Raw genomic sequence first — 56030 nt, 5'->3', positions numbered from 1 at the left:
GTACGTCGTCTCGGCGATCGACCAGGGCAAGTCGCTGACGCTGGTCCCGAACACCAAGTACCAGGGCGACCACAAGGCCAAGCTGGACTCGATCGTCATTCGCACGATCGCCGACCCGCAGGCGCAGATCCAGGCGCTCCAGAACGGTGAGGTCGACGTCATCGCCCCGCAGGCGAACGCCGACACGCTGGCCGCGCTCGACCAGGTCCCCGGCGTCCAGATCCACAAGGGCAACCAGCTCTCGTACGACCACGTGGACCTGAACTTCAGCGGCGTGTTCAAGGACAAGAACGTCCGTGAGGCCTTCCTCAAGACGATCCCGCGCCAGGCGATCCTCGACGCGATCATCACGCCGCTCGACTCGAACGCCAAGGTGCTCGACTCGCAGCTCTTCGTCCCCGCGAACGAGGGCTACGCGGACTCGGTCGCGAACAACGGCTCGAGCAACTACGCCGACGTCGACGTCGAGGGTGCCAAGAAGCTCCTCAACGGGGCGACCCCGACGGTCCGGGTCCTCTACAACTCGGACAACCCGAACCGTGTCGACGCGTTCACGCTGATCTCGCAGTCCGCCTCGAAGGCCGGCTTCAAGATCAAGAACGAGGGCGACGTCAACTGGGGCTCGCGCCTCGGCGACGGCTCGTACGACGCCTCGATCTTCGGCTGGATCTCGCCCGGTGTGGGCGTCTCCGGCGTGCCGCAGATCTTCGGCACCGGCCAGAGCTCGAACTTCAACGGCTACTCCAACAAGTCGGCCGACGCCGCGATGAGCAAGCTCATCCAGACGACCGACAAGGCGGAGCAGACCTCCCTGCAGCAGGAGATCGACAAGGACATCTTCGGCGACGCCTACGGCCTGCCGCTGTTCCAGTCGATCGGTGTCGACGCCGAGTCCGCCCGTGTGGCCGGCATCGACTCGTTCAACCCCAACCAGAACGGTGTCTGGTGGAACGTCTGGGACTGGTCCGTCAAGAGCTGATGCTCGACGACTGACCCGGACTCGAAGGCGCCGGGACCTCGCACGGGGTCCCGGCGCCTTCGGCGGTCCAGCGGCCAGAAAGCGGCCTGACGACGAACCCGGACACGGCGGAACGAGGCGGACATAGTGGTCCGTCGCCGCCCAGGCCCCGATTCGGAGCACCCCGCTCGCTGACCTAGACTTCAAAGGCTGCCCATCGCCGCGGCGACCCCGTGGCGGCCGGCCCTGTTCAGACGGGAATCCCTCTCCGATGCTCTCGTACATCGTCCGGAGGCTCGTAGCCTCCCTCTTCATCCTGCTGGGTGCGTCGTTCATCGTGTACCTGCTGATCGCGTACTCGGGCGACCCGCTCGCAGCGATCCGGTCGAGCAACTCGCCCAGCAAGGACGCGCAGATCGCGACCCGCACCGCGATGCTCAACCTCGACGTCCCCCCCGTGCTCCGCTACTTCCTCTGGCTCGGCGGCGCGGTCAAGTGCGTCGTGCCGTTCGCCGGCCAGTGCGATCTCGGCGTCACCCTGCAGAACCAGCCCGTGACCGCGGCGCTCGGCCAGGCCATCCCTGCGACGCTGCAGCTGCTGACGGCCGCCACCGTGCTCGCGATCGTGTTCGGTGTGGCGATCGGCGTCGTGACGGCCCTGCGCCAGTACTCGACGCTCGACTACTCGGTCACGTTCATCAGCTTCCTGTTCTTCTCGCTCCCGGTGTTCTGGGTCGCCGTCCTCCTCAAGGAGTTCGGCGCGATCAAGTTCAACAACTTCCTCGCGACGGCGACCATCGCGCCCGGGGTGATCGTCGTGATCGCCCTCATCTCCGGGCTGGTCTGGGCGGTGATCGTCGCCGGGACCTGGCGGCGGCGCGGCATCACGTTCGTGGTGGCGGCAGCCGTGACAGCCCTCGTCCTCGTGTTCCTCTCGGCCACGAAGTGGTTCCAGACCCCGTCGCTCGGGCCGGTCGTGATCGCCATCACCGGCGTCGCGATCGCGTACGGCGCCACGGTCCTCTTCGCGGGGCTCCGCAACCGCAGGGCGCTGTACTCCGCGCTGATCTGCGTCGGCGTGGGCGTCATCGCCTACTTCGCGCTGCAGCCGGTGCTCGAGAACACGGGCTTCTGGGGCCTCGTCGGCATGCTGGTCGTGGCGCTCGCGATCGCGTGGGCGATCGGCCACTTCATGGGCGGGTACGACCGTTCGCAGTCGGTCCGCGCGGCGATGCTCACGACCTTCGGGATGGGTCTCCTCATCGTGATCGACCAGTTCATGCAGAACTGGCAGGCCTACTCGGACAACCCGCTCGTCCGCGGACGTCCCATCCCGACCATCGGGTCGAAGATCCCCGGTCTCGAGGGCGACTTCTGGATCACGGGCCTCGACACGATGACCCACCTGATCCTCCCGACGATCTCGATCATCCTCATCTCCCTCGCGTCGTACACCCGCTACTCGCGCGCGTCGATGCTCGAGGTGATGGGGCAGGACTACGTGCGGACCGCGCGTGCCAAGGGCCTGTCCGAGCGCGTCGTCGTCACACGGCACGCCTTCCGCAACGCGCTGATCCCGCTCGCGACGATCGTCGCGTTCGACATCGGCGGCCTGATCGGTGGTGCGGTGATCACGGAGAACGTGTTCTCGTTCCAGGGCATGGGGCAGCTGTTCCTGACCGGGATCAAGAACATCGACCCCAACCCGGTCATGGGGGTCGCGATCGTCACGGGCATCACGGCGGTCGTGTTCAATCTGTTGGCTGATCTGGCGTACTCCGCGCTGGACCCGCGAGTGAGGGTGAAGGCATGACATCGCCGCTGAGCAACATGGACGAGGTCTCCCCGGCTCCGGCGACCCCGGAGCCCGAGGAGCAGGTCCGCGGCCTGTCGCAGGGCCGCATCGTCTTCAAGCGCTTCATGGACCACCGTGGCGCCGTGATCGGGATCATCGTGTTCATCCTGGTGCTGATCCTTGCCGTGAGCTCGATCGGGCTCGGCCCGATCCCGGGCTGGTGGAAGTACAGCTACAAGGAAACGCCGGACATCATGAACGGCGGGCACCCGACCCTGCAGTGGTTCCCGTTCCACCTGGGTGACCACCCGTTCGGCCAGGACCGCGTCGGTCGCGACATGTTCGCGATGACCATGCGCGGAGCGCAGATCTCGATCTCGATCATGATCATCGTCGGCGTCGTCGCGGCAGCCGTGGGCATCCTCATCGGTGCGAGCGCGGGCTTCTTCCGCGGCAAGACCGAGGCGATCCTCATGCGCTTCACGGACATGATCATCATCATCCCGTCGCTCATCGCGGCGGCCGTGATCGCGACGACGTCGCGCCAGCTCGGCGGGGTGTGGTTCCTCGCGGCCTTCCTGGGGCTCGTCTCCTGGACCGGCATGGCGCGGCTCGTGCGCGGCGACTTCCTCACCCTGCGTGAGCGTGAGTTCGTCGACGCCGCGCGCCTCGCCGGAGCGTCGAACCGCCGGATCATCTTCAAGCACATCCTGCCGAACGCGATCGGCGTCATCACCGTCAACACGACGCTGCTGATGTCGTCCGCGATCCTCACGGAGACCGCGCTGTCCTACGTCGGCCTCGGCGTGCAGCCGCCGGACATCTCGCTCGGCCTGCTCATCAGCCAGAACCAGGCGGCGTTCTCGACGCGGCCCTGGCTGTTCTGGTGGCCCGGCCTGTTCATCGTGATCATCTGCCTCTGCGTGAACTTCGTCGGCGACGGCCTGCGCGACGCGTTCGACCCCCGCCAGAAGAAGTTCCGGCTCAAGAAGGACAAGGGCGACCAGCGTGTCGCGCCCGCGGCCCTCGAGTCGCCGGTCGACGACGCCCTGCACGGGTCGTCCGGCGCGACGGAGCCGGGGCTGCCGTGATCGCCGCGGAGCGCGTGCGTGGCGGCTCAGACCAGCTGAGCCGCCACGCCGAGCACGACGCACGCCGCCAGGACGGCGAGCGCCGTCCGGTCCCAGCTCGACTCGACCGGTGTGGTGTCGGCGACGCCGAGCTCCAGCGCCTCGGTCTCGACGAGGTGCTGCCAGTGGCCTCGGATGAGCTCGCCGGCCGTGCCGGAGGCCGAGCCGCGCAGGTCTCCGATCCGGACGCTCCGCTGGGAGTCGAAGGACGTGCTCGGCAGACCGCGGAGCTCGTCGGGACCGGCCGTGAAGGCCTTGTGCCGACCCGGCCCGGGTGCCGCCCAGGCGCGGACGCGAACGTGGGGCGTGACCAGCGTGAGCGCGTACTGCGTGCTCACGTCGACGAGCGCCGCCCACGGCACCCGCACCGTCCGGAACGGGTTCACGACCACGACGGCGTCCTCCGCGACCCGCACGCGGGGACGCCAGAACACCAGCCACGCGAGGTAACCGGCGCCGAGCGCCCACGGCGCGGCGCGCAGCAGGCCACCGAGGCCGTGCTGCTGCCACTGCGACGCGGTGACGCCCGCGAGGAGCACCCAGGACGCGCCCGTCAGCCACGGGCTGCTGCGGGGCCAGAACGACGTCACGCCCGCGCCGCGGGCACCGCCGTCGGCATTCCCGTCCTGACTGCTGGCACCTCGACCCGAACTCATATGCGCATGATCCCAGGAGCGACACGATGACCCAAACGATCGGGACCGACCGTCAGGCGACGGCGACCGAGGCCGTGCTCGAGGTGCGCGACCTGTCCGTCGACTTCGGCGTGGACAAGAAGTGGGTGCCCGCCGCGATCAACCTCAACTACACCGTCCACGCGGGCGAGGTGCTCGCCATCGTGGGCGAGTCCGGCTCGGGCAAGTCGGTGAGCTCGATGGCGATCCTCGACCTGCTGCCCAAGAACGCCCGGATCTCCGGGTCGATCAAGCTGCAGGGCCAGGAGCTGCGCGGGCTCGGCGCGTCGAAGATGCGCGACATCCGCGGCAACGACATCGCGATGATCTTCCAGGAGCCCATGACGGCCCTGAACCCCGTCTACACGGTCGGGTTCCAGATCATCGAGGCGCTGCGCCTGCACAACGAGATCTCGCCCGACGAGGCCAAGGAGCGGGCGCTCGAGCTGCTCCGGCTCGTCGAGCTGCCGGACCCGCAGAAGGCGTTCAACTCCTACCCGCACCAGCTGTCGGGCGGTCAGCGTCAGCGCGCCATGATCGCGCAGTCGCTGTCGTGCGACCCGCTGCTCCTCATCGCGGACGAGCCCACGACGGCCCTCGACGTGACGGTCCAGGCCGAGATCCTCGACCTCATGCGTAACCTGCGCGACAAGCTCAACTCCGCGGTCATCCTCATCACGCACGACATGGGCGTGGTCGCGGACCTCGCGGACCGCATCGTCGTCATGCGCAAGGGCCTGATCGTGGAGGAGGGGACGGCGCAGCAGATCTTCGCGTCGCCGCAGCACTCGTACACGCAGGAGCTTCTCGCGTCCGTGCCGCACCTCGGTGTCGCGGAGGAGGGCGAGGAGATCGACGTCACGGCCGCGCTCGCCGCCGCGACGCACCACGAGGACCTCGTGGCGGACGTGTCCGCCGCCGAGCTCGCGCGTCGCGAGGAGGAGAACCGCAAGGCTCTCGCCCAGGCGGAGAAGGAGGCACGGGCCGCGACCAACGGCGGCACGGCGCCCATCCTCGAGCTGCGGGACGTCGCCATCGAGTACCCCAAGCAGGGGCGCGTGGCCGCGTTCCGCGCGGTGGAGGGCGCGAACCTCGTGATCCACCCGGGCGAGGTCGTCGGCCTCGTCGGTGAGTCGGGCTCGGGCAAGACCACCATCGGCCGCGCCGCGGTGGGCCTGCTCCCGATCGTCGAGGGCCAGCTCACCGTCGCCGGCACGGACCTCACCGAGCCGACCAGCAAGAAGCTCAAGTCGCTGCGGCGCCGGGTCGGCATGGTCTTCCAGGACCCGTCGTCCTCGCTCAACCCGCGCCTGCCCATCGGCGAGTCCATCGGCGAGCCGATGTTCCTCGCGGGGCTCGCCAAGGGGGCCGCGCTGCAGAAGAAGATCGAGGAGCTGCTCGACCAGGTCGAGCTGCCGCGTGCCTACCGCAACCGGTACCCGCACGAGCTCTCCGGCGGTCAGAAGCAGCGCGTCGGCATCGCGCGTGCGATCTCCCTGTCGCCCGAGCTGCTCGTGGCCGACGAGCCGACGTCCGCGCTCGACGTGTCCGTCCAGGCGCACGTGCTCGAGCTGCTGCAGGACCTCCAGCAGCGCCTCCAGTTCGCGTGCCTGTTCGTGACCCACGACCTTGCGGTCGTCGACGTGCTCGCGCACCGGATCGTCGTCATGCAGCACGGCCGGATCGTCGAGCAGGGCACGCGCGACCAGATCCTGCGCAACCCGCAGGAGGCGTACACGCAGCGCCTCATCGCGGCCGTCCCGCTGCCCGACCCGGAGAAGCAGCGCGAGCGCCGCGAGCTGCGGGCCGCGCTCCTCGAGCGGGTCTGACGGCACCGTCGGACGAGGGGCTCGCCGAGCCTCGCCGTGTGGGCATCCGTTCTGCCGTTCCGCCCTGTGCGGACGGCAGAACGGATGCCCACACGCATGTGCGGGCGCGGCCGGTAGAATGAGGTGAACGACGCGCCCCAGGCTTGTGGGCGCCGTCACGCCAGAGCCCGTTTCGGCCCGTGACGTCTCCCTCTTCGAAGATTGGTTCCTCCATGCCTGAGGCCACCGTGACCACCGCCGTGCGTCCCGACCTGCGCAACGTCGCGATCGTCGCGCACGTCGACCACGGCAAGACGACCCTCGTCGACGCCATGCTGTGGCAGTCCGGGGCGTTCGGCGAGCACGCACACGTCGACGAGCGCGCCATGGACTCCGGCGACCTCGAGCGCGAGAAGGGCATCACCATCCTCGCCAAGAACACCGCGGTCCGGTACGCCGGCCCCGCGGCGGCGGCGGTGGGCCAGCCCGGCGGCATCACGATCAACGTGATCGACACGCCCGGTCACGCCGACTTCGGCGGCGAGGTCGAGCGCGGCCTGTCCATGGTCGACGGCGTCGTGCTCCTCGTCGACGCGTCCGAGGGCCCCCTCCCGCAGACGCGGTTCGTCCTGCGCAAGGCCCTCGCCGCGAAGCTCCCGGTGATCCTCGTCGTCAACAAGGTCGACCGGCCCGACGCGCGCATCGACGAGGTCGTCGCCGAGTCCACCGACCTCCTGCTCGGGCTCGCGTCCGACCTCGCGGACGAGGTCCCCGACCTCGACCTCGACGCCGTCCTCGACGTGCCCGTCGTCTACGCCGCCGCCAAGGCCGGCCGTGCCAGCCACGACCAGCCCGAGGACGGCGGTCTGCCCGACAGCCCGGACCTCGAGCCGCTCTTCCGGACCATCCTCGAGAAGATCCCGGCACCCACGTACGACCCCGAGGCGCCCCTCCAGGCCCACGTCACCAACCTCGACGCGTCGCCGTTCCTCGGCCGCCTCGCGCTCCTGCGCATCTTCAACGGCACCCTCCGCAAGGGGCAGACCGTCGCCTGGGCCCGCCACGACGGCTCGCTCCAGAACGTGCGCATCACCGAGCTCCTCGAGACCAAGGCGCTCGAGCGCGTCCCCACCGACTCGGCCGCCCCCGGCGACATCGTCGCCGTCGCCGGCATCGAGGACATCACCATCGGCGAGACCCTCACCGACCCCGACGACCCGCGGCCCCTCCCGCTCATCACCGTCGACGACCCCGCCATCTCCATGACCATCGGGATCAACACCTCGCCGCTCGCCGGCAAGGGCGGCAAGGGCCACAAGGTCACCGCGCGCCAGGTCAAGGACCGCCTCGACAAGGAGCTCATCGGCAACGTGTCGCTGCGCGTCCTGCCGACCGACCGCCCCGACGCGTGGGAGGTCCAGGGCCGCGGCGAGCTCGCCCTCGCGATCCTCGTCGAGCAGATGCGCCGCGAAGGCTTCGAGCTCACCGTCGGCAAGCCCCAGGTCGTCACCAAGACGATCGACGGCAAGGTCAACGAGCCCATGGAGCGCATGACCATCGACGTCCCCGAGGAGTACCTCGGCTCCGTCACCCAGCTCATGGCGCAGCGCAAGGGCCGCATGGAGACCATGTCGAACCACGGCACCGGCTGGGTCCGCATGGAGTTCGTCGTCCCCGCGCGCGGCCTCATCGGCTTCCGCACCCGCTTCCTCACCGACACCCGCGGCACCGGCATCGCGTCGTCCATCGCCGAGGGCTACGAGCCCTGGGCCGGCCCCATCGAGACCCGCAACAACGGCTCCCTCGTGGCCGACCGTGCCGGCGCCGTCACGCCGTTCGCCATGATCAACCTCCAGGAGCGCGGCTCCTTCTTCGTCGACCCCACCCAGGAGGTCTACGAAGGCATGATCGTCGGCGAGAACTCCCGCAACGAGGACATGGACGTCAACATCACCAAGGAGAAGAAGCTGACGAACATGCGTTCGTCGACCGCCGACAACTTCGAGAACCTCGTCCCGCCGAAGCACCTCACGCTCGAGGAGTCCCTCGAGTTCGCGCGGGAGGACGAGTGCGTGGAGATCACGCCCGAGGTCGTCCGCATCCGCAAGGTGATCCTCGACCAGCAGGAGCGTGCGCGCGCCACTGCTCGGGCGAAGCGCTCCTGAGTCGTCGCGTGGGGGTCGTGGCCGGGTTCACGGCGGGACGGGGGATGCCGCGCCGCGTCTTCCATCCGGCCGCTCGTTCCTCGCGGCCTCCCGCCAGACCCGCCACGACGCTGCGCGGCATCCCCCGACCCGCCGCTCGTCCGTTCGTCGCCTTCGTGCACGACGGCGGTAGCGCGTTCGTGCGTCCGGTGGGCGGGGGCCGTCCTGCCGGCGCCCGCGCGGCCTCGGGGCGCGCGTGAGCCGCTCGGAGGGCGTCGGGCGCGCTGGGGGAGCGCGGGTCGTGGAGCCCCGCGGGGGGCTCGTCGTGGTGCATGCTCATCCCGACGACGAGACGCTCGCGACCGGGGCGCTGCTCGCCACGTGGGCGGCGGCCGGGGAGTCCGTGACCGTCGTGACGTGCACGCGCGGGGAGCGCGGCGAGGTCATCGACACGGTCGCGCACCCCACGGGGGTCGGATCGCTCGAGGGGGACGGCCCCGCGCTCGCGGCCTACCGCGAGCGGGAGCTCGCGGGTGCGCTCGCCTCGCTCGGGGTCACCGACCACGTGTTCCTCGACACCGTCCCCCTGCCCGACGACGTCGCTCCCGTCCGCTACGAGGACTCCGGCATGGCGTGGGTCGCCCCGGGGATCGCGTCGCACGCCGCGGAGGGCGCACCTGGCGGCGCGTTCGTCGGGGTGAGCCTCGACGAGGCGGCCCGGCGGCTCGTCGCCGTCCTGCGCGAGCGCCGCCCCGCCGTCGTCGCGACCTACGACCCGCAGGGCGGGTACGGGCACCCCGACCACGTCCGGACCCACGAGGTCACCGTCCGCGCGCTCCAGCTGCTCGGCGACGAGCAGGGGAAGGGCGCCGGAGATGAGCCAGGCCCGAGCGGCGCGGCCCAGGGCACGCCGGTTCCCGCGCTGTGGTGCGTCGTCCAGCCCGCCGCCGACGTCCGGGCAGCGAGGCGCGCGCTCGCCGCGTCGGCCGAGGTCGCGGACCTCCTGCGGGCGCGGCCGGCCGGCACCGGGCTGAGCCTGCCCGACCCCGACGAGCCCGTCCTGCCGCCCGTCTCCACGTGGTGGCCGGCCGACGCGCCCACGCTCGCCGAACGCCTGCCCGGGCTCGAGGCCGGGCCGGGGCTCGTCGTCGTGCCGGTCGGGCCCGTGCTCGACCGTGTCGCGGGCGCGCTCCGGGCGCACGCCACGCAGGTCCAGGCCGTCGCCGTCACGCCCGCCGCCGAGGGGGAGGCGCTCGTCGGCCGGTACGCGCTCAGCAACGACGTGCTCGCACCGCTGCTCACCGCCGAGCGCTACGCGACGTTCTCCCCGCGCCCGGTGCCGGGTGGCGTCGTCGGACGCCCAGGCACTCCCGGTACGGTGGCACCGTGAGCGCGACAGTTCCCCCGGACGGCGAGCCGGGACCGATGCCGCCCGCCGGCACCGGCGGCACCGTCGACGGGCCGCGGCCCACCCCGGCTCCGGCCGTGCGGACGAGCTGGCTGCGGGTCGTGCTGTCCGGGCTGCTGGGGGTCCTCGTGGGCGCCGTCGGGACGTTCATGTTCGCCGCGCTGCTGCCGTCGAGCGTCACCGACCACGTCGGCGCGGCCGCCTCGTGGCCCGTGGGACTCGTCCTGACCCTCGCGCTCAGCGTCGTCGCCGCCGTCCTCGCGCGGGCCTGGGGAGGGTACGGCGCCTACACGGCCTACGCGGTCGGGTGGCTCGTCGTCGTCATCGTGCTGACGGGGATGCACGGGCCCGGCGGGGACGTGCTCGCGGGTGCCCACCAGCGCTGGGCGAACGTGTGGATGTACGGCGGGTTCCTGCTCGTCGCGGCGAGCGCCTTCGCGCCCCGCGGCTGGTTCTCCGACACGCCCCGCGACGCCCGTAAGGACGGCGCCGCCGGCTGAGACCGTGCGTCCGGCACCAGGCTGACCTCGTAGAATCGCCAGACGCCGACCCCCGGCGAACGCCCGCCGCGACGACCGCGCGGCCAGCGCAGGAGCACCCATGGACGAGCACGCCACCACCAGCCCCGGCGAACGCCCCGACGGGGCGCCGGTGCCCACGCCGCCCGCGCCCGCGGGTCCCCCGGTCGAGCCTGCTCCCGACGAACGCGCCCCCGTAGAGGCCTCGGTTCCCGCCGCCGCGCCGACCAGCCCGGCGGGGGCCGCGCCCGGCTCGGTGCCCGAGCAGCCGGACGGCAACCCCTGGCGGGGCTACGTGCAGCTGCCGACCGTGGGGTCGTCCGCCCCCGAGCGGGTGTCGGCCCTGAGGCCCGGTGCGCCGGACGCCGAGGCCACCGCCGTGCTCCCGGCCCTCGCGCCGCGGGCGGCGAGCACCCCCGGTGCCCCCGCACCCGCCGGGACCTTCCCCGGCGCCGGCAGCCCGCCGCCGGCCCCGACCGCAGTGCCGCCCACCCAGACCGCCGTCCTGCCGGCGCTCGCCGCACCGGACGCGGGCCCGACGGGAGCGCCCCCGAACGACGACATCCTCCGCGGCCTCGGCGACGAGCCCGCGCCCAGCCGCACGCGGCGGACGCTGATCGGCGTCGGGATCGCCGTGGTGGCGCTCGTCGGCGCGTACGTCGGAGCCCAGTGGCTCGTGTCGGACAAGATCGCGCACGGCACCACGGTCGCCGGGGTCGAGGTCGGCGGGATGACCGTCGACGACGCGACCCGTGCCCTCGACGACGCGCTGGGCGACCGCACCACCGAGCCCGTGGCCGTCGTCGCGGGCGCGAAGAAGGCCCGGATCGACCCGCGCAAGGCCGGTCTGACGTTCGACGCCCGCGCCACCGTCGAGCCGCTCGTGTCGTTCAGCCTCGCGCCGTCGCGGCTCTGGCACGCGATGTTCGGGGGGTCGGACGTCGCGCCGGTCACGACGGTCGACGACGCCAAGCTCGAGGCAGCGGTCGCGAAGGTCGCGAAGTCCGTCGAGGTGAAGCCGCGCGACGGCGGCGTCGCCTTCTCCGACGGGGCGGCGACGAGCGTCGCGCCCCGCGACGGCACCACCCTCGACGGAGGCAAGGCCACCACGATCCTCACCGACGGCTGGTTGACGGCGCACGGTGCGCTCGAGCTGCCGACGACGACGGTCCGCCCCGAGGTGGGTGCGGACGCCGTCGAGGCCGCCATGGTGACGGCCGGGACGGTCACGTCGTCGCCGGTCGACCTCACCGTCGGCTCGCAGAAGGTCCGCCTCCCGGGTGACGTGCTGGCCGAGGCGGCCACGTTCGTCCCGGACGGCTCCGCGCTCCGGCTCCAGCTCGACGCCAAGACGCTGCGCGCGGACGTCCTCGCGCGCAGCACCAAGCTCCTCACCGCCGCGAAGGACGCCCGGTTCACCTTCGTGAAGGGCAGGCCGACGATCGTCGGCGGCGCCAACGGCACCGGCCTCGACGCCCGGGCGCTCGCGTCGGCCGTGACGGCGGCCGCGGCCAAGGAGTCGGGTCGCGCGGCGAACGTGCCCCTCACGACCGTCGAGCCGACCACCACGCGGGACGACCTGGCGAAGCTCGGCGTGAAGGAGAAGGTGTCCGAGTTCGCGACCGTCCTCACGAACGAGCCCGTCCGGACCAAGAACCTCGAGGTCGGCGCGAGCAAGATCTCCGGCGACCTCTTGAAGCCCGGCAAGACGTTCTCCATGGTCGACGCGCTCAGCCCGATCACGTCCGAGGCGGGCTACTACAAGGCCCACATGATCGAGAACGGCCAGTTCGTCGACGCCGTCGGGGGCGGGCTGTCGCAGGTCGCGACGACGACGTACAACGCGGCGTTCTTCGCGGGCCTCGACATCGTCACGCACCAGCCGCACTCGTACTGGTTCGCGCGGTACCCGGAGGGCCGGGAGGCGACCATCGCCGTCGGCGTGATCGACATGAAGTTCACGAACGACACGCCGTACGGCGTCGTCGTCCAGTCGTGGGTCGGGGGCGGCAAGCTCCACGTCGCGTTCTGGAGCACGAAGTACTACACGGTGAAGTCGACGACGAGCCCGCGCTCGAACGTCGTGAAGCCGTCCACGGTCCACGACTCGTCGAAGACGTGCATCGCGGATCCCGGCGGGGAGCCCGGGTTCCACGTGAGCGTCCGGAGGCTCGTCTCGCGCGAGGGCTCCGTCGTCAAGGACGAGACGAACCAGTGGACCTACAAGCCGCAGGACCGCAGGGTCTGCACGTCTGGTGGAGGTGACGGGTGACGCTCGTGCTCGGGCGCAGCGAGAGGGAGTCGGGGCCGCACGCACGCGCCGCGGCGCGCGCGGTCGGCTGGGGCGACGGGGGTGACCTCCTCGACCTCGGCAGCACGACGACGACCCTGTCCACGGTGTCGCAGCTCGCGGACCTGGCCGCCGTCATGTACCTCGACCACCCGCAGCAGCCGGGGCCGGAGCTCGAGCGCGCGCTCCTCGCGGCGCCCGCGAACGTCCTCGTCACCGCCAGCGTGGGCGTCGCCCGCGAATGGGCGTGGGTCGGGCGCGCGGGCGCACGGGCGACGACGCCGCCCGGCGCGGTCGTCGTCGACGAGGCGGGGATGCGCGACTGCCGGCACCGCCTGCGCGCGCTCGGCGCGAGCCCGCGCCTCGTGCCGACCCGCACGCCCGCCGCGGAGCGGATCGCCCTGGCCGGTCCCGCGGGGACGCTGCTGGTCGAGCGCTCCGCGATCCCCGACGGGTTCGCCGAGCTGCCCGAGTCGGAGCGGCTCGCCGACCCGACGCCCCTCTGGTACGGGCTCGTGACGGCGGACCGCCGTCCGGATCCGTTCGACCGGCCCGCCCAGGTCTGGCTGGCGTTCGGGCCGCGGGACGACCACCGCGGCTCGCTGCAGCACACGCTGGGCGTGATCGCGGACGCGGGGATCGACCTGCAGCATCTGCGCTCGCACCGCTCCGAGGCCGGGCCGCACGTGTTCTTCAGCTCGTTCTCGTGCCCGTCGAGCGACGTCCTCGACGCGCTGACGGCGGAGCTCGAGGAGGGCTCGGTCGCGCACCGGGTGCTCGCCGTCCTGCCGGGGGCCGGCTTCGAGCCAGGCCCGGTCGCCGTGACGCCCCGATGGGCCCAGGCGGCGGTGCGCGCATGACGACGGTCGCCTACCTGGGCCCCGAGGGCACGTTCACGCACGCGGCCGCGCTGGCCTGGCCGGGCACGACGCCGGTCGCGCTGCCCACCGTCCAGGACGTCTACCGCGCCGTCCAGGACGGGAGCGTCGACCGTGGCGTCGTCGCGATCGAGAACACCGTCGAGGGCTACGTGGTGCCGTCGCTCGACGCGCTGCTCGCGTCCGACGACGTGGTCGGCATCGACGAGGCCGTCCTGCAGATCGCGTTCGACGCGTTCGTGCGGCCCGGGGCCGGCGAGCTGACCGAGGTCTCGGCGCACCCGCACGGGCTCGCGCAGTGCCAGCAGTTCGTGGCCCGGACCGGGCTCACCCCGGTGCCCGCGGCGTCGAACGCCGCCGCGTGCCGTGACGCGACGCCTCACCAGGTCGCGCTCGGCCCCCGCCTGTGCGGCGAGCTCTACGGGCTCGAGACGTACGAGCGCGACGTCCAGGACTTCGCGGGCGCACGGACCCAGTTCCTCCTCCTGGCGCGCCGCGACGACGCCCGGGAGGCGCTCGACGCCGCCCGCGACGCCCACGGTGCACGCTGGCGGACCATGCTCGCCGTGACGCCCGTCGTCGCGGGGCCGGGCGTGCTCGCGCGGATCCTCGCGGCTTTCGGCGCGGGCGGGCTCAACCTGTCGAGCCTCATCACCCGCCCGCTCAAGGTCGCCGGCCGCTACGTGTTCGTCCTCACCGTCGACGCGGCGCCCGTCGACCCCGCCCTCCGTGCCGTCCTGCAGGGCCTGCTCGACGAGGGCCACCTCCTCAAGACGCTCGCCGCCTTCCCGGAGCGCGCCGACCGCGCCGTCGTCCTCGACCTGGACCACGTCCCGTCGGGGTCGGTCGACGGCACCGCGGCTCCGGTCGACCTCGGCCGGGAGCTGCTGTGGTGACGGGGCGGGAGGCGCCGCTGTCCGTCGTGCGCGTCGGGCTCGTCGGGCTCGGGCTGATCGGTGGCTCCGTGGCCCGCACGCTCGTCGCGGCCGGGGTGGACGTCGTCGCGACCGACCCCGACGGCGCGACGCGCGCCGTGGCCTGGGACGCGGGCGTCCGGACTGTCGGGACTGCCGCGGAGGTGCTCGTCGAGCGCCCTGACGTCCTGGTCCTCGCCCCGCCGCTCGCGGCGCTGCCCGCGGTGCTCGCGGAGCTCGCGTCGGAGCTCCCGCGCCTCGTGGCCGACGGCGGTCCGCTGCCCGTCCTCACCGACGTCGGCAGCGTCAAGGCACCCGTGCGCGCGGTGGTCGACGCCGCGGGCCTGGGGGAGCGGTACGTCGGCGCGCACCCGATGGCGGGCACCGAGGAGTCCGGGTTCGCCGCGTCCAGCGACGACCTGCTCCCGGGCTGCCCGTGGGCCGTCACGGTCGCCCCGACGACGGACGCCACCCACCTGGTGCGGGTCCTCGCGCTGGTCACAGGACCGTTGCGCGGGGTGGCGCGCGTGATGGACGACGCCAGCCACGACGCGGCGGTCGCGCTCGTCTCGCACGTGCCGCACGCGCTCGCGACCGAGCTCCTCAACCTCACGACGACGGCCGGCGAGCGCCGGCTCGCGCTCGGGCTCGCCGCGGGCTCGTTCCGCGACGGCACGCGCGTCGCCCGCACGGACCCCCGCCGCACGCAGGCCATGGTCGCGGGGAACGCCGGCGCCGTCGTGCCCGCGCTCCGGGCCGCGGCAGACCACCTCGCGGCCCTGGCCGACGCGCTGGAGTCCGGAGACGCCGCCGCGGTGACGGCGTTCTTCGACGCGGCCGACCCGGTCCGCGCGGAGCTCGCGTCGTCGGCGGGCGTGCCCGGGGGCCCGACGCAGACCGTGACCGTCGCGCTCGACGGAGACGGCTGGCGGGAGCGCCTCACGGCTCTCGGTGAGGCCGGTGCCGTGGTCGCGCGCGTCGGGACCGACCGCCTCGTCCTCACGGCGCCGGCGCTGCCCGAGGCCTAGCCCGGGCCGTCGTCGCCCGTGATGGCGCCCTCGGGAGCGCCGCCGCCGTCGTCCGCGATGCGGCCCGCCGGACCTGGCGCGGGCGAGGTGTGGAGGATCTCGCGCGCCTGCTCCGCAGCCCGCGCGATGCTCTCGCCCACGAAGTCGACGAAGCGCGCGATGCCCTCGAGCCGGACGGCCGCGGGGGTGCCGGCGCCGAGCACGTGCACGCCCTCCCGCGCCGTCGCCGCGAGCTGGAGGTTGGACCGGGCGCCCGCGACGGTCGACTGGTACCAGACGTCGTCGTCGACGACGTAGCGCTCGCGCCGTCCCTCGTCACGCTCACGCCGGACCAGGCCCTGACGCTCGAGGAACGCGATCGCCTTCGAGACGGACGCCGGGCTGACCTGGAGGCGGCGGACGAGCTCGGCCGCGGTCAGGCTGCCGGCGTCCGTCGTGTAGAGGCAGGTCAGGACGCGGGCCGTCATCGCCGGCAGGCCCGACTGCTCGAGCAACCCGGTGAACGTCTCCTCGTACGCGCGCACCGCCTGCGGGTCCCGCCCCTGGACGGGGCGCGGCGCCGGGCGCGGCCGCGGCGCGGCCTGGCGGGGGCGGTGGGCGCGGCGCTCGGTCGCGCGGTGGGCGACGTCGGCGCGGTACGCCGTCGGTCCGCCGTTGCGCATCACCTCGCGCGTGACGGTCGAGGTGGGGCGGTCGAGGCGCCGCGCGATCTCCGCGTACGCGAGTCCGTCGGCGAGGCCGACGGCGATCTGCTGACGGTCGCGCTGGGTGAGCCTGCCTCCGGGCATCGTGTGCTCCTTCGTCGTCGATGGCCGCGAGCATAGCGTTCGATCTCAGTCATTGCAACGACGCTTCGGTCGTCCTGTTGCGTTAGAAGTCAGCCGGTTGCAACGAAATACCGGCTCTGAGCTGCGCCGATGCCTTGGTTCTCATGAATCGAGCATTGCCCCATGAGCGAACGCAACGTAGCGTTCGAGGCATCGGAAACCACCTTGAAGGAGTGAGCACGATGCAGAAGTTCGACACCACCGCCCCCGTCTCCGCCGTCCTCGACATCCCGGCCGGCGCGCTCCGGCTCATCGCCGCCGACCGGGCGGACACCACGGTCGACGTCCGGCCGGCGAACCCGTCGAAGGGCCGCGACGTCAAGGCGGCGGAGCGGGTGATCGTCTCGTTCGAGGGTGGCGTGCTGCGCGTGGCCCTGCCGGTCGAGCACGAGCTCCTGGGCCCGTCCGGTGCTGTCGAGGTGACGGTCCAGCTCCCTGCCGGCTCGTCGGTGGAGGCGAAGGGCGCGGCGCTCGACGTCCGCGGCGTCGGCCGGCTCGGCGACGTGACGGTCAAGGCCGCCCAGGGGCCCGTCAAGCTCGACGAGGCCGCCGACGCCCGGCTCGCGATCCAGGCGGGTGACGTGACGGTCGGCCGCCTGACGGGCTCGGGCGAGCTCAGCACGGCCAAGGGCGACCTGCGCGTCGACGAGGCGACGCGCGGCTCGCTCGCGCTCACCACGCAGGCCGGGAGCATCACGATCGGCGTCGCAACCGGCGTGTCCGCCTCGCTCGACGCCGGCACCGCGCTCGGCCGGATCAGCAACGCGCTCCGCAGCACGGGCGAGGCCGAGCTCACGATCCGCGCGACGACGGCGCTCGGTGACATCACGGCCAGCAGCCTCTGAAGGTCGCTCGCGCGACGACGGCGCGGCGTCCCCGGTTCTCCTCCGGGTGCGCCGCGCCGTCGTCCCCCTTCCGGCCGGTCGTGTGCGGTGCGCCGGTCAGGAGCCCAGGACGTGCGTGAGGTACGGGTTCGCGAACAGGCGGTCGGGGTCGAGCTCGTCGCGCACCCGCACGAAGTCGTCGAAGCGCGGGTACAGCTCCGCGAACGCGTCGGCGCCGAGGAAGTGCAGCTTGCCCCAGTGGGGACGGCCGCCGTGCGCGCGGAAGATGTCCTGCGCCGCGGTGAAGTAGCGGTGGAAGTCCTCGCGGAAGTAGCGGTGGATCGCGACGTAGCCGGTGTCCCGGCCGTGCGCCGTCGAGAGCCACAGGTCGTCGGCCGCCGCGGCGCGGACCTCGACGGGGAACGAGACGCGCAGGTCCTTCGCGCGGATCATCGCGTCGAGCTCGCGTACGACCGTCGGCACCGCCTCGCACGGCACCGCGAACTCCATCTCGCGGAACCGGACGGTCCGCGAGGTCGCGAACACCCGGTACGACAGGTCGGTGTACTCGCGGCGGGCCATGAGCCGCGACGCGACCTTGTTCGCGACCGGCACGACGCTGCGCGCCCGGGTCCCGAGGGCGCAGATCGCTCGGTACAGACCGTTGGCGAGGAGCTCGTCGTCGACCCAGCCGCTGAGGCGCGGCACGGGGGAGAGCGGGGCGTCACCGGGCAGGCGCGTGTTCGTCTTGGTGGAGGCGACGTCCGTGCCGGGGAACCAGTAGAACTCGAAGTGGTCGGCCGACGCGCAGCGCGCGTCCCACTCCTCGAGGACCTGCGTGAATGGCGCGGGCGCCTCGACGGCGTGCAGCGCGAACTGCGGCACGCACTGGAGCGTGATCTCGGTGAGGATGCCGAGCGCGCCCAGCCCGACCTGGACGGCGCCCCAGTACTGCGGGTTCTCGTCGGCGCTCACGGTGAGCAGGCGGCCGTCGGCGGTGAGCAGGCGCACCCGCACGATCTGCGTGGCGAGCCCGCCGAACCCGGCGCCGGTGCCGTGGGTCCCGGTCGAGACAGCGCCCGAGATGGTCTGGCGGTCGATGTCGCCGAGGTTGGGCATCGCGAGCCCGTAGGGCGCGAGGAGGCCGGGGATCTCGTACAGGCGCGTCCCTGCGCCGAGCGTGACCTGCGCGGTCGCCGTGTCGACGGCGCGCAGCCCGGCCAGCCCGGTGAGGTCGAGCTGGACGCCCGGTGCGACGGCGATGCCGGTGAACGAGTGGCCCGAGCCGACCGGCTTGACCGTCAGGCCCGCGTGCTGGGCCGCCTCGAGGACGCTGCGGAGGTCGTCCTCGGAGCCGGGGCGAGCGACGCCGCGGGGCACGACCGACTGGTTGTGGCCCCAGTTCTGCCAGGCGGGGGCCGGGCGCCACGGGGGCGTGCTCGGCGCGGGCGCGGGGCCGGTCCCGCGGGGTGCGGCGGCGTCCGAGGCGTGCTCGCCTGCCGTCGTCTCGTTCGTCACAGGAACACCTTTCGTTCGCCCCGGTAGGTCGGGACGGAGCCGAGGACCGTCGCGGGGCCCTCGGGGTCGTACGGGTGGTCGCCGGGGGAGCCGACGACCACGAGCTCGTCCACGTGCTCGGCGATCTCGCCGGCCTTCGTGTGGCGCAGCCAGGCACGGTCGCCTGGCCTCAGGTCCGCGGCGCCGGGGCCGCGGAGCGGGGTCTGGACCTCGCCCGCGGCCTCGTTGCCGACGTACCGGGTGCCCTCGGGCCACACGACGCGCGGCAGGCGGTCCGCGGCGGGCGGCCCGGACGCGACCCAGCCGCCGCCGAGGAGCGTCGCGACGCCGGGCGCGGGGTTGCGCACGACCGACAGGGCGAACGCGACCGCCGGTGCGGGCGTGAACTGCGCGTAGTTGTCGAACAGGTGCGGGCCGAACAGCCCGCTGCCGGCGGCGACCTCCGTGACCGCGGGGTCGGCGGATGTCGTCTCGAGCGAGCCGGTGCCGCCGCCGTTGACGAACTCGAGGTCGGCGACCTGGCGCACGGCGGCGACGGCCGCCCCGCGCCGTGCGAGCAGCTCCGAACCGGACAGCGCCTGCAGCCGCCGCACGACGGCGGAGCGGGCCGCGCGACCGGGCGTCGCGTTCGCGAGCCCGGCGATCTGCGCCTCGTACGCCATGACGCCGACGAGCCGGAACCCGGGCCGCTCGGCGACGAGGCGGGCGAGGGCCTGGGCCCGCTCGGGCGAGTGCACGGGGGAGCGGAACACCCCGACGTGCGCCGCGGCGCCCGCGAGCGCGCTCAGCCCCGGCAGGTCGTAGGACGCGTCGAGCTCGAGGCACACCCGCACCTCCTCGCGCTCGCCCGGCCGGGCGACGGCGTCGACGAGGTCGAGCTGGGCGACGTCGTCGACCATGATCGTGACGCGGGAGGCGAGCTCACGGTCGCTCACCAGGCGGCGCAGCGCCCCGCGGTCGGCCGTCGGGTAGCCGACGACGACGTCCGTCACGCCGCTCCCGCCGCCCGCCGGATCGGCCGGGTCCGGCTCGGAGGCCAGCCAGAGCGCTTCGGGGAGCGTGTACGCGAGGATCCCGGCGTACCCGTCGAGCGCGAGCACGGCGTCGAGCACGGCGCGCGTCCGGACCGACTTCGACGCGACCCGGATCGGCATCCCGTCCGCGCGGCGCAGCATGTCGTGCGCGTTGTGCGCGAGCGCGCGCAGGTCGAGGGTCGCGTACGGAGGGTCGAGCGCGGAGGTCGCGGCGGTCAGAGCCGGCCAGTACGACGCCGGGGTCGCCCAGGGTGCGGAGGCGGGCCGGCCCACGGTCGTGGGGGCGCCGGTCGGCAGCGGGGGCAGGGGGCTCATCGCACGCTCCTCACGGGGGCGACCGCGAACGCGCCGCCGATGGCCAGGATCCCGGCCGCGAGGAACAGCGGGGTGAAGCTGTGGGTCTGGGCCACGAGCCAGCCGCCCACGAGGGGCGCGAGGGCCTGCGGGACGGCGTAGGCGACGTTCATGATGCCGAGGTCCTTGCCGCGGTCGGCGGCGCTCGGGAGCACCTGGGTGGCGAGCGCCTGGTCGACGGACAGGAACGCCCCGAAGCCGAAGCCGAGCAGCGCGGCCCCGACGAGCGCGACCGCGAACACGGGCACGAACGCGAGCAGCAGCGCCGCCAGGCCCTGCAGGGCGGCGCACACGACGACCATCACCTTGCGGCGCCCGAGCCGGTCGGACAGGCGCCCGAGCACGAGCGCGGCGACGATCACGAACACCATGTAGACGAGCGTCAGGAGCAGCAGCCCGTTCTCGGCGTCGTCCTTGCTCTGGTGCATCGGGCCGTACTCGAGGAAGTACAGCAGCAGGACCGTGCCGAAGCCGTTGCCCGTCATGACGAGGATGCGGCTCGTGAGCGTCCACGCGAAGTCGGGGTGGTCGCGCGGGCTGATCCAGAACCCGGTGACGATCGTGCGCAGCGAGAGGGGAGGGACCGAGCCCGGTGCGAGCGGCGGGTCCTCGAGGCGCAGCAGGAACGGGACCACGCACACGAGGAGGACCACGGCGACGAGCGCGTACCCGGCGACCTGGCTCAGGGCGAGGAGGGCGACGAGCGCGACGCCGACGAGGATCCCGAGGGCCTGCGGCGCGGACATCCACCCGGACACCGTGCCCCGCTGGTCGACGGGCACGCGGTCGCTGATGGTCGCGGTGAGCGCGGCCGTGAGGACGCAGAAGCCGACGAGCGTCAGCGACCACCACACCGCGACGCCGACGATCGTGTGCTGGACGGACAGGAGGACGAGCGCGGCGGCGAACAGCACCGCGCCGCCCGCGATCCAGGGGCGCCGCCGGCCGAAGCGGGACGTCGTCCGGTCCGAGAGCGCCCCCGCGAGCGGGTAGGCGACGAGCGCGCAGACGCCGGCGATCGCCGACACGATGCCGAACCCGCGCACCGACGCGACCCAGTCGATGGGGTCGATGATGTCGTCGACCTGCTGGGGCAGCAGGAGCTGGATGGGCGTGAGCTGGGCCATCCACACGCCGAACCACGCGGTCGCGAACGCGGCGATCCACGCTCCCGGCACGAACGTGCGGGGCTCCGCGAACCCGGCGGTGGTGCTCACGGGCGCCGGCGCGGTCATGCGTCCGGTCCGGGCGCGCCCTCGCGGGGCGCCGCGTCGGGGTCGGGCTCGGAGAACTGGAGGATCCCCGCGACGGCGTACTCCCGGGCCGCGGCGATCCGCTCGGGGTCCCGGAACGACAGCCACGACGTCGTCAGCCCGTCGGTCATGGTCACGACGTAGCGCGCCAGCTCGCCCACGGGGCGGGTCCACCGCGTGCCGGTCGCGGCCGCGGCGGCCTCGAGCACGCCTCCGGCCGCCTCGTCGTACGCGGCGTACTCGGCCTTGACGAGGTCCGCGAGCTCGGGCTCGCGCAGCGCGTACTGGTGGAGCTCGAGGATGGCCTGCTCGCGGGCCGGGTCGGCCTCGACGGCCGCCACGAACGCGTCGAGCGCGGCGCCCAGCAGCTCGGGCAGCGTCACGGGTCCCTCGGTGAGCTCGGCCGCGCCGGACAGCACCTCGGTGACCGAGTGCACCTCGTCGACCAGGACGCGCTCGATCACGTGCCGCATGAGCTCGGTGTGCGACTCGAACGCGTAGTGGAAGCTGGCGAGCGACATCCCCGCCTCGCGGACGATCGCGCGCGTGCTCGCGGCGCGGACGCCGTCGCGCGCGATCACGGTCGTCGCGGCGTCCAGGAGGGCCTGGCGGCGCTCGGCGACGGGCATGCGGGTGCTGCGGGGTGCGGGGCTCGCGGTGCGGGGACGACGACGTCGCGGGGCCGCGGCCGGCGGCGCTGCCGGCTCGTCTGGGTCGCTCGACTGGGACATGTGACCCACTGTAATGCCCGTCACACCCCGGTCCGACCCGGCTGTCGCGGACCCGCCAGGCGCACCCGGCCCGGGGGACACGTGCGTCTCGTCTGGACCCTGCACCTCGCGCGACGTCATCATGGCGCGATGGTCCCACCTCGACTGCATGTCGCGCTCATGCTGGCGCTCACCTTCACCACCGGCATCATCGACGCCGTCGGCTACCTCGGCCTCGACCGCGTGTTCACGGCGAACATGACGGGCAACGTCGTGATCCTCGGGATGGCGCTCGCGGGCGGCGCCGGGCTGCCCGTGCTGGGTCCCGTGCTCGCGCTCGCGGGCTTCTTCCTCGGCGCCGTCGTGGGCGGCCGCCTGCTGCGCACCGCGCCGCAGGGCTGGTCGGGCCGGACGTCGGCGGCGTTCGTCACGACGGGCGTCGTCGCGGTCGGCCTGGGCGCCGGCGCGCTCGTCGGGCCGCCGTCCGCGGGGACCGCCTGGGCCTACACCGTGACCGGGCTGCTCGCGCTCGCGATGGGCCTGCAGGCGGCGTCGGCGCGTCGCCTCGCGGTCAAGGACGTGACGACCGTCGTCGTCACCTCGACGCTCACCGGGCTCGCCGCGGACTCCCGGCTCGCAGGCGGCGACGGGGACTCGTGGCGGCGCCGGCTGCTCGCGATCGTGCTCATCCTCGCGGGCGCTGCCGTCGGCGCCGCGCTGCTGCGGGTCTCGGGCGAGCGCGGGGTGGGCGTCGGGATGCTCGTCGCCGGGGTCGCGAGCATCGCGGTCTCGCTCAGCGGTCACTTCCTCCATGCGCGCGGGGGCGACGGCGCGGCGGCGGCGGGGGCACCGGCTTAGCGAGCACCACCTGGCCGGCGGGGACCCGGACGGTGCCCGCGCGCGTGTCGAGCGTCACGCCGTCGTCGTCGAGCGCGACCACCGTGCCCAGGACGTCGGTCAGCGTGTGCGGCTCGGCACCCGAGCGCTCGTCGTCGGCCAGGCGTCGCCGTACGACGACCCGCGTCCCGACGGGCCACGCGGGCAGCCCGTCCCGCCATCCTTCGGACACCTGTCGGCCCTCCCTCTCGACTGCGCGATACTAGACCTCGACCGCGCCCTCGGCGGCCATCCCCGAAAGGACTCGTGCAGTGACCTACGTGATCGCTCAGCCGTGCGTCGACGTCAAGGACAAGGCGTGCATCGAGGAGTGTCCCGTGGACTGCATCTACGAGGGCAAGCGCTCGCTCTACATCCACCCCGACGAGTGCGTGGACTGCGGCGCGTGCGAGCCCGTCTGCCCCGTCGAGGCCATCTACTACGAGGACGACGTCCCGACGGAGTGGAGCGACTACTACCGCGCGAACGTCGAGTTCTTCGACGACCTCGGGTCGCCCGGCGGCGCCGCGAAGCTCGGCATGATCGACAAGGACGACGCCATGATCGCCGCCCTGCCGCCGCAGGCCTGACGGCGCGCGCCACGGTCCATGGGCTTCCACCCGCTCGACGACCCCTACCCCTGGGACACGCTCGCGCCCGTCGTGCAGGCCGCGCGCTCGCACCCCGGCGGCCTCGTCGACCTCTCGATCGGCACCCCCGTCGACCCCACGCCCGACGTCGTCCGTGACGCGCTCGCGGCCGCGTCCGACGCACACGGCTACCCGACGACGCACGGCACGCCCGCGCTCCGCGAGGCCGTCGCGGCGTGGTTCGCCCGGACGCGCGGCGTGCCGGGTCTCGACCCGGACGCCGTCCTGCCGACCGTCGGCTCCAAGGAGCTCGTCGGGCTGCTGCCGTCGCTGCTCGGGCTCGGCCCGGGCGACGTCGTCGTGCACCCCGCGACCGCCTACCCCACCTACGACGTGGGCGCCCGGCTGGCGGGCGCGTCGCCCCTCGCGACCGACGACGTGGCGTCGTGGGCCGGGCGCAGCGACGTGCGACTGGTGTGGGTCAACTCCCCGAGCAACCCGACGGGGCGCGTGGCGTCGGTCGAGGAGCTGCGGAGCGTCGTCGAGGCGGCCCGGGAGATCGGCGCGGTCGTCGCGAGCGACGAGTGCTACGCGCTGCTGCCCTGGTCCGAGCCGTGGGCCTCGCACGGCGTGCCGAGCATCCTCGACCCGCGCGTGAGCGGCGGCAGCCATGAGGGCCTGCTCGCCGCGTACTCGCTCTCCAAGCAGTCGAACCTGGCGGGCTACCGCGCGGCGTTCGTGGCGGGCGACCCGGCACTCGTCGGCTCGCTGCTCGCGACCCGCAAGCACCTCGGCATGATCGTGCCGGCGCCCGTGCAGGCCGCGATGGTCGCGGCCCTCGACGACGACGAGCACGTCGCCGGGCAGCGCGAGACCTACCGGCGGCGGCGGCGGCTCCTCGAGGGTGGACTCCTCGCGGCCGGCTACCGGATCGACGACTCGGAGGCTGGCCTCTACCTGTGGGCGCGACCCGAGGTCGCGCCGGGCGCTCCCGCCCAGGACTGCTGGCAGACCGTGAACGACCTCGCGGGCCTCGGCATCCTCGTCGGCCCGGGGGCGTTCTACGGGGCCGCCGGCCTCTCCCACGTCCGGGTCGCGTTGACCGCGACCGACGAGCGCGTCGCGGAGGCCGCCGCCCGGCTCGCGGGGGAGTGACGCGCCACCGGTGAGCACTTGGTGCGCCGGTGGGGGCCGGCGCCGTCTGACGTGTGACGCAGGACACAGTGCCATGCGCCGGTCAGGTGCGGGCAGCGGCTTGGTCACGGCGGAGTCCGGCGCGTAGTCTCGGACGACAGGCTCGTGCTGCTGCGAGGCCGCCGCGGACCGGGCGTCGACGCTCGCGCGAGCGGCCACCGCGCCACGCGCCGTCCTCGCGTCCAGGAAGGAAGTCATGACCCAGACCCCTAGTGCCCTCGCGCCCGACGCCGTGCAGCTCGAAGTGAGCGGCACGAGCCGCGAGCTGCCGGTCGTGCACGCCACCGAGGGCAACGACGGCATCGTGGTCTCCTCGCTCCTCAAGGAGACCGGGCTCGTCACCGTCGACCCCGGGTTCATGAACACCGCGTCCTGCACGTCGGCGGTCACCTACATCGACGGCGACCAGGGCATCCTGCGCTACCGCGGCTACGCCATCGACGAGCTCGCCGAGCAGTCCACCTTCCTCGAGGTCGCGTACCTGCTCATCCACGGCGAGCTGCCCGACCAGGCCACGCTCGACGCGTTCACCGAGCGCGTCAACCGCCACACCCTGGTCCACGAGGACTTCCGCACGTTCATGGGCACCTTCCCGCGCAACGCGCACCCCATGGCCGTCATGGCGTCGGCCGTCAACGCGCTCGCGACGTTCTACCCCGAGTCGCTCGACCCGTCCGACCCCGAGACCGTCGAGCTCGCGACCGTCCTGCTGCTCGCGAAGACGCGGACCATCACCTCGTACCTGCACCGGCGCCGCGTCGGTGAGCCCCTGCTGTACCCCGACTACTCGCGCGGCTACGTCGAGGACTTCCTCCGCATGACGTTCGCGCGGCCCTACGAGTCCTACGACGCCGACCCGGCCGTGATCGAGGCGCTCGACAAGCTCCTCATCCTCCACGCCGACCACGAGCAGAACTGCTCCACGTCGACCGTCCGCATCGTCGGCTCCGCGCACGCCAACCTGTTCGCGTCCGTCTCCGCCGGCATCAACGCTCTCTCCGGCCCCCTCCACGGCGGCGCCAACGAGGCCGTGCTCCTCATGCTCGACAAGATCCAGAACGCCGAGTACGACGTCGACACCTTCATGAAGAAGGTCAAGAACAAGGAGGACGGCGTCCGGCTCATGGGCTTCGGGCACCGGGTCTACAAGAACTACGACCCGCGCGCCGCCATCGTGAAGAAGTCCGCCGACGCCGTCCTCGCGACCCTCGGCAAGAACGACGAGCTGCTCGACATCGCCAAGCGCCTCGAGGAGATCGCCCTCAACGACGACTACTTCATCCAGCGCAAGCTCTACCCCAACGTCGACTTCTACACCGGGCTCATCTACAAGGCCCTCGGCTTCGAGCCGGCGATGTTCACGCCGCTCTTCGCGCTCGGCCGGATGCCCGGGTGGATCGCGCAGTGGCGCGAGATGATGAACGACCCGCAGACCAAGATCGGTCGGCCGCGCCAGGTGTACGTCGGGGAGACCGAGCGGGCGTACGTGCCTGTGGCGTCGCGCTGAGCTCGTCCGTGGTCGGGGCGGTGGGGTCGCGGCGGCGGAGTCGGCTCGCCTCCTGACGTCGACCGGCAGCCGCGCGACGTCACGAGGTACCCCTCGCGCGGCCTGCTTCGCGAGGTATGCGGGCGGCCGGGGTACTTCGTGAGGGATGCGGGCGGCCGGGGTACTTCGTGAGGGATGCGGGCGGCCGGGGTACTTCGTGAGGGATGCGGGCGGCCGGTCTACTTCGGCGGGGTGGCCAGGGTGATCGCGACGCGGCCCGACGGCAGGGCCGGGAGGGCCGTCGCCTTCGCGCCCTTCGCGGCTGCGACCTTCGACCAGGCTGCCGAGTCGCGGGTCCAGACCTGCCCGCCCACCCGGACCTGCTCGGCGTCGTAGGCGTCGGCCGTCGCGACCGCCCACTGCGCCACCGACCAGCCGTTCGTGCCGTCGGCGCCCGGGAGGCGACGGGCGTCGAGCGTGACCGTGGCGCCCGAGCGCGACGCCGCGACCGCCGTTCCGAAGTCGCGCGCGACCCGGGCCTCGAGGTCGCGCGCGTCGGACGCGGTGTCGACGTCGTCCGGAACAGGACGGAGCGTGCACGTCACGGCGCCCGGCGAGTGGCCGGTGAGCGCCGACGCCCAGGCACGCGACTGCGTCTCGTGCTGGCCGTAGGCGTCGGGGAACGCCGACCGCTGTACCCGCTGCGCGGCCTTCGTGACGGCCAGGCCCTGCCAGCCGTCGACCTTGACGAGGACGTCGAGGAACGCGTTCGTCGCGTACACGGGGTGCTGGAGCTGGTCCGCGGAGCCCCAGCCCTGGGACGGACGCTGCTGGAACAGCCCCACCGAGTCCCGGTCGCCGTACGACAGGTTCCGCAGCTTCGACTCCTGCAGCGCCGTCGCGAGCGCGATCGTCGCTGCGTGCGCCGGCAACCCCCGCCGCACGACGACGGCCGCCACGGTCGCCGCGTTGTCCGCCTGCTCGGGGGTGAGCTGCCAGCGGGTTCCGTCGAGCTCCGCGGTGCAGCGCTCGACGATCGGGCGGGCGTCGTCGACGTGCCGCAGCAGCGCGACGACGCCGGCCACGGCACCACCGAGCACCAGGGCGACCACGACGAGGCCCACGACGGTGCGCCGGGCGCGGCGGCGCCGTCGTCGGGACCGGGACGAGGTCCACGGGCGCGCGGACGACGCGGTCGCCGCAGAATGGACCTCACGCACCACGGCTCGGCCTCCCGAGAGGAGCAGCGAGATGACCGACGAGGCCGCAGACGACGCGCCGCCGGTCCTGTACGTCCTGCGGCACCGCCCCGGCCCCGCGGTGCCGTCCGGGACGAGCGTCTCGGACCACCCGGGGATCGGCGAGCACTACGCGTTCCTGCGCCGGCGCGCGCAGGACGGCACGCTCGTCGCCGCCGGACCCCTCGAACCGGCGAGCGGCGAGGGCATGACCGTGCTGGCGGTACCCACGCGGGACGAGGCGGAACGGCTCGCCGCGGTCGACGACCGCAGCGTGTCGACCGGGGTGCTCGCGGTCGAGGTACGGGAGTGGCACGTGGTGCTCGACCCCGGGCTCAGTTCGCGTGCAGCGCGGCGTTGAGCTCGATGCCCACGCCCTTGCGGCCCACGACCTCGACCCGGCCGGTGAGCGAGTTGCGGCGGAACAGCAGCCCGTCGCGGCCCGCGAGCTCGCTCGCCTTGACCACGGTCGCGGACTCGTCGGCGGTGCCGGCGTGCTCGAGCACCGTCACCTTGGTGCCCGCGGTCACGTAGAGGCCCGCCTCGACGACGCAGTCGTCCCCGAGCGGGATCCCGAGGCCCGCGTTCGCGCCCAGCAGGCAGCGCTCGCCGAGAGACACGACGGTCTTGCCGCCACCCGACAGGGTGCCCATGATCGACGCGCCGCCGCCGACGTCCGAGCCGTCACCCACGACGACGCCCGACGAGATCCGGCCCTCGACCATCGACGTGCCGAGCGTGCCCGCGTTGTAGTTGACGAAGCCCTCGTGCATCACGGTGGTGCCGGGCGCGAGATGGGCGCCGAGGCGGACGCGGTCGGCGTCGGCGATCCGGACGCCCGACGGAAGGACGTAGTCGACCATGCGGGGGAACTTGTCGACGCCGTGCACGGTCACGTGCTGCCCGGCCGCGCGCAGGCGCGCGCGGACCGTCTCGAAGCCCTCGACGGCGCACGGCCCGGCGCTCGTCCACACGACGTTCGCGAGCAGGCCGAACAGGCCGTCGAGGTTGACCTCGTGCGGCTGTACCAGGCGGTGGGAGAGCAGGTGGAGCCGCAGGTACACGTCGGCGGTCGAGGCGGGCGCGGCGTCGAGCTCGGCCTCGGTCAGCACGACCTGCGTGCGCACGCCCCGGAGCGCGTCGGTGCGCTCGGCCTCCACGAGGACGTCCGGCGGCGCGGCGTCGGACGGGCGCGCGCCGAGCGCGGGAGACGGGTACCAGCTGTCGAGGACCGTCCCGGACTCGGTGACGGTCGTGAGGCCGTAGCCCCATGCGGTGCGTGCGGTCATGGCCACCAGCCTAGGAGATCCCGCCCGCCGTCCGGGCCCCGCGCCGGTAGGGTCGGGGCGTGACCGGTACTCCCAGCCCCGTCCAGCCGTACCCGACGTTCCCGCTCGCGCTGCACGACCCGGTCGTGCTGACGCGGCAGATCTGCGACGTCGAGTCCGTCAGCGGGAACGAGAAGGACCTCGCCGACGTCGTCGAGGGCGCGCTCTCGCCGCTGCCCCACCTCGAGGTCCTGCGGGACGGCGACGCGGTCGTCGCGCGCACGAGCCTCGGCCGCGACCGGCGCGTCGTGGTCGCGGGGCACCTCGACACGGTCCCCGTCGCCGCGAACCTGCCGGTGCGGGTCGTGGGGGAGGGTGCGCACGCCGAGCTGTGGGGCCGCGGCACCGTCGACATGAAGGGCGGCGTCGCGATCATGCTCGCGCTCGCCGCGGAGCTCGTGGCGCCGTCGTACGACGTGACGTGGGTCTTCTACGACCACGAGGAGGTCGCGAGCGACCTCAACGGGCTCGGGCGGCTCGCACGCCACCGCCCCGACCTCCTCGCGGGCGACTTCGCGATCGTCGGGGAGCCGAGCAACGCGGGCATCGAGGGCGGCTGCAACGGGACGCTGCGCGCCGACGTCGTCCTCACGGGCGTCGCGGCCCACTCGGCGCGCGCCTGGATGGGCGTCAACGCGGTCCACGCCGCCGGCGACGTGCTGTCCCGGCTCGCGGCCTACGAGCCGCAGACCGTCGAGGTCGACGGGCTCGCGTACCGCGAGTCGCTCAACGCCGTCGGGGTCGCGGGCGGCGTCGCGGGCAACGTCATCCCGGACCGCGCCGTCGTGACGGTCAACTACCGGTTCGCGCCGAGCCGGAGCGTCGAGGACGCCGCCGCGCACGTGCGCGAGGTCCTGGCCGGCTACGACGTGACCGTGACCGACGCCGCGCCCGGGGCGCGGCCGGGGCTCGACGCGCCCGCCGCCGCGGACTTCGCGAAGACCGTCCTCGAGCTCACCGGCGGCGAGCCCGCGCCCAAGTACGGCTGGACGGACGTCGCGCGGTTCAGCGCGCTCGGCGTGCCCGCCGTGAACTTCGGCCCGGGTGACCCGCTGCTCGCCCACAAGGACGACGAGCACGTCGCCGCCGCCCAGATCACGCTATGCCACGACGCGCTGCGCGCCTGGCTGACCCGCTGACGGCGCCGCGCGCGCCCACCCGACCCGCCGCACCAGCCGCACCGGAGAACGCCATGGCCACACCCACCGCCGCCCCGGCGGCCCAGCCCGACGACCACGCCGACAGCTATCGTCCCGACGCCTACCGCAAGGGACCGGTCATGCTCCGCGGGAGCCAGGTCCCGCAGGAGACCACCGACCAGCGCCTGCTCGAGTCGCGTGGCGACGCGGACTGGGTGCACCAGGACCCGTGGCGCGTGCTCCGCATCCAGGCGGAGTTCGTGGAGGGGTTCGGCGCGCTCGCCGAGCTCGGCCCGGCGGTGTCGGTGTTCGGCTCGGCCCGCACGCCGCGCGACCACCCGGACTACGCGCGCGCCGTCGACGTCGCCCGCGGGCTCGTGGACGCCGGCTACGCCGTCATCACGGGCGGGGGCCCGGGCATCATGGAGGCCGCCAACAAGGGCGCGTGCGAAGCCGGCGGAGTCTCGGTCGGCCTCGGCATCGAGCTGCCGTTCGAGCAGGGCATGAACCGGTGGGTCGAGCTCGGCGTGAACTTCCGCTACTTCTTCGCCCGCAAGACGATGTTCGTCAAGTACGCGCAGGGCTTCGTCGTGCTGCCCGGCGGGTTCGGCACCCTCGACGAGCTGTTCGAGGCGGTGACGCTCGTCCAGACCCGCAAGGTCACGCGCTTCCCGATCGTCCTCGTCGGCACGGCCTACTGGTCGGGGCTCGTCGAGTGGCTGCGCAGCGCCGCCGTCGAGCACGGCACGATCAGCGAGGCCGACCTCGACCTGCTCCACGTCGTCGACGACCCCGCCGAGGCCGTCGCGATCGTCACGCGGGCCGACGCCGACCTCGAGGCTGCGACCCCGGAGTCGCAGTCCTCGGCGACGTGAACCCCGTCCCGCCGTCGTCGGCGCCGCTGGTGCTGCGCGGCCGCGAGCTCGGCCTCGCCGCGCCCGTCGTGATGGCGATCGTCAACCGCACCACCGACTCCTTCTACGCGGGCGCGCGGCACGCCGACGACGCCGCGGCGCTCGCGGCCGCCGAGCGCGCCCTCACCGACGGCGCCGAGATCCTCGACGTGGGCGGCGTCCGGGCGGGCGTGGGACCCGAGGTCACGCCGGCCGACGAGATCGCGCGCGTCGTCCCGTTCGTCGCTCGCGTGCGCCGGGAGCTGCCCGACCTGCTCGTGTCGGTCGACACGTGGCGAGCCGAGGTCGCGGACGCGGCGATCGACGCGGGCGCCGACCTCGTCAACGACACCTGGGCGGGCCACGACCCGCGGCTCGTCGAGGTCGCGGGGCGGGCGGGCGTCGGCGTCGTGTGCTCGCACACGGGCGGGCAGCCGCCGCGCACCGACCCCTACCGCGTGTCCTACCCGCTGCCCGAGCCGCTCCCTGACCCCCTCCCGGACGGCGTCGGACCCGTCGACGCACGCGACGGCGTCCTGCTCGACGTCCTCGCGACGCTGCGGGCGGGCGCCGAGCGGGCGGTGGCGGCTGGGGTGCCCCCGCGCAGCGTGCTCGTCGACCCCACGCACGACTTCGGCAAGAACACCTGGCACTCGCTCCACCTCGTGCGGCGTACGGAGCCGATCGTCGCGCTCGGCTACCCGGTGCTCATGGCGTTCTCCCGCAAGGACTTCGTGGGGGAGACGCTCGACCTGCCGGCCGAGGAGCGGCTCGAGGGTACGCTCGCGTCCACCGCGGTCGCCGCGTGGCTCGGCGCCACGGTGTTCCGCGCCCACGACGTGCGGGCCACCCGCCGCGTCGTGGACATGGTCGCCGCGATCCGGGGAGAGCTTCCGCCGGCGGCGGCGGTGCGAGGGATCGAGTGAGCGGCATCGCGTGAGAGGGACCGAGTGAGCGCAGCAGCAGCCCCGCCGGCGGACGCCGCGGGGCCGTCGTCCCCGTCGCCCGACGACGCCGCGCCCCCGGTCCGCCGGGTCGCCGACCCCCGCACCTGGCCCTGGTGGGTCCAGGTGCTCGTCGTGTACGGGCTGGCGCGCGCGTTCTCCGCCGTGGTCTTCGTGCGGGTCGCGACGCACCAGGTCGCGAACGGCTGGACGGGCGACGACCCGTCGTACGCGGACTACGTCGGCCGGATGTTCGACGCGACCTGGTACCTGCACATCGCCGAGCACGGCTACCCGCACACGCTCCCGCTCGGCCAGGACGGAGCCGTCCAGCAGAACGCGTGGGCGTTCTACCCGCTCTTCCCGCTTGTCCTGCGGGGGCTCATGGCGGTGACGGGGCTGTCGTGGACGTTCCTCGCGCCGACCCTGTCGCTCCTGCTCGGGGCGGGCGCCGTGCTCGTGATCCACCGGCTCGTCCAGCGCGGCGGCCACCGGGCGACGGCGCTCGTCCCGGGGCTGCCGCTCGCGACGGTCCTGCTCGTCAGCGTGTTCCCGTCCTCGCCCGTGCTGCAGACCGCCTACACCGAGGCGCTCGCGCTGCTGCTCATCGCCTCGGCGCTCTACCTGTTGGCGGTGCGCCGCTACTTCTGGGCCGTGCCCGTCGTGGTGCTGCTCGGCTTCACGCGGGCCGTCGCGCTGCCCATGGCGTGCGTCGTCGTCTGGCACGTGCTCTGGCGGGTGTGGGGCGCGTGGGGGCCGTCCGCGCGCCGCGACCCCGAGCGGGCCGTCCGTGACCGGTTCTCGGTGCGCGACGTGGCGGGTCTCGGCACGCTCCTCGGGACGTGCCTGGTCGCCGGGGTCGCGTGGCAGGTGATCGCGGGCCGGGTGACCGGGCGCAGCGACGCGTACTTCGCGACCCAGGCGTCGTGGAGGTCGGGCGCGGTCCAGTACTTCACGCCGTGGATCACGAACTCGAAGATCCTCTTCCACGACCGGGGCCCGCTCGTGCTGGCGGTGCTGCTCGTGGTGCTCGCGCTCCTCGCGCTCAGCCCGGTCGCGTTCCGGCTCGGCGCGGAGCTCCAGGGCTGGACGATCGCCTACACCGCCTACCTCGTGCTCGTCACCGACCCGTGGACGTCGACGTGGCGGTTCGCGCTGCTCGCGTTCCCGTACCTCGCGATCCTCGTGGGCTGGGCGCGGCGGCGCTGGGTCTTCGCGTGCACGCTCACGGTCCTCGTCCTGCTGTCCCTGTACGGGCAGGTCGACTGGATCTGGGAGCTGTGGCGGTTCAAGCCGCCCGCCGACTGGGCTCCGTGAGGGGACGTCCGGTCGCTCGTGGCGTGGAGGCGGGGTGCGTCGGTGGTGTGGGTCACGTGAACTAGAATGTCCACCGGGCCTTTTCGCACCATCTACGGGCCCGTGTGTACGAACAGCACCAACACGACGAGCACGGCGAACCTCGCGCACGCGACGTTCGCCGTGAACACCGCGAACACCACGACGAACGGAGCCGCTCATGGCCGCGATGAAGCCACGTACGGGTGATGGACCCCTCGAGGTCACCAAGGAAGGGCGTGGCATCGTCATGCGGGTTCCGCTCGAGGGTGGTGGCCGCCTCGTCGTCGAGCTCAACGCGACCGAGGCCTCGGAGCTCGGAGAGGCGCTCCAGGCCGTCGTCGGCTGATGGCTCGCGACCTCCCGGAGGTCGTCGGTGCACTCGGGGATCTCCCCGGGTGCACCTTCCTGACCGACGACGACGTCAGTGCCGTCGTCGTCGCGGTCGCGCCCGCCCCTGAGGCGGACGAGGGGCCGCAGCCCCGCGCGGGGACGGTCGACGCCTCCGCGCTCTACCACGTGGACCTCAGCGAGATGGCCGAGCGGCAGGGCCTCGAGGGCCGTGCCGGCGAGGCCGCCGTCGTCGACCTGCCGCGCCCCCACCGGGGAGCGTCCGAGTCGTTCCCCTGGTCGGAGCTCCCGCGCCGGATTGTCCTGCTCGGCATCGGTGACGGCACGACCACCGACCTGCGCCGCGCCGGTGCCGCCCTCGCGCGCCGCACCGCCGGGCTCGAGCGGGTCGTCTCCGTCGCGACCGCCGGGGCGTCCGACGGCGGCGTCCGGGCCTTCGCCGAGGGGTACCTGCTCGCGGCGTACCGGCCCGAACGGTGGAGCTCCGCGCCGGACCAGCGGCCCGCGCCCGCCGAGCAGCTCGTCCTCCTCGACCCCGCCGCCGACGTCGAGCCCGCGCTCGTCCTCGCCCGTCGCGCCGCGCGCGCCACCTGGCTCGCCCGCGACCTCACCGCGACGCCGTCGGACGTCAAGTACCCCGCCTGGCTCGCCGAGCGGGCGGTCGCCCTGGCCGCCGAGGCCGGGCTCGACGCCCGGGTGCTCGGTCCCCGTGAGCTGGAGGCCCAGGGCTTCGGCGGGATCCTCGCCGTGGGCGGTGGCTCGTCGCGGCCCCCGCGGCTCGTCGTGGTGAGCCACGACCCGGTACCGGCCGAGGGTGCCGTGGCACGGCACGTCGTCGTGGTCGGCAAGGGCATCACGTACGACACGGGTGGCCTCTCGCTCAAGCCGCGGGCGTCGATGGCCCCCATGAAGACCGACATGGCGGGGGCCGCGGTCGCGCTCGCCGTGGTCCTCGGTGCCGCCGACGCGGGGTCGCCGCACCGGGTCACGGCGGTGCTGCCGCTCGCCGAGAACCACCTCGGCGCGGCGTCCTACCGGCCCGGCGACGTGCTCCGGCTGCACGGCGGCACGACCGTCGAGGTCGCGAACACCGACGCCGAGGGCCGGCTCGTCCTCGCCGACGCCCTCGACCTCGCGGTGCGCGAGCTCGCCCCCGACGTGCTCGTCGACGTCGCGACCCTCACCGGGGCGGCGGCGGTGGGCCTCGGCCGGTTCCACGCCGCGCTGTACGCGACGGACGACACGCTCGCGGGTGTCGTCGAGCAGGCCGCGGCCCGGACCGGGGAGCCCGTGTGGCGGATGCCGCTGGTCGCCGACTACGAGGACGCGCTGCGTTCCGACGTCGCCGCGCTCCGGAACGTGCCCGCCCACCCGCCGGGTGGCGCGGGCTCCGTGACTGCGGCGCTCTTCCTGCGCGCGTTCACCGGTGGCGTCCCGTGGGTCCACCTCGACGTCGCCGGCCCGGCGCGCGCGACGGGCAGCCGGCACGAGGTCGTCGAGGGGGCCACGGGCTTCGGCGCGAGACTCCTGCTCGAAGCGCTCGACCTGCTCGAGCCCTGACGCCGGTCGCGCCCGAGCGGGGATGCGGCGCGGGTCAGCGGCGGACGCCGAGCAGCAGGCCGTCGCCCGAGGGCAGGAGGGCCGGCAGCAGCCGGTCGTCGTCGCGGACGGTGCGGCCCACGTCGCGGACGAGCGTGGTCAGCTCGTCGCGCCGCGCGGGGTTCGCGACCTTGTCGCGGGCGAGTGCGGCGTCGACCGCGAGGACGCCGCCCGGGCGCAGCAGCCGCAGGCCCTCCTCGACGGCCAACGGGTACCCGTGCACGTCGCCGGCCACGAGCACCAGGTCGTAGGCGCCGTCGGCGAGGCGGGGGAGGACGTCGGCCGGACGGCCCGCGATCGCGCGCAACCGCGACGGTCGCACGCCCGCGCCGGTGAGGATCTGCTTGGCGGCGCGCTGGAGCGCGACCTCGGGGTCGATGGTCGTGAGGACGCCGTCGTCCGGCATGCCGCCCAGGAGCCAGAGCGCGCCGATGCCCGTGCCGGTACCGATCTCCACGACCGAGCGCGCCTGGAGCGCCGCGGCGAGGAGGCGCAGCACGCTGCCCGCGCCGGGAAGGATGGTCGGACGGTCGAGCTCCAGGGCGAGCTCGCGGGCACGGAGCTGGTGCTCGTCCTCGGGGACGAACTCCTCGCAGTAGGTCCAGGAGAGCGCCCGCCCGGACGCGTCCGGGGTCGCCGCCGTCGTGCCGGATCTCTCGGTGCCCGTCCGGTCCCTGCCCCCCGGACCACCCATCCGCTCGCCCGTGATGGTGACCTCCCGCACTCCGCCTGGCGGGCGCGCCGCCGGCCTCCTGCCTGCGGCGCGCGTGCGGCGCAGGTGCCACGGCGATGCTACCGGGACGGGGTGACGGCGGCCGGGGACCGCAGGATCGGGAGCGCATGGACTTCTCGGGCATCTCGCCCGCAGATCTCCGCGGGAATCCCCGCACGGACGGTACGGCGCGGGGAGACGGGCGGCCGGTCTGCGCCGCGGCGGGCGCGCCGAGCGTCCCAGGTCCGGACGGTACCCTGGCGGACGTGTTCGACATCAACGGCGGGGAATGGCTCGTCCTCCTCGTCGTGGCCGTGATCGTGATCGGGCCCGAGCGGCTGCCCGGTTACGCCGAGCAGCTCGCGCGCCTCGTGAAGCGCGGCCGGGAGTTCGTGTCCTCGACCCGCACGCGCCTCGACGAGGAGCTCGGCGAGGGCGCCGGCGTGGACTGGCAGGCGCTCGACCCGCGCCGCTACGACCCGCGCCGCATCGTGCGGGACGCCCTGCTCGACGACGACACCCGCGGCACGTTCTCGGACGTCGCCAAGGCGGTCGGGCTGGGGGGTGCCGCCGACGCCGGTGCCACCGCGGCGCACGCGGGCGTCCCTGCCGGCTCCCGCCCGGTCGACGGGCCGGCCGCACAGCCGCCCGCCCTCGACCCGGCGGCCTCCATGCCGTTCCGGGCGGGGTCGACCTACGTCGCGGGCTCCGGCCCCGTCCCGTGGGACGACGAGGCGACCTGAGCGTGGGAGAGGCTTCCGGCCGGGCGGACCGCCGCCCGGGTTTCGGGACCGGGCCGCGGGCCTGTCAGAATGTGGGGATGCCGAACCTACCGGACCGGACGGACGCACAGGTGCGCATCGGTGTCGCGATCGCGGTGCCCGCACCGTTCGGACCTGAGCTGGGCGAGGCCCGCCGCCGTTTCGGGGACCCGCAGGCAGACGCGATCCCGCCGCACATCACCGTCCTCGGGCCGAGCGTCCTCGAGCGCGACGCGCTCGACGACGCGATCGAGCACCTCGCCAAGGCGGCCGCCAGCCAGGAGTCGTTCCACGTCGTGCTCCGCGGGGCCGGGACATTCCGCCCGGTCTCGCCGGTGGTCTTCGCGCAGGTCGCCGTCGGGATCGCCGAGTGCGAGCGCCTCGAGGCCGCGGTCCGGACGGGCCCGCTCGACTTCCCGCTGCGGTTCAACTACCACCCCCACGTGACGGTCGCCCACGAGGTCTCGGACGACCTCCTGGACGCCGCGTTCGACGGCATGGCCGACTACGAGGCGACGTTCGAGGTCGACGAGGTGCACCTGTACGAGCACGGCGACGACGGCGTGTGGCGGCCGGTGCGCGGATTCGCGCTCGGCGGCGCGCCCATCGGCTGAGCCGCAGCGCGCGCGGGCCGGTCAGACTCTAAGGTCGGGCCATGGGTCGCCAGGTCGTACGCCGCACGCGCCCCGGGTCGGACGCGGCGTGGCCCGACGACGGAGCCCGCGGGTCGCGGGTCGCGGGCGGGCGACCGCACGGCGCGACACCACGGACCGGCGGACCGTCCTCCCCCTCTTCTCGCCGCACGCTCGGCCGGTCGGCCCGTGAGCTCCAGGTCGCCCTCCTCGGGCGCCCGGTGTCCGCCGCCCGGCCGTCGTGGCTCCCGGGATTCGTCCCGTCGCCCACGGCCCGGATGGTGGCGACCGCCGTCCACCGCCAGGAGGCGGTGCTCGCCTGGTGGAAGAAGACCCGGCTCGGGCGCGCCCTCGCGCGCTTCAACGTCTCGCGCGGCGCGCTGCTCTGCGGCGGGCTCGCCTACACGGCGCTGTTCGCGCTGTTCGCGGCCCTCGCGATCGGGTACACGATCTTCATGGCCGTGCTGGGCGGGAACGAGCAGCTCCGCAACGACCTGCTCGACGAGATCAACACGGCGGTCCCCGGGCTGATCGACGTCGGCGACGGAAGCGGCGGAGCGATCAAGCCCGACGACCTGCTCCTGAGCGCCAGCTCCGTCGCGGGCGTGGTCGCGGCGCTGGTCCTGCTGTGGACGGCCACGTCGTTCATGAGCGCGCTGCGGGGCGCGGTGCGCATCATGCTCGGGCTCGCGCTCGAGCCCGTGAACTTCGTGGTCGGCAAGGCCAAGGACCTCAGCGCCTTCGTGGTGCTGCTCGTGGCGATCGTCGCGTCGTCGGCGGTCAGCGTCGTCGCGACGTCGGCGTCGTCCTGGCTGGTGCGGACGCTGGGCCTGCCCGAGAGCGTCAGCGGGCTCGTCGCGGCCTTGGGCTTCGCCGTGGCGGGCGTGATCGACGTGCTGGTCGTGGTGTACGTGCTGCGCGTGCTCGGCGGGTCGCGCGCGGGGTGGGGCGACACGCTGCGCGGCTCGGTGGTCGCGGCCGTCCTCCTCGGCGGCCTGCGATACCTCGGGACGAGCGTGATCGTCGGGAGCGCGTCGAGGAACGCGCTCCTCGGTTCGTTCGCCGCGATCGTGACCGTGCTTCTGCTCGTCAACTTCGTCGCGCGCGTTCTCCTCCTCGTCGCGGCGTGGCTGTCCGACCCGGCCCCGGACGACGTCTACCCGCGCCGCGCCGCGAGGCTCGCCGGGCCGGCCGACGTCGCGCGGCTCGCGAGCGCGGGCGACGCGTCGGGGACCCCGGGGACGGTCCGGTACGTCGCGGGCGCCCGCCCGCGCGAGTCCCGGGTGCGCAGCGGCCTGTCGCCTGCGCAGGAGGCCGGCACGACGACGAGCGGCCGCCCCCCGCAGGAGGACGGCCGCTCGTCGTGGTGGTCGCGCCTCGTCGGGAGGCTGCGCCCGGGAAGGCTCAGAAGGCGCGGGTGATCATCGCCCGCTTGACCTCCTGGATCGCCTTGGTGACCTCGATGCCGCGCGGGCAGGCCTCGGTGCAGTTGAAGGTCGTGCGGCAGCGCCACACGCCCTCCTTGTCGTTGAGGATCTCGAGGCGCTGGGCGGCCCCGTCGTCACGGCTGTCGAAGATGAACCGGTGCGCGTTGACGATCGCCGCGGGGCCGAAGTACTGGCCGTCGTTCCAGAACACCGGGCACGAGCTCGTGCACGCGGCGCACAGGATGCACTTGGTGGTGTCGTCGAAGCGGGCGCGGTCCTCGGCGGACTGCAGGCGCTCCGTGGTCGGCGTGTGTCCGTCGGTCACGAGGAACGGCATGATCTCGCGGTAGGAGGCGAAGAACGGCTCCATGTCGACCACGAGGTCCTTGACGACCGGGAGGCCCTTGATGGGCTCGATCGTGATCGGCTTGTCGGGGTTGACGTCCTTGAGGAGCGTCTTGCACGCGAGCCGGTTGCGGCCGTTGATGCGCATGGCGTCCGAGCCGCACACGCCGTGCGCGCACGACCGGCGGAACGTCAGCGAGCCGTCGTGGTCCCACTTGATCTGGTGCAGCGCGTCGAGCACGCGGTCCGTGCCGTGCACCGTGACGGTGAACTCGTCCCAGTACGACTCGTCGCCGTGCGTCGACTCGGGCAGGTACCGACGGATCCGCAGCGTGACGTCGAAGCTCGGGATGGCGCCGGCCTCGGGCTCGGCGTCGGTGGGGCGGTCAGCGAGGGCAGTCATCAGTACTTACGCTCCATCGGCTGGTAGCGGGTGACGGTGACCGGCTTCGAGCCGAGCACCACCTGGTAGTCGTCGAACTCCTCGGCGTGCGAGAAGTACTCGTCCGAGCCGTCGAAGACCTCGGCGGCCTCGCCCTCCAGGGTGAGCGGCCGACGGTAGATCATCGTGTGCTTCATGTAGTTGGCGTCGTCGCGCTGCGGGAAGTCCTCGCGGAAGTGCCCGCCGCGCGACTCCTTCCGGTTGAGCGCCGCGACCACGGTGACCTCGGCGACGTCGAGCAGGAAGCCCAGCTCGATGGCCTCGAGGAGGTCCGTGTTGAACATGCGGCCCTTGTCCTGGACCGACACGTTGCGGTAGCGCTTCTGCAGGGCCCGGACGTCGTCGAGGGCCTCGGTGAGCGACTCGCCCGTACGGAAGACCTGGGCGTTGCGGTCCATGGTCTCCTGCAGCGCCTTGCGCAGGTCGGCCACCCGCTCGCCGTCCGGCCGGGACCGCATGCCCTCGAGCTCCGCGACGACGCGCGCCGCCGGGTCCTCGGGGAGCTCGTGGAACTCGGCGGTCAGCGCGTACTCGGCGGCGGCGCGGCCCGCGCGCTTGCCGAACACGTTGATGTCGAGGAGCGAGTTCGTACCCAGGCGGTTCGAGCCGTGCACGGACACGCACGCGACCTCGCCGGCCGCGTAGAGACCCTTGACGACGTCCTGGTCGTTGCGGAGCACCTCGGCCTGGATGTTGGTCGGGATGCCGCCCATCGCGTAGTGCGCCGTCGGGTAGACGGGGACCGGCTCGGTGTACGGCTCGACGCCCAGGTAGGTGCGCGCGAACTCGGTGATGTCCGGGAGCTTCGCGTCGATGTGGGCGGGCTCGAGGTGGGTCAGGTCGAGCAGGACGTAGTCCTTGTTCGGCCCGGCGCCGCGGCCTTCGCGGACCTCGTTCGCCATCGAGCGGGCGACGATGTCGCGCGGCGCGAGGTCCTTGATGGTCGGCGCGTAGCGCTCCATGAAGCGCTCGCCCTCGGAGTTGCGCAGGATCGCGCCCTCGCCGCGGGCGGCCTCCGACAGGAGGATGCCGAGCCCGGCGAGGCCGGTCGGGTGGAACTGGAAGAACTCCATGTCCTCGAGCGGGAAGCCGCGGCGCAGCGCGAGCGCCATGCCGTCACCCGTGAGGGTGTGCGCGTTCGAGGTGGTCTTGAAGATCTTGCCCGCGCCGCCGGTCGCGAAGACGATCGACTTCGCCTGGAAGACGTGGATCTCGCCGGTCGCCAGGTCGTACGCGACGACGCCCGTCGCGTTGACCTCCTCCCCGTCGGGCACGTGGCCCGCGGACAGGTCGTGGTCGACGAGCAGGTCGAGGACGTAGAACTCGTTGTAGAACTCGACGTTCTGCTTCACGCAGTTCTGGTAGAGCGTCTGCAGGATCATGTGGCCCGTGCGGTCCGCGGCGTAGCACGCGCGGCGCACGGCGGCCTCGCCGTGGTTGCGGGTGTGGCCGCCGAACCGGCGCTGGTCGATCTTGCCCTCGGGGGTGCGGTTGAACGGCAGGCCCATGTGCTCGAGGTCGAGCACGGCGTCGATGGCCTCCTTGGCCATGACCTCGGCCGCGTCCTGGTCGACGAGGTAGTCGCCGCCCTTGACCGTGTCGAAGGTGTGCCACTCCCAGTTGTCCTCCTCGACGTTCGCGAGGGCGGCGCACATGCCGCCCTGCGCGGCGCCGGTGTGGGAGCGCGTGGGGTAGAGCTTCGAGATGACGGCCGTCCGCGCGCGGCCCGAGGCCTCGAGCGCTGCGCGCATCCCGGCGCCGCCCGCGCCGACGATGACGACGTCGTACTGGTGGGTCTGCATCGGTGCCGATGCCTCCTTGGCGAGTGTTCGGGGGTCCCGTGGGTTGCTGCTGCTCAGGCCGAGCAGAAGGCCGGCACGAGGTCCGCGGGTGCGCCGTGCGGGCAGGGGGAGAAGGTGAAGATGACCAGGGTGCCGAGCACCACGGTGATCACGGCCGCGAGGTACAGCAGGACCTTGAGGGTCATGCGCACGCCGTCGCGCTCCGCGTAGTCGTTGATGACGGTGCGGACGCCGTTGGTGCCGTGGAACATGGCGAGCCAGAGCATGAGCAGGTCCCAGACCTGCCAGAACGGCGAGGACCACTTGCCGCCGACGAACGCGAAGTCGATCGCGTGCACGCCGTCGCCGACCATGAGGTTGACGAAGAGGTGGCCGAAGATGAGGACGATGAGCAGCACGCCCGACGCGCGCATGAACACCCACGAGTAGAGCTCGTAGTTGCCGCGCGTGGTCTTCTTCCGCTTGTACCGGTCGCGGGGGGCCGCGATCTCGGGTGCGGAGGCCTGGGCCTCGGTGGCGGTGTCGGCCATGTCAGTTCCCCCCGAAGACGTTCATGAGGTGACGCGGCAGGAAGCCGGCCATCGCGACGACCCACAGCGCGAGCGCGATCCAGAGCATCCGCTTCTGGTACTTGGGGCCCTTGGCCCAGAAGTCCACGAGGATGATCCGGATGCCGTTGAAGGCGTGGAAGACGATGGCGGCGACGAGGCCTGCCTCGCCGAGGCCCATGATCGGGTTCTTGTACGTCCCGATGACGTCGTTGTACGCCTCGGGCGAGACGCGCACGAGCGCCGTGTCGAGCACGTGCACGAGAAGGAAGAAGAAGATCAGCACGCCGGTCACGCGGTGCGCGACCCAGGACCACATGCCTTCGTGGCCGCGGTACAGCGTGCCTGCAGGTGCACTGGGCACTTCGGGGGCCTCCTGTGGCGAGTTCGTCCGAGGGCTGGATGAGCTCTCGGTGAGCGGCAGCCGTGACCGTCGAACGCATCGTCGGGACGAGGTCCGGACACCACCCCACTGCGCCCCACTGTAATGACACGACGCCAGGTCCGAGCGCCGACGACGGCGCCTCGAGGCCCGATCGTGAAGGTTTTGTGACGCATCGCACAGGGTCCGCGCTCACTAGACTCGGGGCATGCCCCAGCCCCTGCCCACCGGCGAGACCGGCGCCAGCCCGATCCCCGGCTTCTACGCCGTCGTCCCCGCGGGAGGTGCCGGAACCCGCCTGTGGCCCTTGTCACGAGCGGGCGCCCCGAAGTTCCTCCACGACCTCACCGGGTCCGGCCGGTCCCTCCTCCAGGCGACCGTCGACCGGCTCGAGCCGCTGGCCGGGCGGGGCAACGTCGTCCTCGTCACGGGGCGCGCGCACGTCGCCGCCGCGAAGGAGCAGCTGCCCGAGCTGCCCGACGACGCCGTGGTCGCCGAGCCCTCGCCGCGCGACTCCATGGCGGCCATCGGGCTCGCCGCGGCGATCCTCCAGCAGCGGCACGGGGACGTCGTCCTCGGGTCGTTCGCGGCCGACCACGTCATCACCGGTCCGGACGCGTTCGAGCGCGCGGTGCGCGAGGGCGTCGAGGCGGCCCGGGCGGGCTTCGTCGTGACGGTCGGCATCGCGGCGTCGCGCCCCTCGACGGCCTTCGGGTACGTCCGCAGCGGCGCGTCGCTCGGCGTCGAGGGGGCGCCCACCGCGCTGCACGCGGTCGGCTTCACCGAGAAGCCCGACGCCGCGACGGCCCGCACCTACCTCGCGACCGGCGAGTACCGCTGGAACGCGGGCATGTTCCTCGTGCGCACCTCCGTGCTGCTGGGCCACCTGCAGCGCCTGCGGCCGGCGCTCCACGACGGGCTGGTCCGCGTGGCGCAGGCGTGGGACACCCCGGAGCGCGACGCGGTCCTCGAGGCGACCTGGCCGGGCCTGGAGAAGATCGCGATCGACCACGCGGTCGCCGAGCCCGTCGCGGCCGAGGGCGGGGTCGCCGTCGTGCCCGGGACGTTCGGCTGGGACGACGTCGGCGACTTCAACTCGCTCGCCGCGCTGCTGCCGTCGCTCGACGGCACCGGGACCAAGATCCTCGGCGACGAGGCGAACGTCGTGCGCGTCGAGTCGGCGGGCTCGGTGCTCGTCCCGGCCGCCGGCAGGCCCATCGCGGTGCTCGGGCTCGACGACGTCGTCGTCGTCGACACCCCCGACGCGCTCCTCGTGACCACGCGCGCCCGTGCGCAGCAGGTCAAGGACGTCGTGCAGGAGCTGCACGAGCGCGGTCTGGACGACCTGCTGTGACCGCGCCGCGGGAGCAGGTCGCGCGGGAGACCCAAGCGGCGCCGGAGACCCAGGGCACGCCGGGGGAGTCGCTGCCGGACCGGATCGCCGCGCTCGTCAGCGAGCTCGAGCCCGAGCTCGTCGCGCTCCGCCGCGACGTCCACGCCCACCCCGAGCTCGCCCGCACGGAGGTCCGGACCACGCGTGTCGTCGCCGACCGGTTGCGCGCCGCAGGGCTCGAGCCCCGGCTCCTCGAGGGTTCGGGCCTCGTGTGCGACGTGGGTCGGACCGGCCCGCACGCGTTCGGTGCCACGGTGCCCGCGGTCGCGCTGCGCGCCGACATCGACGCGCTGCCGCTCGACGACGCCTGCGGTCTCCCGTTCGCGTCGACGGTCCCGGGCGTCGCGCACGCGTGCGGCCACGACGTCCACACGGCGGTCGTCCTCGGGGCCGGGCTCGTGCTCGCCCGGCTGCACGCCGACGGCCTGCTGCCGCGCCCCGTGCGGCTGATCTTCCAGCCGGCCGAGGAGGTCATGCCCGGGGGCTCGCTCGACGTCGTCGAGCAGGGCGGGCTGGACGGCGTGCAGCGGATCTTCGCGGTGCACGCCGAGCCGAAGATCGACGTCGGGCAGGTGGGCACCCGTATCGGCCCGATCACGTCGGCGTCCGACGCGATCAGCGTCACCATCACCTCGCCCGGGGGGCACACCTCGCGCCCGCACCTCACGGGCGACGTCGTCTACGCGCTCGGGCAGGTCATCACCCAGGTGCCCGCCGTGCTCGGACGGCGCCTCGACCCGCGCTCGGGCGTCAACCTCACGTGGGGCGCGGTGCACGCGGGCGTCGCGCACAACGCGATCCCCGGCACGGGGACGGTCGCCGGGACGCTGCGGTGCCTCGACGTGAACGCCTGGGAGCGCGCGGGCGAGGTCCTCGACGAGGCCGTGCAGCAGGTCGTCGCGCCGTACGACGTCGAGGTCGACCTCGAGCACGTGCGCGGGGTCCCGCCCGTGGACAACGACGAGGCCTGCACCGCGCGGCTCGAGGCGGCCGCCCGCGACCTCCACGGCCCCGACGCCGTCCTCCTCACGGAGCAGTCGCTGGGCGGCGAGGACTTCGCCTGGTACCTCACGCAGGTCCCGGGGGCGATGGCGCGGCTCGGCACGCGGACGCCCGGCGTCCGGACGTTCGACCTGCACCAGGGCGACCTCGAGGTCGACGAGCGCGCGATCGGCGTCGGCATGGGGCTCCTGGCCCGAACGGCGACCCTCTGAGGGCCCCCGTTCGTCACACTTTGGTATCGGTACCTGCGCTGTTACCCGCCGGTAACGTGCACGGGCGTCGGTGATGCTTAGAGTTCACCTGAAGACCCGCGGCCGGGGCGCCCGACGACGTGCGCGCCGGCCCGGCACGCCCCGGAACCTGGGGCGGGGGAGTCTCAGGACAGCACGACGACGGAGGGGTTCGACAGTGTCGACATCGAAGAGGTTCATGAAGCTGGGCGCGCTGGCCGTGGCCGGCGCCCTGGCGCTCGCGGCCTGCGGCCAGGCGCCGGGCGACGACAACGGCACGGGCACCGGGACCAAGGGGGCCAGCAACTTCAAGGCCTGCATGGTGTCCGACTCGGGTGGCTTCAACGACAAGTCGTTCAACGAGTCCGGGTACGACGGCCTGAAGAAGGCCGAGTCGGACCTGGGGATCCAGATCGCGACCGCGGAGTCCAAGCAGGAGTCCGACTTCGCGCCGAACATCTCGAACATGGTCCAGCAGAACTGCAACCTGATCATCACGGTCGGGTTCCTGCTCGCCACCGCGACCGGTGACGCGGCCAAGACCAACGCCGACACCAAGTTCGCGATCGTCGACTCGACCGCCCAGGACGCGAACGGCAAGACGATCACGCTCGACAACGTCAAGCCGATCAGCTTCGACACCGCGCAGGCCGCGTACCTCGCCGGCTACCTCGCCGCGGGCATGAGCAAGACGGGGACCGTCGCCACGTACGGCGGCATCAAGATCCCGACCGTCACGATCTTCATGGACGGTTTCGCCGACGGCGTCGCGAAGTACAACGAGGACAACAGCAAGAGCGTCAAGGTGCTCGGCTGGGACGTCGCGAAGCAGAACGGCTCCTTCACGGGCGACTTCGAGGACCAGTCGAAGGGCCAGGAGCTCACCAAGACCTTCATCGACCAGGGCGCGGACATCGTCCTCCCGGTCGCCGGCCCCGTGGGCGCGGGCACCCTCGCCGCGGCGAAGGACGCGAACTCGAGCGGCAAGAGCGTGTCGGTCATCTGGGTCGACTCCGACGGCGCCGTGTCCAACCCGGACTCCGCGAGCATCATCCTGTCGTCGGTCGTCAAGGAGATCGGCGCCTCGGTCGAGGACGTCGTCAAGACGACCAAGGACGGGAGCTTCTCCAACGACCCGTACGTCGGGACGCTCGAGAACAAAGGTGTAGGCCTCGCGCCGTTCCACGACTTCGACTCCAAGGTCCCGCAGGACCTCAAGGACAAGATCACCCAGCTCCAGCAGGACATCATCGACGGCAAGATCAAGGTCACCTCGCCCAGCTCCCCCAAGTGAGCTGACGACCCGGTGACGACCAGGCGACGGGTCGGGGCCCCTGCGGGTCCCGGCCCGTCGCCGTCCACGCGCGCGAGAGACGCGAGATGGCTAGCGTGAGGCTGCCGACGCGTGTCGGCCCGCGCCCACACCTGAAGGAGGCCCGGCGGTGAAGCTGGAGCTGCGCGGCATCACCAAGCGGTTCGGACCGCTCGTCGCGAACGACCACATCGACCTCGTCGTCGAGCCCGGACAGGTCCACGCCCTGCTCGGCGAGAACGGGGCCGGCAAGTCCACCCTCATGAACGTCCTGTTCGGTCTGTACAAGGCCGACGAGGGCGAGATCCTCGTCGACGACGAGGCCGTCGCGTTCAAGGGCCCGGGCGACGCGCTGGCCGCCGGGATCGGCATGGTCCACCAGCACTTCATGCTGGTGCCGGTCTTCACGGTCGCCGAGAACGTCATGCTCGGCCACGAGCCGACGCGCGGTGGCGGCCTCCTCGACCTCGACGCCGCGCGCCGCACCGTCCGCGAGCTGTCCGACCGGTTCGGGTTCGGGCTCGACCCGGACGCCGTCGTCGAGGACCTGCCGGTCGGCGTGCAGCAGCGCGTCGAGATCGTCAAGGCGCTCGTCCGCGACGCGAGGGTCCTCATCCTCGACGAGCCGACCGCGGTGCTGACGCCGCAGGAGACCGACGAGCTCATCGCGATCATGCGCGAGCTCAAGGCCCAGGGCACGTCGATCGTCTTCATCACCCACAAGCTGCGCGAGGTGAAGGCCGTCGCGGACGTCATCACGGTGATCCGCCGCGGCGCCGTCGTGGGCTCCGCGTCGCCCGACGCCGCGGAGACCGAGCTCGCCGCCATGATGGTCGGCCGCGCGGTCAGCCTCGGCGTCGACAAGACGCCTGCCGAGCCCGGCGAGGAGACGTTCCAGGTCGAGCACCTCACCGTGCGCGACGCGAACGGCATCGCCGTCGTCGACGACGTGAGCTTCTCGGTCGCGCGCGGCGAGATCCTCGCCGTCGCGGGCGTCCAGGGCAACGGCCAGACCGAGCTCAGCGAGGCCGTCGTCGGGCTGCTGCCCGCGACCGGGTCCATCCGGCTCGAGGGGCGCGAGCTCGTCGGGCTGAGCCCGCACGAGATCCTCGACGCCGGCGTCGGGTTCGTCCCCGAGGACCGCACGGTCGACGGGCTCGTCCTCGACTTCACGGTCGCCGAGAACCTCGTCCTCGACCTGCACGACCGCAAGCCTTTCGCGCGCGGCATCGCGCTCGACCTCGGAGCGATCCGCAAGAACGCCCGGGAGCGCATCGAGGAGTACGACATCCGCACGCAGGGGCCGGGCCAGGAGGTCGGGCGCCTGTCGGGCGGCAACCAGCAGAAGGTCGTCATGGCGCGCGAGCTGTCGCGCCCCCTCAAGGTGTTCGTCGCGAGCCAGCCGACGCGCGGCGTCGACGTCGGGTCCATCGAGTTCCTGCACCAGCGGATCGTCGCGGAGCGCGACCACGGGACCCCGGTGGTGATCGTGTCCACCGAGCTCGACGAGGTCGCGGCGCTCGCCGACCGGATCGCCGTGATGTACCGCGGCACGATCGTCGGGATCGTCCCTGCCGACACCCCGCGCGCCGTGCTGGGCCTCATGATGGCGGGCGCGGGCGCCGAGGAGGCGCACGAGCAGGCCACCGAGACCGAGCTCGACCAGCTCGCCGACGAGCACACGCACGAGACAGGAGCCCCGCAGTGAGCCAGCCGGACGAGCCCGCAGGCGCCCCGGAACCCGGTCGCGAAGCCGTCGCGCCCGAGCCCGGCGCCGACCTGACCGGCCGCGGGCCCTCGCAGCCCGAGGCTCCGCCCACGGAGTCGGGGGAGGCGCGCGCGTCGCGGACGCTGCGGGACATCGCGACCGGCAGCTTCGGCGTGACCGTGCTCGCCTTCGTGCTCGCGCTCGTGATCGGAGCGATCCTGATCGTCTTCACGACGGACTCCGTGACGTCGACGCTCAGCTACTTCTTCTCCAAGCCGGGCGACTTCTTCTCGGCGGCCTGGGAGGCGGTCCGCGACTCGTACGTCGCGATGTTCCGTGGCGCCGTCGTCAACGACCGCGGCTGGAACTTCACGACGGTGTTCCATCCGCTCACCGAGACCATGACGGTCGCGACGCCGCTCATCATCGCGGCGCTGGGCGTGGCGGTCGCGTTCCGCGCGGGACTGTTCAACATCGGCGCCCAGGGGCAGGTCATCCTCGGCGCGACGTTCGCCGGCTACATCGGGTTCACCTGGCACCTGCCGGTCGTCGTCCACGTGATCGTCGCGATCGTCGGCGGCATCCTGGGCGGCGCGATCTGGGCGTCGATCGCCGGCGTGCTCCGTGCCCGCACCGGCGCGCACGAGGTGATCGTCACGATCATGCTCAACTACGTCGCGCTGTACCTGCTCGCCTACCTGCTGACGACGCGGTTCTTCACGCAGGCCGGGTCCAACCAGCCGAAGAGCCCCGCGGTCGGGCCGAACGCGAACCTGCCGCTCCTCCTGGGCGACCAGTTCCGCCTCAACGCGGGCTTCCTCGCCGCGATCCTCGCGTCGGTGTTCGTGTGGTGGCTCATGACGCGGTCGACGTGGGGCTTCCGGTTCCGCGCGGTCGGGTCCAACCCGAACGCGTCGCGCAACGCGGGCATCGGGGTCGCGACGACGTTCATCGCCGTCATGGCGGTCTCGGGGGCGCTCGCCGGCCTCGCCGGCGCGGTGCAGGTGCTCGGCACCGAGAAGTCGCTCACGGGCGGCATCGCCGGGTCGCTCGGCTTCGACGCGATCACCGTCGCCCTGCTGGGCCGGTCGAAGCCGCTCGGCATCTTCTTCGCAGGCCTCCTGTACGCGGCGCTCGACGTCGGCGGCAGGTCGATGGAGGCCGCCACGGGCACCCCGATCGACCTGGTGCTCGTGATCCAGTCGCTGGTCGTCCTGTTCATCGCGGCACCGCCGCTCGTGCGGGCCATCTTCCGCCTGCCGGCGCCGCGCACCGAAGCGAAGGGAGCCCGCGCATGAGCGCCGCCACCCTCGAGCCCATCGGCTCGCCCGTCGTCGCAGCTCCCGGCGCCGTCACGGGCAAGGCCTGGCGGCTGCCGATCACGCTCGGCGTGCTCGGGCTGCTCGCCCTGGTGCTGTTCGGCCTGCTCCCCGCGGGGGGCCGTGAGACGACGTTCGGCCTGTCGACGTCGAGCGACTTCGTGCACCTCGGTCCCGTCACGGTCCCGTCCAAGGCGACGGCCGTCGTCCTGTCGGTCCTGGCGCTCCTCGTCGCCGCGTACGCCGGCTGGTGCGTGTCCCGCGCACGCCGGGTGGGTCGCTGGGTCCCCATCGTGTTCGCGGTGCTGTGGGTGCTCGCGTTCCTCACCTGGGCCGTCGCGGGGAAGTCGACGTCGCTCGTGTCCCTGCTGGCGGGGTCGCTCTTCCTCGCCGTGCCCCTCGCGTTCGGCGCGCTCGGCGGCCTCATCGGCGAGCGGGCCGGCGTCGTGAACATCGCGATCGAGGGCCAGCTCCTCACGGGTGCGTTCGGCGCGGCGGTGTTCGCGTCGATCGTCTCGAACGCCTACCTCGGTCTCGTCGCGGCACCCGTCGCGGGGCTCGTCATCGGCGCGCTCCTCGCGCTCTTCACCGTCAAGTACCACGTCAACCAGATCATCGTCGGCGTCGTCCTCAACGTCTTCGCGGTCGGCCTGACGAGCTTCCTGTACTCGTCGGTGCTCAAGGAGAACGCGGCGACGCTCAACAGCCCGCCGCGCCTGCCCACGCTCGCGATCCCCGTGCTCGGCGACATCCCCGTGATCGGTCCGGTGCTCTTCCGGCAGACGCTGCTCGTCTACCTGCTCTACGTCGCGATCGTCGTCGTCGCGATCGCGCTGTTCCGGACCCGCTGGGGCCTGCGCGTGCGCGCGGTCGGTGAGTACCCCGCGGCCGCCGACACCGTCGGCATCGACGTGAACCGGACCCGCTGGGGCAACGTGCTCCTGGGCTCGATGGTCGCCGGGCTCGGCGGCGCGTTCTTCACGGTCGGCTCCGTGGGCGCGTTCTCGCAGGAGATGACGGCCGGCAAGGGCTACATCGCGCTCGCCGCGATGATCCTCGGCCGCTGGTCGCCGTGGGGCGCCCTCGGCGCCGCGCTGCTGTTCGGTTTCTCCGACAAGCTGCAGCAGGTGCTCGGCGTCCTCGGCACCGCGATCCCCAACCAGTTCATGCTGATGCTGCCGTACGTGGTGACGATCTTCGCCGTCGCCGGGCTCGTCGGGCGCGTGCGCGCCCCGGCGGCCGACGGCGAGCCGTACGTCAAGGAGTGAGAGTGAGCGAGCAGCCCCTTGCGGCCTCGGGTCCGGTCGACTGGGACGCGCTGCGCGCCGAGGCGACCGCCGTCATGCACCGCGCCTACGCGCCCTACTCGGGTTACCCCGTGGGCGCGGCGGCGATCGTGGACGACGGCCGCGTCGTCGTCGGCTGCAACGTCGAGAACGCGGCGTACGGCGTGACGCTGTGCGCCGAGTGCTCGCTCGTGTCGGCGCTCGTCGTCGGCGGTGGAGGGCGGCTCGTCGCGTTCACGTGCGTCGACGGCGCCGGGCGCGTCATCATGCCCTGCGGGCGCTGCCGCCAGCTCCTGTGGGAGCACGGCGGCCCGGAGCTCCTCGTCGAGACCGTGTCCGGCGTCCGCCCGATGACCGAGGTCCTGCCCGACGCGTTCGGGCCGGACGACCTGCGCCAAGGAGAGTAATGAGCACCCCCGGCACGACCGAACGATTCGACGCCGTCGACGTCATCCGCGCCAAGCGTGACCGGCAGCGCCTCGAGGGCGCGCAGATCGACTGGGTGGTGGACGCCTACACCCGGGGCGTCGTCGCCGAGGAGCAGATGGCGGCGCTCGCGATGGCGATCCTGCTCAACGGCATGGACCGGGAGGAGATCTCCCGGTGGACGTCCGCGATGATCGCGAGCGGCGAACGCCTGGACTTCTCGGGCCTCGACCGTCCGACCGCCGACAAGCACTCGACCGGCGGCGTCGGGGACAAGATCACGCTGCCGCTCGCGCCGCTCGTCGCGTCGTTCGGGGTGGCGGTGCCGCAGCTGTCGGGCCGCGGGCTCGGCCACACGGGCGGGACGCTCGACAAGCTCGAGTCGATCCCCGGCTGGCGCGCGGCCCTCAGCAACGACGAGATGATGGCGCAGCTCGGGTCCGTCGGGGCCGTGATCTGCCAGGCCGGCTCGGGCCTCGCGCCCGCCGACCGCAAGCTCTACGCGCTGCGCGACGTCACCGGGACCGTCGAGGCGATCCCGCTCATCGCGAGCTCGATCATGAGCAAGAAGATCGCCGAGGGCACGGGCGCGCTCGTGCTCGACGTCAAGGTCGGGTCGGGCGCGTTCATGAAGTCCGCCGACGACGCCCGCGAGCTCGCCCGGACCATGGTCGACCTGGGCACGGACGCGGGCGTGCGCACGGTCGCGCTCCTGACCGACATGTCGACGCCGCTCGGGCTCACCGCCGGCAACGCCCTCGAGGTGCGCGAGTCGGTCGAGGTCCTGGCCGGCGGGGGGCCGTCCGACGTCGTCGACCTCACGGTCGCGCTGGCGGTCGAGATGCTCGCGGGCGCCGGTCGCCCGCAGGACGAGGACGAGGTGCGGGCAGCGCTCGGCGACGGCCGTGCCATGGACGTGTGGAAGGCCATGATCCGCGCGCAGGGCGGCGACCCGGACGCGCCGCTCCCCGTGGCCCGCGAGTCGGAGATCGTGACCGCGCCCGCCGACGGCGTGCTCGCGGAGGTCGACGCGCTCGCGGTCGGCGTCGCGGCCTGGCGGCTCGGTGCGGGTCGCGCCCGCAAGGAGGACACCGTCCAGGCCGGGGCGGGCGTCGAGCTGCACGCCAAGCCGGGTGACGTCGTCGTCGAGGGGCAGCCGCTCGCGACCCTGCACACCGACACCCCGGAGCGGTTCGGGCGTGCCGCCGAGACGCTCGAGCACGCCTTCCGCGTGGCCGAGGTGGGGCTCGTCGCCGAGCGCACGCCCGTCGTGCTGGAGCGCGTGGCGTGACGGAGCCGGACGCCCGGGCGCCGAAGACAGCCGACGCGGCCGGCGACGAGCGTCGCCCGAGGTCGGTGTACGGCGTCGGGTCCGACCCGGACGTGCGCTTCTCCCTCGCCAACGAGAGGACCGCGCTCGCGTGGCTCCGCACGGGCCTCGGGCTCGTCGCGGGCGGGATCGCGCTGACGTCGTTCGCGTCGTTCGCCGACCTGTCCGTGCTGCTCGACGTCGTGGCCGCGGTCGCGTGCGTGGGCGGTGGCTGCCTCGCCGTGTACGCGCTCGTGGCCTGGCGACGCAACGAGCGCGCGATGCGGCTCGGGCGCCCCCTGCCCCCGCCGAGCGCGCTGCCGGTGATCGTCGTGGGGGTCGTGACGTTCGCCGCGGTCGTCGGCGCGTACGCGATCTGGAGCGGGTCGACGCGGTGAGCGCGCCCCCGCCGGGACGAGCCCGCCGCGGCCCGGTGCCGCCCTCCGACCCCGGCCTGCAGGCCGAGCGGACGGCGCTCGCGTGGCAGCGGACGGCCCTCGGCGTCGTGCTGGGCTGCGCGGTCCTCGCGCTCGCGGGGCTGCGCGAGAGCGACCCCGGCCTCGCCGTCGTCGCGGTCCTCGTGGGCGCCACCGCGGCGACCGGTGCGATGCTCGCGCGGCACGGGCGCTGGCCCCGCCCCGACCGCAGGCCGTGGGGCCTGCTCGTCCCCGGCGCGGGCGCCGTCGTCGTGCTCGCGGTGCTCGGGGTCGTCGCTGCCCTCCTGCGGGCGGTCCGGTAGGGCGCCGGCCGTGCAGCTCGCCACCCTGCTGCGGCGCGCCGGGGTCTGGGCGCGCGGGCCCGCCGGGCGCGGGGAGCCTGACGCTCGGCCCGCCCCGCCGTACGCCCGGTCACCGGAGCACTCGCTGCCCGACGACCCGTCGGCGCGGCGCGTCGTCGACCCGCTCGGACGCCGTGCGGCACGCTCCGCCGACGTCGCCCCCGCCCCCTGGCCCGTGCTCCTCGGCCCCGAGGCGGTCCCCGCGGTCCAGGTGGACGGCACGACCTGCGGTGCTGCGGTCCTCGTGCTGCTCGCGGCGGACGGCGACCCGGCGGTCGCCGCGTGGCTGGAACACGGCCCGGTCGGGACGAGCGCCGCGAGCCGCTTCGCCGCGCTGCAGCGCGCCGTCCAGCGGCGGACCACCCGGACGGCGCTGCTCGGCGTCCCCTGGCCCCGGGCGCTCGGCACGCCGCCCTGGGCCGCTGCGCGCGCCGCCCGGTGGGGGAGCGCGCGCTACGGGCACCGTGTCGTCGACGACACCGACCCGGACGACCTGGCGCGCGTCCGGGCGTGCGTCGACGAGAGCCTGTCGGCCGGCGTGCCCGTCCCGCTCTACACGGGCGGCGACACCGCGGGCGGGCTCGCCGCCGCCGTGCCGCGGCACGTCGTCCTCGCACTGCCCGGCGGCCCCGCGGGGACCGTCCTCGTGTACGAGCCCGGCTCCGGAGCGGTCCACCAGGTCCTCGCGGACGAGCTCTGGTCGGGGGATCGGCCGCTCGCCGCACTCGGTCGATGGACGCACGTCGTCTGGGCGCTCCTGCCCCGACCCTGAGCCGCTCCGCACTCAGCGCAGTGGGAGGGTGTGCAGGCGGCGAGGGACGGCGAGTCGGGGGACGATGGGAAGGTCCGGACGACCCCGACGCGAGGAGCCCCCATGAGCACCACGCCCGGCGACGAGACGCTGCGCGACGCGGGGCTCGTCCCCGACGACGCCCCGACCCGCGACGACGTCGACCACCTCAGCCACCGCCGGCTCCCCGAGCCGGACGCCCTCGACGAGGACGAGTACGAGCCCGCCGTGCCCCGGCCCGACCTGGACGGCGAGGCGGACGAGGCGGACGTCGTCGAGCAGGCGGACGAGGTCCCTCCGGACGACGAGGACCCCGCCCGGGACTGACCGCTCCGCCCGCGCGGACCCGCGCCGCCCGACCGGCCGGACAGGGCCCCGCTCCGCTACCGTGTGACCATGACGAACCCCAGCAGCCCGGCGGCCACGAGCGTGCCGGACCTCGGCGAGGACGAGCGCGTGGCGCACCTCCCGGCGACCCTGCGCGACCAGATCGCCCAGCTCCCCAAGGTCGTGCTCCACGACCACCTCGACGGGGGCCTGAGGCCCGAGACCATCGTCGAGCTCGCCGCGGAGGCCGGCCACGAGCTGCCCACCACGGACCCGGACGCGCTGCGGACGTGGTTCGTCGAGGCCGCGACGTCGGGCTCGCTGCCCCGCTACCTGGAGACGTTCGACCACACCATCGCCGTCATGCAGACCGCCGACCACCTGCGCCGCGTCGCGCGCGAGTCCGTGCTCGACCTCGCGGCCGACGGCGTCGTCTACGCCGAGCAGCGGTGGGCGCCCGAGCAGCACCTCCAGGGCGGGCTGACCCTCCAGGAGACCGTCGACGCCGTGCGCGAGGGCCTCGCCGAGGGCGTCGCGGAGGCCGCCAAGGACGGCCGGACCATCTGGGTCGGCCAGCTCGTCACGGCCATGCGTCACGCCGACCGCTGGGAGGAGATCGCCGACCTCGCGCTCGCCAACCGGGTCGAGGGGGCGCTCGCGGACACGCCGGGCGCCGTCGTCGGGTTCGACATCGCGGGCGCCGAGCTCGGCTTCCCGCCGGACCGCTACCCGGCCGTGTGGTCGACGCTCGACGACGCGGGCTTCCCCGTCACGATCCACGCGGGCGAGGCCGACGGCGTGGACTCGATCTCGCAGGCCGTGCACCTGGGCCGCGCCGCCCGCATCGGGCACGGCGTGCGGATCGTCGAGGACATCGCGTTCGACCCGAGCGGCGACCGCGACGAGGACGCCGAGCCCCTCGCGACGCTCGGCCGGGTCGCGACGTGGGTGCGCGACCGGCAGGTCCCGCTCGAGCTGTGCCCGTCGTCGAACCTCCAGACGGGCGCAGCCGCGTCGATCGCCGAGCACCCCATCACGCGGCTGCTCGAGCTCGAGTTCGCGGTCACGCTCAACACGGACAACCGGCTGCAGTCCGGCACGTCCATGACGCGCGAGATGACGCTCCTGGTCGCCGACGCGGGCTGGACGCTCGACGACCTGTACGAGGTCACCATCACCGCGGCGTGGAACGCGTTCGTGCACCACGACGAGCGTCGGCGGCTCGTCGAGGACCTCATCGCACCGAAGTACGCCGAGATCGAAGGAGCGCAGGTATGAGCGGCACCGGGTCGGGCTCGACCGGACTGGACCGGGCCGGGCTCGCCCGGTTCATCGACCACACCCTCCTGAAGCCCGAGGCGACCCGTGCCGACGTCGACGCGCTCGTCGCCGAGGGGGCCGCGCTCGGCGTGTACGCGGTGTGCGTCTCGCCGTCGTTCCTCCCGCTCACGGTGCCCGACGCCGGCCCGGAGGGGACCGCGCTCCAGGTCGCGACCGTGTGCGGCTTCCCGTCCGGGAAGCACCACTCCGCGATCAAGGCCGCCGAGGCTGCGCGCTCGGTCGCCGACGGCGCGGACGAGGTCGACATGGTGATCGACGTCGGCGCCGCGAAGGCCGGCGCGTGGGAGTACGTGCAGCTCGACATCGAGACCGTCCGGGCCGCCGTCCCCGCGGACCGCGTGCTGAAGGTCATCATCGAGTCCGCCGCGCTGACGGACCACGAGATCGTCGAGGCGTGCCGTGCCTCGGTGGCCGCGGGCGCCGACTTCGTCAAGACGTCCACGGGCTTCCACCCGGCGGGCGGGGCGTCCGCGCGGGCCGTGTCGATCATGTCCGAGACCGTCGGCGGGCGCCTCGGGGTCAAGGCGTCCGGCGGGATCCGGACCCTCGCCGACGCGCTGACCATGATCGACCACGGCGCCACGCGGCTCGGGATGTCGAGCGGCGCCGCGGTCCTCGCGGAGCTGGACGCGCTGGCGTAGCCGCCGTCGACCCGGCAGGACCGCCGAGCAAGCGGAGACCCGCCCGAGCAAGCAGCCGTGAGGTGCTTGCTCGGGCGGG

The 56030-nt window shown here is 73.5% G+C and carries 53 protein-coding genes (1 of these 53 running past the window's edge); 40 read left to right on the top strand and 13 right to left on the bottom strand.

The window, feature by feature from the left end:
* The 3 genes from ACFT5B_RS07595 to ACFT5B_RS07585 all read left to right on the top strand — a co-directional run.
* Window positions 1–979 carry the 3' portion of an ABC transporter family substrate-binding protein gene (locus ACFT5B_RS07595; protein WP_386797381.1) on the top strand. Its footprint begins 812 nt before the window's first position, so the window shows 979 of its 1791 coding nt (coding positions 813–1791); its start codon lies off the left edge, out of view; the stop codon is at window positions 977–979.
* Between the two features lie 250 nt (window positions 980–1229).
* Window positions 1230–2771 carry an ABC transporter permease gene (locus ACFT5B_RS07590; RefSeq protein WP_386797380.1) on the top strand — a complete coding sequence of 514 codons (1542 nt, stop codon included), beginning with the start codon at window positions 1230–1232 and terminating at the stop codon, window positions 2769–2771.
* Window positions 2768–3844 (top strand): ABC transporter permease, encoded by a 1077-nt coding sequence (locus tag ACFT5B_RS07585; RefSeq protein WP_386797379.1) that lies wholly within the window; start codon window positions 2768–2770, stop codon window positions 3842–3844. The genes ACFT5B_RS07590 and ACFT5B_RS07585 overlap by 4 nt, the downstream gene beginning before the upstream one ends.
* A 26-nt stretch (window positions 3845–3870) precedes the next feature.
* Here ACFT5B_RS07585 and ACFT5B_RS07580 read toward each other — a convergent pair whose 3' ends face one another.
* Window positions 3871–4539 (bottom strand): PH domain-containing protein, encoded by a 669-nt coding sequence (locus ACFT5B_RS07580; RefSeq protein WP_386797378.1) that lies wholly within the window; start codon window positions 4537–4539, stop codon window positions 3871–3873.
* Window positions 4540–4565: 26 nt separating this feature from the next.
* Here ACFT5B_RS07580 and ACFT5B_RS07575 point away from each other — a divergent pair, with 26 nt between their 5' ends.
* The 8 genes from ACFT5B_RS07575 to ACFT5B_RS07540 all read left to right on the top strand — a co-directional run bounded on the left by ACFT5B_RS07575 (window position 4566) and on the right by ACFT5B_RS07540 (window position 15545).
* Complete coding sequence (locus ACFT5B_RS07575) at window positions 4566–6386, top strand: dipeptide ABC transporter ATP-binding protein (RefSeq protein WP_386797377.1); 1821 nt, start codon at window positions 4566–4568, stop codon at window positions 6384–6386.
* A 212-nt stretch (window positions 6387–6598) separates the two neighbouring features.
* Window positions 6599–8530, top strand: coding sequence for a translational GTPase TypA (typA, locus tag ACFT5B_RS07570; RefSeq protein ID WP_386797376.1), 1932 nt, complete (start codon window positions 6599–6601; stop codon window positions 8528–8530).
* A 280-nt stretch (window positions 8531–8810) separates the two neighbouring features.
* Window positions 8811–9899 (top strand): PIG-L family deacetylase, encoded by a 1089-nt coding sequence (locus ACFT5B_RS07565; protein ID WP_386797375.1) that lies wholly within the window; start codon window positions 8811–8813, stop codon window positions 9897–9899.
* Window positions 9896–10417 carry a hypothetical protein gene (locus ACFT5B_RS07560; protein WP_386797374.1) on the top strand — a complete coding sequence of 174 codons (522 nt, stop codon included), beginning with the start codon at window positions 9896–9898 and terminating at the stop codon, window positions 10415–10417. The genes ACFT5B_RS07565 and ACFT5B_RS07560 overlap by 4 nt, the downstream gene beginning before the upstream one ends.
* A gap of 100 nt (window positions 10418–10517) precedes the next feature.
* Window positions 10518–12707 carry a VanW family protein gene (locus ACFT5B_RS07555; protein WP_386797373.1) on the top strand — a complete coding sequence of 730 codons (2190 nt, stop codon included), beginning with the start codon at window positions 10518–10520 and terminating at the stop codon, window positions 12705–12707.
* Window positions 12704–13585 (top strand): hypothetical protein, encoded by an 882-nt coding sequence (locus tag ACFT5B_RS07550; protein ID WP_386797372.1) that lies wholly within the window; start codon window positions 12704–12706, stop codon window positions 13583–13585. Before ACFT5B_RS07555 ends, ACFT5B_RS07550 begins: the two co-directional genes overlap by 4 nt.
* Window positions 13582–14499 carry a prephenate dehydratase gene (locus tag ACFT5B_RS07545; protein ID WP_386797371.1) on the top strand — a complete coding sequence of 306 codons (918 nt, stop codon included), beginning with the start codon at window positions 13582–13584 and terminating at the stop codon, window positions 14497–14499. Before ACFT5B_RS07550 ends, ACFT5B_RS07545 begins: the two co-directional genes overlap by 4 nt.
* Window positions 14496–15545, top strand: coding sequence for a prephenate dehydrogenase (locus ACFT5B_RS07540; protein ID WP_386797370.1), 1050 nt, complete (start codon window positions 14496–14498; stop codon window positions 15543–15545). Before ACFT5B_RS07545 ends, ACFT5B_RS07540 begins: the two co-directional genes overlap by 4 nt.
* On the opposite strand, the gene ACFT5B_RS07535 is transcribed toward ACFT5B_RS07540, so the two are convergent.
* Entirely contained in the window at window positions 15542–16333 is a 792-nt protein-coding gene (locus tag ACFT5B_RS07535) for a MarR family transcriptional regulator (protein WP_386797369.1), read from the bottom strand. The genes ACFT5B_RS07540 and ACFT5B_RS07535 overlap by 4 nt on opposite strands.
* A 221-nt stretch (window positions 16334–16554) precedes the next feature.
* Here ACFT5B_RS07535 and ACFT5B_RS07530 point away from each other — a divergent pair, with 221 nt between their 5' ends.
* The gene (locus ACFT5B_RS07530) at window positions 16555–17217 is read left to right on the top strand and encodes a DUF4097 family beta strand repeat-containing protein (protein ID WP_386797419.1); all 663 of its coding nucleotides are present in this window, start codon (window positions 16555–16557) and stop codon (window positions 17215–17217) included.
* A gap of 96 nt (window positions 17218–17313) precedes the next feature.
* On the opposite strand, the gene ACFT5B_RS07525 is transcribed toward ACFT5B_RS07530, so the two are convergent.
* Genes ACFT5B_RS07525 through ACFT5B_RS07510 form a run of 4 tightly spaced genes read right to left on the bottom strand, consistent with a single transcriptional unit; the run spans window position 17314 to window position 22086 of the window.
* Entirely contained in the window at window positions 17314–18714 is a 1401-nt protein-coding gene (locus ACFT5B_RS07525; protein WP_386797368.1) for a D-arabinono-1,4-lactone oxidase, read from the bottom strand.
* Window positions 18711–20063, bottom strand: coding sequence for an alanine racemase (locus tag ACFT5B_RS07520; protein WP_386797367.1), 1353 nt, complete (start codon window positions 20061–20063; stop codon window positions 18711–18713). Before ACFT5B_RS07520 ends, ACFT5B_RS07525 begins: the two co-directional genes overlap by 4 nt.
* On the bottom strand, window positions 20060–21319 hold the full coding sequence (locus ACFT5B_RS07515; protein ID WP_386797366.1) for an MFS transporter: 1260 nt from the start codon (window positions 21317–21319) through the stop codon (window positions 20060–20062). Before ACFT5B_RS07515 ends, ACFT5B_RS07520 begins: the two co-directional genes overlap by 4 nt.
* Window positions 21320–21333: 14 nt before the next feature.
* Window positions 21334–22086 carry a TetR/AcrR family transcriptional regulator gene (locus ACFT5B_RS07510; protein ID WP_386797365.1) on the bottom strand — a complete coding sequence of 251 codons (753 nt, stop codon included), beginning with the start codon at window positions 22084–22086 and terminating at the stop codon, window positions 21334–21336.
* 129 nt (window positions 22087–22215) lie between these two features.
* Between ACFT5B_RS07510 and ACFT5B_RS07505 the strand changes: the two genes are divergently transcribed.
* From ACFT5B_RS07505 to ACFT5B_RS07490, 4 genes are all read left to right on the top strand, one after another.
* Window positions 22216–22923, top strand: coding sequence for a YoaK family protein (locus ACFT5B_RS07505; protein WP_386797364.1), 708 nt, complete (start codon window positions 22216–22218; stop codon window positions 22921–22923).
* Window positions 22924–23213: 290 nt separating this feature from the next.
* Complete coding sequence (gene fdxA, locus ACFT5B_RS07500; RefSeq protein WP_386797363.1) at window positions 23214–23531, top strand: ferredoxin; 318 nt, start codon at window positions 23214–23216, stop codon at window positions 23529–23531.
* An 18-nt stretch (window positions 23532–23549) separates the two neighbouring features.
* On the top strand, window positions 23550–24686 hold the full coding sequence (gene dapC, locus ACFT5B_RS07495; protein ID WP_386797362.1) for a succinyldiaminopimelate transaminase: 1137 nt from the start codon (window positions 23550–23552) through the stop codon (window positions 24684–24686).
* A gap of 235 nt (window positions 24687–24921) precedes the next feature.
* Window positions 24922–26232 carry a citrate synthase gene (locus ACFT5B_RS07490; RefSeq protein WP_386797361.1) on the top strand — a complete coding sequence of 437 codons (1311 nt, stop codon included), beginning with the start codon at window positions 24922–24924 and terminating at the stop codon, window positions 26230–26232.
* Window positions 26233–26450: 218 nt separating this feature from the next.
* Here the strand turns inward: ACFT5B_RS07490 and ACFT5B_RS07485 are convergent, their stop codons facing one another.
* Window positions 26451–27434 carry a hypothetical protein gene (locus ACFT5B_RS07485; RefSeq protein ID WP_386797360.1) on the bottom strand — a complete coding sequence of 328 codons (984 nt, stop codon included), beginning with the start codon at window positions 27432–27434 and terminating at the stop codon, window positions 26451–26453.
* Window positions 27435–27462: 28 nt separating this feature from the next.
* Between ACFT5B_RS07485 and ACFT5B_RS07480 the strand changes: the two genes are divergently transcribed.
* Window positions 27463–27810 carry a YciI family protein gene (locus ACFT5B_RS07480; protein ID WP_386797359.1) on the top strand — a complete coding sequence of 116 codons (348 nt, stop codon included), beginning with the start codon at window positions 27463–27465 and terminating at the stop codon, window positions 27808–27810.
* Here ACFT5B_RS07480 and dapD read toward each other — a convergent pair.
* Entirely contained in the window at window positions 27785–28738 is a 954-nt protein-coding gene (gene dapD / locus ACFT5B_RS07475) for a 2,3,4,5-tetrahydropyridine-2,6-dicarboxylate N-succinyltransferase (RefSeq protein ID WP_386797358.1), read from the bottom strand. The genes ACFT5B_RS07480 and dapD overlap by 26 nt on opposite strands.
* Before the next feature lie 59 nt (window positions 28739–28797).
* Here dapD and dapE point away from each other — a divergent pair, with 59 nt between their 5' ends.
* From dapE to ACFT5B_RS07445, 6 genes are all read left to right on the top strand, one after another.
* Window positions 28798–29916, top strand: a complete 1119-nt coding sequence (dapE, locus tag ACFT5B_RS07470; protein ID WP_386797357.1) for a succinyl-diaminopimelate desuccinylase — start codon at window positions 28798–28800, stop codon at window positions 29914–29916.
* A 140-nt stretch (window positions 29917–30056) separates the two neighbouring features.
* On the top strand, window positions 30057–30791 hold the full coding sequence (locus ACFT5B_RS07465) for a TIGR00730 family Rossman fold protein (protein ID WP_386797418.1): 735 nt from the start codon (window positions 30057–30059) through the stop codon (window positions 30789–30791).
* On the top strand, window positions 30788–31735 hold the full coding sequence (gene folP, locus ACFT5B_RS07460) for a dihydropteroate synthase (protein ID WP_386797356.1): 948 nt from the start codon (window positions 30788–30790) through the stop codon (window positions 31733–31735). Before ACFT5B_RS07465 ends, folP begins: the two co-directional genes overlap by 4 nt.
* Window positions 31736–31759: 24 nt before the next feature.
* A complete protein-coding gene (locus ACFT5B_RS07455) occupies window positions 31760–33070 on the top strand; it encodes a hypothetical protein (protein ID WP_386797355.1) in 1311 nt (436 codons plus the stop codon).
* Between the two features lie 199 nt (window positions 33071–33269).
* The gene (locus ACFT5B_RS07450) at window positions 33270–33437 is read left to right on the top strand and encodes a DUF3117 domain-containing protein (RefSeq protein ID WP_064506638.1); all 168 of its coding nucleotides are present in this window, start codon (window positions 33270–33272) and stop codon (window positions 33435–33437) included.
* Entirely contained in the window at window positions 33437–34999 is a 1563-nt protein-coding gene (locus ACFT5B_RS07445; protein ID WP_386797354.1) for a leucyl aminopeptidase family protein, read from the top strand. The genes ACFT5B_RS07450 and ACFT5B_RS07445 overlap by 1 nt, the downstream gene beginning before the upstream one ends.
* Window positions 35000–35033: 34 nt before the next feature.
* Here the strand turns inward: ACFT5B_RS07445 and ACFT5B_RS07440 are convergent, their stop codons facing one another.
* Window positions 35034–35732, bottom strand: a complete 699-nt coding sequence (locus ACFT5B_RS07440; protein WP_386797353.1) for an O-methyltransferase — start codon at window positions 35730–35732, stop codon at window positions 35034–35036.
* A gap of 284 nt (window positions 35733–36016) precedes the next feature.
* Between ACFT5B_RS07440 and ACFT5B_RS07435 the strand changes: the two genes are divergently transcribed.
* From ACFT5B_RS07435 to ACFT5B_RS07425, 3 genes are all read left to right on the top strand, one after another.
* Window positions 36017–36493 (top strand): twin-arginine translocase TatA/TatE family subunit, encoded by a 477-nt coding sequence (locus tag ACFT5B_RS07435; protein WP_386797352.1) that lies wholly within the window; start codon window positions 36017–36019, stop codon window positions 36491–36493.
* A gap of 77 nt (window positions 36494–36570) precedes the next feature.
* Window positions 36571–37125: a 2'-5' RNA ligase family protein gene (locus ACFT5B_RS07430; RefSeq protein ID WP_386797351.1), complete on the top strand. Its 555-nt coding sequence runs from the start codon at window positions 36571–36573 to the stop codon at window positions 37123–37125.
* A 41-nt stretch (window positions 37126–37166) separates the two neighbouring features.
* Window positions 37167–38564 (top strand): YihY/virulence factor BrkB family protein, encoded by a 1398-nt coding sequence (locus ACFT5B_RS07425; protein WP_386797350.1) that lies wholly within the window; start codon window positions 37167–37169, stop codon window positions 38562–38564.
* Here ACFT5B_RS07425 and ACFT5B_RS07420 read toward each other — a convergent pair.
* The 4 genes from ACFT5B_RS07420 to sdhC are packed head-to-tail and all read right to left on the bottom strand — an operon-like array spanning window position 38548 to window position 42071.
* Complete coding sequence (locus ACFT5B_RS07420) at window positions 38548–39318, bottom strand: succinate dehydrogenase iron-sulfur subunit (RefSeq protein WP_386797349.1); 771 nt, start codon at window positions 39316–39318, stop codon at window positions 38548–38550. The two genes, ACFT5B_RS07425 and ACFT5B_RS07420, sit on opposite strands and share 17 nt — an antisense overlap.
* Window positions 39318–41159: a succinate dehydrogenase flavoprotein subunit gene (sdhA, locus tag ACFT5B_RS07415; RefSeq protein ID WP_386797348.1), complete on the bottom strand. Its 1842-nt coding sequence runs from the start codon at window positions 41157–41159 to the stop codon at window positions 39318–39320. The genes ACFT5B_RS07420 and sdhA overlap by 1 nt, the downstream gene beginning before the upstream one ends.
* Window positions 41160–41212: 53 nt before the next feature.
* Window positions 41213–41689, bottom strand: coding sequence for a succinate dehydrogenase, hydrophobic membrane anchor protein (gene sdhD, locus ACFT5B_RS07410; RefSeq protein WP_386797347.1), 477 nt, complete (start codon window positions 41687–41689; stop codon window positions 41213–41215).
* Between the two features lies 1 nt (window position 41690).
* Window positions 41691–42071 (bottom strand): succinate dehydrogenase, cytochrome b556 subunit, encoded by a 381-nt coding sequence (sdhC, locus tag ACFT5B_RS07405; protein WP_386797346.1) that lies wholly within the window; start codon window positions 42069–42071, stop codon window positions 41691–41693.
* 226 nt (window positions 42072–42297) lie between these two features.
* Between sdhC and ACFT5B_RS07400 the strand changes: the two genes are divergently transcribed.
* From ACFT5B_RS07400 to deoC, 14 genes are all read left to right on the top strand, one after another.
* Window positions 42298–43443, top strand: coding sequence for a mannose-1-phosphate guanylyltransferase (locus tag ACFT5B_RS07400; protein WP_386797345.1), 1146 nt, complete (start codon window positions 42298–42300; stop codon window positions 43441–43443).
* A gap of 71 nt (window positions 43444–43514) precedes the next feature.
* Window positions 43515–44696 (top strand): amidohydrolase, encoded by a 1182-nt coding sequence (locus ACFT5B_RS07395; RefSeq protein ID WP_386797417.1) that lies wholly within the window; start codon window positions 43515–43517, stop codon window positions 44694–44696.
* 217 nt (window positions 44697–44913) lie between these two features.
* Complete coding sequence (locus ACFT5B_RS07390) at window positions 44914–46008, top strand: BMP family protein (RefSeq protein WP_386797344.1); 1095 nt, start codon at window positions 44914–44916, stop codon at window positions 46006–46008.
* A 148-nt stretch (window positions 46009–46156) separates the two neighbouring features.
* Window positions 46157–47734 carry an ABC transporter ATP-binding protein gene (locus ACFT5B_RS07385; RefSeq protein WP_386797343.1) on the top strand — a complete coding sequence of 526 codons (1578 nt, stop codon included), beginning with the start codon at window positions 46157–46159 and terminating at the stop codon, window positions 47732–47734.
* Window positions 47731–49032: an ABC transporter permease gene (locus ACFT5B_RS07380; protein ID WP_386797342.1), complete on the top strand. Its 1302-nt coding sequence runs from the start codon at window positions 47731–47733 to the stop codon at window positions 49030–49032. The genes ACFT5B_RS07385 and ACFT5B_RS07380 overlap by 4 nt, the downstream gene beginning before the upstream one ends.
* Entirely contained in the window at window positions 49029–50321 is a 1293-nt protein-coding gene (locus tag ACFT5B_RS07375) for an ABC transporter permease (RefSeq protein WP_386797341.1), read from the top strand. The genes ACFT5B_RS07380 and ACFT5B_RS07375 overlap by 4 nt, the downstream gene beginning before the upstream one ends.
* Before the next feature lie 2 nt (window positions 50322–50323).
* Window positions 50324–50746 (top strand): cytidine deaminase, encoded by a 423-nt coding sequence (locus ACFT5B_RS07370; protein ID WP_386797340.1) that lies wholly within the window; start codon window positions 50324–50326, stop codon window positions 50744–50746.
* On the top strand, window positions 50746–52056 hold the full coding sequence (locus tag ACFT5B_RS07365) for a thymidine phosphorylase (protein WP_386797339.1): 1311 nt from the start codon (window positions 50746–50748) through the stop codon (window positions 52054–52056). Before ACFT5B_RS07370 ends, ACFT5B_RS07365 begins: the two co-directional genes overlap by 1 nt.
* Window positions 52053–52472 (top strand): YidH family protein, encoded by a 420-nt coding sequence (locus tag ACFT5B_RS07360; protein ID WP_386797338.1) that lies wholly within the window; start codon window positions 52053–52055, stop codon window positions 52470–52472. Before ACFT5B_RS07365 ends, ACFT5B_RS07360 begins: the two co-directional genes overlap by 4 nt.
* Window positions 52469–52813, top strand: coding sequence for a DUF202 domain-containing protein (locus ACFT5B_RS07355; protein ID WP_386797337.1), 345 nt, complete (start codon window positions 52469–52471; stop codon window positions 52811–52813). Before ACFT5B_RS07360 ends, ACFT5B_RS07355 begins: the two co-directional genes overlap by 4 nt.
* Before the next feature lie 10 nt (window positions 52814–52823).
* Window positions 52824–53624, top strand: coding sequence for a hypothetical protein (locus tag ACFT5B_RS07350; protein WP_386797336.1), 801 nt, complete (start codon window positions 52824–52826; stop codon window positions 53622–53624).
* 102 nt (window positions 53625–53726) lie between these two features.
* Window positions 53727–53969, top strand: coding sequence for a hypothetical protein (locus ACFT5B_RS07345; protein ID WP_386797335.1), 243 nt, complete (start codon window positions 53727–53729; stop codon window positions 53967–53969).
* Between the two features lie 69 nt (window positions 53970–54038).
* On the top strand, window positions 54039–55247 hold the full coding sequence (locus ACFT5B_RS07340; RefSeq protein ID WP_386797334.1) for an adenosine deaminase: 1209 nt from the start codon (window positions 54039–54041) through the stop codon (window positions 55245–55247).
* Window positions 55244–55951 carry a deoxyribose-phosphate aldolase gene (gene deoC / locus ACFT5B_RS07335; RefSeq protein WP_386797333.1) on the top strand — a complete coding sequence of 236 codons (708 nt, stop codon included), beginning with the start codon at window positions 55244–55246 and terminating at the stop codon, window positions 55949–55951. The genes ACFT5B_RS07340 and deoC overlap by 4 nt, the downstream gene beginning before the upstream one ends.
* The last annotated feature ends 79 nt before the right edge of the window (window positions 55952–56030 follow it).

Origin of the sequence: Luteimicrobium sp. NPDC057192 (assembly GCF_042670205.1) — a bacterium.
GTDB lineage: Bacteria > Actinomycetota > Actinomycetes > Actinomycetales > Cellulomonadaceae > Luteimicrobium.
Note: the sequence above shows the minus strand (reverse complement) of the source record. Positions and strands in the feature narration are given on the sequence as shown.

What these genes read in the sequence shown, in the direction of transcription:
- ACFT5B_RS07590 (WP_386797380.1), top strand. Translation starts at nt 1,230, where the DNA reads ATGCTCTCGTACATCGTCCGGAGGCTCGTAGCCTCCCTCTTCATCCTG.
- ACFT5B_RS07585 (WP_386797379.1), top strand. Translation starts at nt 2,768, where the DNA reads ATGACATCGCCGCTGAGCAACATGGACGAGGTCTCCCCGGCTCCGGCG.
- ACFT5B_RS07580 (WP_386797378.1), bottom strand. Translation starts at nt 4,539, where the DNA reads ATGAGTTCGGGTCGAGGTGCCAGCAGTCAGGACGGGAATGCCGACGGC.
- ACFT5B_RS07575 (WP_386797377.1), top strand. Translation starts at nt 4,566, where the DNA reads ATGACCCAAACGATCGGGACCGACCGTCAGGCGACGGCGACCGAGGCC.
- typA (WP_386797376.1), top strand. Translation starts at nt 6,599, where the DNA reads ATGCCTGAGGCCACCGTGACCACCGCCGTGCGTCCCGACCTGCGCAAC.
- ACFT5B_RS07555 (WP_386797373.1), top strand. Translation starts at nt 10,518, where the DNA reads ATGGACGAGCACGCCACCACCAGCCCCGGCGAACGCCCCGACGGGGCG.
- ACFT5B_RS07545 (WP_386797371.1), top strand. Translation starts at nt 13,582, where the DNA reads ATGACGACGGTCGCCTACCTGGGCCCCGAGGGCACGTTCACGCACGCG.
- ACFT5B_RS07535 (WP_386797369.1), bottom strand. Translation starts at nt 16,333, where the DNA reads ATGCCCGGAGGCAGGCTCACCCAGCGCGACCGTCAGCAGATCGCCGTC.
- ACFT5B_RS07530 (WP_386797419.1), top strand. Translation starts at nt 16,555, where the DNA reads ATGCAGAAGTTCGACACCACCGCCCCCGTCTCCGCCGTCCTCGACATC.
- ACFT5B_RS07520 (WP_386797367.1), bottom strand. Translation starts at nt 20,063, where the DNA reads ATGAGCCCCCTGCCCCCGCTGCCGACCGGCGCCCCCACGACCGTGGGC.
- ACFT5B_RS07510 (WP_386797365.1), bottom strand. Translation starts at nt 22,086, where the DNA reads ATGTCCCAGTCGAGCGACCCAGACGAGCCGGCAGCGCCGCCGGCCGCG.
- ACFT5B_RS07505 (WP_386797364.1), top strand. Translation starts at nt 22,216, where the DNA reads ATGGTCCCACCTCGACTGCATGTCGCGCTCATGCTGGCGCTCACCTTC.
- dapC (WP_386797362.1), top strand. Translation starts at nt 23,550, where the DNA reads ATGGGCTTCCACCCGCTCGACGACCCCTACCCCTGGGACACGCTCGCG.
- ACFT5B_RS07490 (WP_386797361.1), top strand. Translation starts at nt 24,922, where the DNA reads ATGACCCAGACCCCTAGTGCCCTCGCGCCCGACGCCGTGCAGCTCGAA.
- ACFT5B_RS07480 (WP_386797359.1), top strand. Translation starts at nt 27,463, where the DNA reads ATGACCGACGAGGCCGCAGACGACGCGCCGCCGGTCCTGTACGTCCTG.
- dapD (WP_386797358.1), bottom strand. Translation starts at nt 28,738, where the DNA reads ATGACCGCACGCACCGCATGGGGCTACGGCCTCACGACCGTCACCGAG.
- ACFT5B_RS07465 (WP_386797418.1), top strand. Translation starts at nt 30,057, where the DNA reads ATGCTCCGCGGGAGCCAGGTCCCGCAGGAGACCACCGACCAGCGCCTG.
- ACFT5B_RS07450 (WP_064506638.1), top strand. Translation starts at nt 33,270, where the DNA reads ATGGCCGCGATGAAGCCACGTACGGGTGATGGACCCCTCGAGGTCACC.
- ACFT5B_RS07445 (WP_386797354.1), top strand. Translation starts at nt 33,437, where the DNA reads ATGGCTCGCGACCTCCCGGAGGTCGTCGGTGCACTCGGGGATCTCCCC.
- ACFT5B_RS07440 (WP_386797353.1), bottom strand. Translation starts at nt 35,732, where the DNA reads ATGGGTGGTCCGGGGGGCAGGGACCGGACGGGCACCGAGAGATCCGGC.
- ACFT5B_RS07430 (WP_386797351.1), top strand. Translation starts at nt 36,571, where the DNA reads ATGCCGAACCTACCGGACCGGACGGACGCACAGGTGCGCATCGGTGTC.
- ACFT5B_RS07425 (WP_386797350.1), top strand. Translation starts at nt 37,167, where the DNA reads ATGGGTCGCCAGGTCGTACGCCGCACGCGCCCCGGGTCGGACGCGGCG.
- ACFT5B_RS07420 (WP_386797349.1), bottom strand. Translation starts at nt 39,318, where the DNA reads ATGACTGCCCTCGCTGACCGCCCCACCGACGCCGAGCCCGAGGCCGGC.
- sdhA (WP_386797348.1), bottom strand. Translation starts at nt 41,159, where the DNA reads ATGCAGACCCACCAGTACGACGTCGTCATCGTCGGCGCGGGCGGCGCC.
- sdhD (WP_386797347.1), bottom strand. Translation starts at nt 41,689, where the DNA reads ATGGCCGACACCGCCACCGAGGCCCAGGCCTCCGCACCCGAGATCGCG.
- ACFT5B_RS07400 (WP_386797345.1), top strand. Translation starts at nt 42,298, where the DNA reads ATGCCCCAGCCCCTGCCCACCGGCGAGACCGGCGCCAGCCCGATCCCC.
- ACFT5B_RS07390 (WP_386797344.1), top strand. Translation starts at nt 44,914, where the DNA reads ATGAAGCTGGGCGCGCTGGCCGTGGCCGGCGCCCTGGCGCTCGCGGCC.
- ACFT5B_RS07375 (WP_386797341.1), top strand. Translation starts at nt 49,029, where the DNA reads ATGAGCGCCGCCACCCTCGAGCCCATCGGCTCGCCCGTCGTCGCAGCT.
- ACFT5B_RS07365 (WP_386797339.1), top strand. Translation starts at nt 50,746, where the DNA reads ATGAGCACCCCCGGCACGACCGAACGATTCGACGCCGTCGACGTCATC.
- ACFT5B_RS07345 (WP_386797335.1), top strand. Translation starts at nt 53,727, where the DNA reads ATGAGCACCACGCCCGGCGACGAGACGCTGCGCGACGCGGGGCTCGTC.
- ACFT5B_RS07340 (WP_386797334.1), top strand. Translation starts at nt 54,039, where the DNA reads ATGACGAACCCCAGCAGCCCGGCGGCCACGAGCGTGCCGGACCTCGGC.
- deoC (WP_386797333.1), top strand. Translation starts at nt 55,244, where the DNA reads ATGAGCGGCACCGGGTCGGGCTCGACCGGACTGGACCGGGCCGGGCTC.